Here is a 57,671-nt window from a genome sequence, read left to right as displayed (position 1 = left end):
ATGAGCTTGGCGCGCGCATAGATGAAGCGATGCAGATTGCTAATATCGCGCATAAAAAAGATCAGATCGTCTCGAGCCTCAGCGGCGGCGAGAAGCAGCGCTGTGCCATCGCTAGGGCGCTCGTGATGAATCCGCAGATCATCTTAGCCGACGAGCCGACGGCAAATTTAGACAAACAAAACTCGCTCGGTTTCATCGAGATGCTCTCAAAGCTCAAAGAGCTTAAAAAGACCGTTTTGATCGCGACGCACGACATACTCTTCGACGAGTTAAGTTTCGTGGATCGATACGTGTTTTTAAAAGACGGAGAAATTTCAGCATGAGCGTATTTTTATCAGGCAGCGTGATCGCGTTTTTGGCCGTGGAGCTGATCGTAATAGCGCTGATGGCGATCTCGCAGTTTCACATCGTGCGGATCATGCGCTACTGGGACTTTAACGCCACGTCAAATTTACAATACGCCCTGGAGAAAAGAAACTATCTCATCAACACCATTTTGTTCTTCACGATAGCGTGCAAGATCATTTTGTTTATATTTTTCGCGCTCTGCCTAAACGAGCTCTCCTCGGTTGTACCCGGCGCGATGTGTTCCGCGGGCGTCGTGGGCTCGAACCGCTACGGCAATATCCTGCTGCTTTTAAAAATTTTACTGATATTCGGCTTTGGGCTCTGGCTTATTTTAAACAGCCTCGATCTTAAAGCGGGCAAATTTCCCTACCTCAAGCGCAAATACCTGATCTTTACCATCCTTTTTACGGGCGTTTTGGCGGAGTTTATTTTAGAAATTCTATTTTTTACCAATATCCCGCTGCGCGTGCCGGTGTTTTGCTGCTCGGTCGTATTTCGCGCGCCGAAGCTCCCGTTCGGCTATACGCAGGCGCTTTTGGCAACCTTTTTCTACGCGATATTGGGCGCCATTTTGATCTTAAATTTCTTAAAGCAGTCGATGGCGAGCTTTGCTTTAAATTTGCTCTTTTTGTTCGTCGCATACTACGCGATCACCTATTTTTTCGGGCTTTACGTTTACGAACAGCCCAACCATAAATGCCCGTATTGCATGCTTTTGAAGGATTATTACTTCGTCGGCTATGCGATCTGGGGCTCGCTGTTTTTGGGTATATTTTTCGGCATCGTGCCGTTTTTAACGGAGCTCATCACCAAGCGCGCCTACACCCACCTACTTAAATACTCCTCGTTCTGGCTCATTCTAAACGCGCTCATCTGTAGCGCCTACGTCGTCAAATACTACTTCGTTCGGGGTGCGCTGCTATGATTAAGAAAATTTTTGCCGCGGTTTTGCTCGCCTGCGTGATGGGGCTACTCATATCGTCGATGGATATAGCCGAATCCAAAATTTCCGTGCGCCACGGCAACACGGATAAGAAGCCGCTGCAGATTGAATTTGGCAAATATCTATGCCACGAGAGCGGCACGGTGATAAACGATCTGTACAACACCGCTCAGGCCGTTATGCCAAACGGCGATACATATTTTTTCAACGACATCGCAAATGTCTTTATGTGGCTGATGCGGCAAAAAAACAGAGATGAGATCGTGGTGTGGGTTTATTCGCAAGACACCGAAAAATACATCATCGCCAAGGACGCCTGGTACTCGCGCGTCGAGATCACGCCGATGGGATATGGCTTTGGCGCGTATGAGTTTCACAACTACGGCAGGAGCGACTACTACTACGACGAGATCGTGCTGTGCGCCGCGCGCGGCGAAACGCTGCTAAATCCGCTCATCAACATCCTGCTTTCGGAAAATAAAATTTAACTCGCAGTGGGCGCGTACTTGTCATGGATACGGCCGCCGCGTAAATTTTACCCGTGCCCGCACCTTTTATTAAATTTTGCCCGCTCTCGCTACTTTCGTTAATTTAGCTCGCGTCCGAGTTTGCGTTCGCACGCAATTATTAAATTTGCTCGTATTTGCCCGAGCTTGCGTCCATTCGTATTTATTGAAATTTAGCCAGTCCGACCCGAACCCTCACTCATTCGTCCTCATGGAATTTAGCTCGTATTTGCCTGGGTTCGCATCGGCTTGCTCGTTAAATTTGATCCACCCGCGCCGCTTGCTTGTATCGGTCGCTTCGTCCGCGCCGATCAGTTTAAAATTTCAAGTCGCACTCGCTCGTTAAAATTTTAAATTTACCCGATCGCTTAAAATTTCATGCTTGTCTGCGCACTTTAAATTTAAAGCCGCACCGCGCTTTTAAAATTCCAAGCCGCAACGATACGCGCTCGCTACGTAAAATTTTATCTCGCGCCTGCCGCTTGCGCTAAATTTAGCGCGCGTCTGCTTGGATACCGCCCGTTGCGCGATCAATAAATTTATATCAATACGGGCGCCGAAATTTTAAGCTATAATGGCGCTAAATTCCACATTAAAGGAGCGAAAATGAGCGAAATTTTAGATCAGACGCTGGAGCGTGCGAAAGAAATTTTAGGCGCAGGGGCGCTGGATCTTAATATTGAGCGCGCGGTCGTGGGGCTATTTTTTAGCGGCGTGAAGTTGAGCGGAGGCGCGTGCGGGCTTAGCTATACTCCGCTAAAGTCCCTATCGGGCGCCGTTTGCTGCCCCTCACAAGCAAGCGCGATGCCCGATTCGGGCAATATCGTAGGCAAAAGCGTGCGCTATCTGCTGCGCGATCTGGGCTCTGCCGCGCCGCTTAAAAAGGCGCTCGCACTCGCCGCGCTAAATGCGCTTGGAAGGGCGTGTTTCGATAAAATCCGGGCGGATTACGACGTGAAATTCGGCGCCGATCCCTTTGAGCAGCTGCGGATCGAGCGCGGCAGCTTTAGCGTCGTCGTGGGCGCGCTGGTGCCCTACATCAAGACGCTGATGAAAAATGGCGCGGATTTTAAAATTTTAGAGCTTGACAAAAGCACGCTCAAGCAGGCGGAGCTGCCGTTTTACCTGCCTGCAAGCGAGGCCGCAAGCGTCGTGCCGCGCGCGGATAACGTGATAATCACGGCTACGACGCTCATCAACGACACGCTACAGGGGCTTTTGCGTCTGAAAAAAAGCGGCGCCAAGCTCGTGCTCGTGGGGCCTACTACGCCGCTACTGCCGCAGGCGCTGTTTGAGCGCGGCGTGGACTTTGCGGGCGGCACGCTCGTGCGGGATGCGGACGCGGTGCTCGATATCATCGCGCAGGCAGGCTCGGGGTATCACTTTTTGGGTAAATTTGCCGATAAAATCACGATTTGCAAGGGCTAGGGCACGGATTGAAATTTTAAAATTTTGCGCGCAAAGGGCTTAAATTTAAAGGAGAAAAATATGCAAAAGTGCGTCTATATCGTGCACGGCTACGATGCTTCGCCTAAGAAGCACTGGTTTGCCTGGCTCAAAGGCGAGATCGAAAAATCGGGCGCGAGGGCGGAAATTTTAGCGATGCCTACGCCTGCGCATCCGAAGCTTGATGAGTGGCTGAAAACCTTGCGAGAAAGCGTAAAATTTGAAGGCGAAGTTTATCTGGTCGGACACAGCCTCGGCTGCCCTACGATCTTAAATTTCTTACAAAGTAGCGCCGCAAGCGGCGCAGTAGAGGGCGTCGTGCTAGTCTCGGGGCTTGCAAAGCCGCTTAGCGATCCGCAATTTAAAATTTTAGACGAGTTTATGGATAAGGGCTTTGATTTTGAGCGCATAAAAGCCGCCGCAAAACAGCGCGCGGTGATTGCCGCAAAGGATGATTATATCGTGCCGTTTAGCTTCAGTTGCGAGTTAGCGGGGCAGATGGACGCTAAGTTTTACGAGGTGCAAAAGGGCGGGCATTTTTTGGATAGAGACGGCTTTACGAAGCTCGATCTCGTGTATGAAATTTTAGAAAAAATGATGAGGTTAAAGGGCTAGATTTGGGGCAAACGCGCCCGCTTGGTTTTGCTTCTGCATTTGCCGCTCGCGCTTTTCTCTGCCGAAGCTCGGATTTGCTTTGCGGCTAAGATAAGGGTTTCGTATTTAGCCTGCCGAAGGCTCCGCTGTCCGCATAAATAAATAGATAAGCCCGCGGTGCAATCGCCGTTTGCAAGGCGAGTTCCGCGCCGTTTTAAATTTTTGTGAATATCGCAGCGAGGATAAGCGCGTTTTATATAAATTTCAAAACGCGGCGGCTAGTAGGTTTTGAGTTGCGGCGAGATAAAATTTAGCGCCCGCAGCGGAGCTTTTGCGATGATAGAATTTTAAAATTTTAAAGCAAACGGGATGAGCTAAATTTTAAATAGCGCCCAGCTTGCGCGGGTTAAATCCGCGCCTAAGTCCGTGCTGCGCGAGAGATAAAATTTAGCGGGCGCGAAAGGCGCATAAGTTTAGCTTTTCTTTTCGTTAAACATATACGAAATCACGAAAACGAGCAGACAAACGGGCGCAACGATAACAAACGCTATACTCCAGACTGCCGCACGCTCGCCTAAAAAATACCCAGCAGTGAGGCATGCCAAAAACCCGCCGTAAAAAGCGCCGAGCGATAAATTTTCTACCGCAAAAAGCAGCAAATTAAGATTTGGATTTTTTACAAACAGCTTGCTTGGCTTAAAGTTTTTATACCTTTTAAACAAATACCAAAGCAGCGCGCAAGCCATAATCGCAAATATTGCGACAAAAGCGGCAATTCTTAGCACGCTCTCAAAAGGCAAAACCGCCAAAATCAAAGCCGCTGCCCACCTACAAAACTGAGCCGATCAGACCGCCACCCACCAATCAAGCAAGAAAACCATCGGCACCGCCAGCAAATACCTTGCCGCCCTGTGAAATTTATACCTTTGCTCCGCATCCATCGGTCTTAAGTCCCATAAATTTTTTAAGGAAATTTCTATAAAACTTTTAGCGCATCTCTATATCTCTGCCACCCAAATAATATTCTTCCAGCGGATAGTTTATATTACCGCAGTTATCAAATTTAAAACCTTTTCCAATACCAACTACGGCATTTTTTCTCTCTTTATAGTATTTCTTCACGATAATAAAATTTTCTCTCGTGTCATAAATATACTCCGAATGGTTAAATTGCATATAATTACCGTTAAATATAGCGAATTTATCAAGAAACAAAGTGCCTGTGACCTCTTCCTCACCACCGTCAACCCTAACTATCGGTCTGTCAAATCCAACGCTCGTATCGTTCAAATTTATTTTTAGATATTTCTTTGGATCGGTTTTTTTAGCCTTTAGCTCTTTCATCAGTATCTGCTCGGTCGTTTTTCCCTCTTGGTAATATTTTTCCAATACTTCAAAACAATTTGATAAGTTTATATTTTCTAGTTCATAGTATGCAACCTCGTATTTACTGGACCAAAATCTACCGAAGGTTTTTAACCTATAATCATCAATCATTTGGTATAGCTTTACATCATAGTCCAAATATGCCCCTGCTACTCTTTTATACAGCTCTTCCTTCGGCAAAATTCTATCCTCTTTGAGGCAGTATCCCTGCTTGTATTTGTCGTAGTCAGAGAGAGAAACTATCACAAAGCCTCGCGAAGTGGAGTAATCGGGAATTATACGGATAAATGCGGCACAAAGTATTATTATAAGAAGCAGCGTGCCCGCCAAGGCTTTAAATTTAACGGATTTATAAAATTTCATATCAGTTCTTTTCTGCCCATCCATTCGTTAGAGGCTAATTCTTTCGGACCAGGAGGAGTTTTCTTTCCCCACAAATAATAACTCAATATATCGGCTCCGTAATTACCCTCTAATTCTAATCTTAGATCAGTTTCTTTTTTGCTCATCTCTTATCCTTTTTCGGTTAAATTCGTTAAGATAAAGCTTCAACTAACTTTATCCGCCGTGAATCCACATATCCAGTTCCTGTTCCGCCGGAGCTTTGATATCAAAATTTATATTTCCGCAATTATCGTATGAGAATTTACGTCGCAGATTTTTCATATGGGTATAAGCCAAGACTTCGTTAAGGCTTTCTAAGTTCTCATATCCGTTTTTTATTCGTATTAAATTTTCTTTGCTTTTGATTTTTGTTAAATCTTCTTTATTGTTAAGCTCAATATACCAACTTATATAATCAGGTCTGGCATAATTCACAAAAAATTTATTCTCTTTTATTAAAAATGATTTTTCTAAAAACATTTTTCCGTTATGAAATGGATTTTTCTCTTCGGATAAAATGATAGGCTTTTTAAAGCCTAAAATTTCATCCTTATACACAAAGTATTTAGATAGATCGGAGATATCTATTTGCGTCTTGTCTTTTATCTCATAATCAAAACTCTTTCTGTCGGTATTTTCAACTAAAAAATCAAACCAGTTTTCTTCATTGAAATCGCCGATTAGATAGAGCTTGGAGATGTGCGCCGTATAAAAACTATGGCCGAAATTTTTTATATCGTGCTCATCGATAATGGTATTTCGCAGAACCTCATAGTCGTGATATCTTTTAAAATAATTTATAGCGGCATTTTGAAGTAGCTCTTCGTTGCTTAAAACTCTATTTTCTTTTAGACAATATCCCTTTTGATATTTGTAATAGCCAAAAATAGTAACTACGCAGGAGCCTCGTGAAGTGGAGTAATCTGGTACGATGCGGATAAATGCGGCGCAGAAAAGTAGCGCTGCGGCTAGGATTTTAAATTTAAGAGATTTGTAGAATTTCATAACGATCCTTTAAATGCCGCCAGTGAAGCAAACGCATACTTCGCCGCCGCGTAAAATTTATACCTTTGCTTCGCGTTCATCGCCATGGTCTTTCTAAATTTGAGATAAATTTGCGCGATGCTCAAAGTTTTTCTATCTGCGCCAAAACCCCTTTGCATCGCTAAATTTCATATCTCGCGCTAGCCAATTTTAAATCGTCGCAACATTTAAATTTATAATTCTCGCGCCGCTTAAATTTTCCTCGACGCAGTGCGTAAAATTCAGCGGCGCGGCGAAAGGCGATTCGTCTCATAAAGCGGTGCCGCATAAAATTTAGCCGCACCGCAAAAGCTACTCCGCTGCGCAAAATTTAACCGCGCCGCGCCAAAGCTCGTTATTTCTTCGGTTTGCTTAACTCATAGCCGAAGCGGATCTTTTTGCTCTCGCCCGGCTTTAGCTCAAGCTCCCAGCTAAGCAGTCCGTCCTTGCCGAGGCTGCTCTGCTCGGGCGAGTTTTTCAGCGCGACCTTTACGTCCTCATGCGTCGAAACGGGCGCTCGCTCTTGCAAAACCACATTCCACGCGCGCTTGGAGCCGTTTTTGATCTCGTATTCCCAAGCCATGGAATTTTTGCTTTCGCCGCCGAAAAATGAGTTTTTCGTGAAGTTGTTCGCCTGCTCTTTTTTGACTTCGATCAGGCTGTTTTTACCCAGATACGCCGTAGCCTCCGCGTTTGCGGCAAAGCCGAGATGCACGAGCCCGATCTGCACGCCGTCGAGCTTTATTAGCGTTTCGCCCTCCTCTATGTTTCTTTCGGGGCTAAATTTAGCTCGCACGTAGGCCGCCTCGCTGCCGTAGCCGTCGATGAGCAGATCAAATTTCGCATCCAGGCTCTGTTTATCGAAGCTGAACTCGCCCGCTTCGCCCGCTTTGAGGCTTACGTCGCTGATTTTCCACACCTTTGAGAGCGAGTTTTCGATATTTGCGCCCGTCCTTGCATACGACGATCTAGCCTCCGCCGCGGGCGCGACCCTATCCATAGTCGCCGTCTCTAGCATCACATCCTTTTTATACGCCGCCGCGGGCGCCGGTCTTGCAGGTTCGCCCTCGTACCATGGATAAAACGGCTGCGGCGCGGTCTGCGAGGAGTATTCGTAAGGATACAGCGCGATCGTTAAATTCGCTAGCTCCGCGTTTAGCGGATTTTGCACCGAGAGCTTTTGCGCGACCTCGATTTTGCCGCTTGCAAGATCTGCTGAGAGCTCGTTGTGCGTGTAGGCGCTTACGTCAACGGGGTAGCTGATCTTAACGAAGCTTGGATCGCAGCCAAAGTTCGCGTTTAAGCGGCGCTCGTTTTTGATCACGTATTTTGAAATTTTCTCTTTGAGCTTTCCGATTTGCTCGTCCGTCTTTGAAATTTCGCCCGCTACGAGCAAGACTTCGTCGTAAATTTTTTGCGAATCCGTCTTTAGGCTCGCTAGGCTTCTATCTTTTAAGCTCGCAAAATCGCTTAAAAAGTGCTGCTGCGCCTTAAGCGCGACCAGGCGGTCGCTTAGCTCGCGCAAGCTCTTTTCGTCCGCTTCTTTTTTGGCGAATTCCGCGTTTTTCACGGGCTCAATCCCCTCCAAAGACAATTCGCGCACTTCGCAAGAGCCCGCGATCTCGATGCTGCGGATATCCAAGTACTCCGGGACGTTCACGCTGAAGTTTGATTTTTGCGCGCCGAAGTTTTGGTACAAGAAGGCGGAGTTCGCGTAGATCTCAAGGCTGTTTTCCTGCGCGCTTAAATTTACGGCAAGCGCCGCGGCGGCGCTTAAAAGAACTATTTTTTTCATTTTTGCTCCTTAAAAATTTTACGTAATTGTAACGATAAATTTTGATTTTTATGCTTAAAATTTAGAGCGAATTTTAAAATTCCGACCCCGCCGCCCGCTTTGAAATTTTAAAATTCCGCCGCCGCAAAATCCCCGCCGCGGACGTTAAAATTTTATCGTTGCTAGCGCCCATTAAGTCCTCTCGCTCGCGCAGCGTAAGCGATAAAATTTTAAAATTTCGAAGCTTCTATTTTAAGGACGAGCCGTACCCCTCCGCGAAAGTCAAACCGATAAAAATACAGGCGCTAGCCTGCCGTAACTTTAGCGGGGCGTGGGGCAGAGCCCCACTCGCAGGTTCGGACCTTGTTCGAGCCGAGAAGTTAAGATCAAAACGGATACGTCAAGCAACACACCCTGCCGACCTTTTCGTTGTAGCTGACGTCGAGCTTCAGATCGTATAGCTTGCTTAAAATTTCGCTTTTTATGATCTGCTCGGCCTTGCCGTATGCGACCTCGCCGCCGCCTTTTACGAGCGCGACGTATCCGCCCAAAAGCAGCGCGAAGTCCGGATTGTGCGTGGCTAAAACGACGGTGTAGCCGTTTTTTAAAAGCTCCTTCGTGGCGCGGAGGAATTTGTATTGGTTGGCAAAGTCTAACGCCGAGGTCGGCTCGTCGAAGATCACGATCTTGGGCTCGCTGCAAAGGGCGCGCGCGATGGACGCCATCTGCCTCTGGCCGCCGCTTAGACGCGTGATGATCTTGTCTTTTAGGTGCCAAATTTCAAGCATTTTCATGTAGCGCTGCGCGAGCTTGTAGTCGCTTTCGCTCGGCTGCGAAAAGATCCCGATATGTGCCGTGCGCCCCATCAGGACGTATTCAAAGACGCTGTAGTCGTACTCGCAGACCTCGCTTTGCGAGACGTAGCCGATGATCTCGGCGCGCCCTTTGGCGCTGAGGCTCGTCATATCCTTGCCGTCGATTGAAATTTTACCGCGCAGAGGCTCAAGCGTGCCGCTGATTAAATTTAAAAGCGTCGATTTGCCCGCGCCGTTTTGCCCCAAAATCGTCAGCATCGCGCCCGCTTCGAGGTGTAAATTTACGTCGTGCAGCGTCAGAGGGGCGGATTTTACGTAGCCGAAGTCTAAGCTCTCAACCCTAACCATTTAGCTTCCTTTTGTTTTTAAGCAGGATGAATATAAAAAATAGCGTGCCGATAAAGCCCGTAAGCACCCCTAACGGGATCTCGCTTTGATTTATACTGCGCGCTACGTCGTCTACGATGAGCACGAAGATTGCGCTTAAAAATATGCTCGCCGGGATCGCCTTGGTGTTGCTCACGCCCACGATCATGCGCGTTAGATGCGGCATCAAAAGCCCCACCCACGCGACTATGCCGCTGATACACACGCTACTTGCGGTTAGCAGCGTCGCGCAGACGATGATGATGCCCCGCTCCAGCACGACGTTTACGCCGAGCTTCGCCGCGGTCGCATCGCCCATGGATAGGACGTTTATGCGGTAGCTCATCAGCACCAAGATAGCGATGCAAACCCCCATCACCGGCGCTATCATCGCTAACACGGAGGGATCGACCTTCGCGAGGCTTCCTAGCTGCCAATACACGATGTCTGCAAGCTTCGTCTCGGGATCCGCCATAAATTTTAAAAATCCGATCAGCGCGCCCATCAGACCGCTTACGATGATGCCCGCAAGCACGAGCATTATGGTGGCGCTTGAACGTAGCGCTCGCGTGATCAAAAGCGTAATGCAAACTGCTGCAAGCCCGAAAACGAAAGCGAAAAGCTGGATCAAAAGGATATTTAGATCAAGCAGGATCGCGATCGCCGCGCCCACGCAAGCCCCCGCGCTGACGCCCAAAAGATCGGGCGAGACGAGCTGGTTTTTAAAGACGCCCTGATACGCCGTGCCGCTGATGCCCAGCGCCGCACCCACGAGCACTGCGGCGATGATACGCGGCAGGCGCACCTGCATGACGACGTTGTGGGCGTTTTGCGCTACCTCGCCGCCGCTAAGCGCTTTTAGCACCTCGGTGATGCTTAGGCCGAAGCGCCCTATACAAAGCGATATCGCGATCGTCGCGATCGTCGCTAGTATCAGCAGCACGAGCATAAATTTAAAATTTTTCATACCTTCCCTTGCTTTAAATTTTATCTTTGAAATTTCGCCTCGTTGAAATCCGCTTAAAATTCCGCTTTAAATTCCGCCCTTTAGTTCGTAGGCGAAAGGCTTGCAGTAAAATTCTTTCGTGATAGCCCCAAGATCAATATTTCAGAAAAGATCCGGATGAAAATTTTAGCCGCCTGCAAGATTTGTAGTGACGCCCTCGCGCCCGTGCGGTCCCAGCCGAAAATGTTTGCAGGCGCAGCACAGACGCGCTTTTGTCGCACCGCCTCAAGCTGCGAGACGCAGGACTTGGCAGCAGTGCCTCCGCCTCGCACGAGGCGCCTTCTACCGATGATGACGCAGAGACTGCGGCGGCTTTGATTTATGCATCTAAATCCTTAAACAAATATGACATTTTAGCACATATCATATTAAATTTTTATGATTTCGGCTTTCATATACGCGGGCAAATCTAATGGCGTGCAGCTCCGTGCAATAAGGCTTTTAGCAAAATTTAACTTGCGGATTTCAGATGAACGTCTACGAAATTTACGCCAAGATGGAATTTTAAAATTTCATCCTTTTGCGAAAGATAGACTTAAGCCTGATGGCGGAATTTTGCCCGGCTAAATTCCGCCTATTTAGCAGCAGATGCGGCGCGCGGCGAAATTTTATCCAGGATTTGAAGATTTGATTTAGAATTCCGTAAACGGATGCTACGCGAAAATTTTCTATTTGACTCCGGTTTTGCTAGCCACTTAGTTGTAGAATTTTACTGCTCGTTTAGCTGTGGGATTTTATTTGACCACAAGAGGTTAAATTTTACCGTTAAATTTCGCATCGCTTAAAATGCGATGCGAAATGAATCCGTCCGTCGCTACTGCCAGCCTAGAGCTTTACGCTTTAGGCGCATGTCGCTTACCATTTTTAGCGCAAGTGCGACCGGATCGGTATCTACGTGCATCACAGAGCCAAGTGCCCGCCTGGTGCCCTCTTTGAAAAAGTGTATGACGTTTGCGGAGCCGTGGATTTGATACTCGACGCAGTGATACGAGTCGATGCCCATTAGGCGGAATCCGAGCGAGGCATCGACGCCCTTTTCGTTCGCCCACTCGGGAGAGGTGAAGGCAAGCGGCAGCTCGTAGAGATTTTTGTCTAGCACCCCTGCGATACCTGCGAAAATTCCGCTGGAGCGAGTATTATCGATACACTCGCCCACGTGCCAAACCGGCGGAAGCTCATCTTTTTCTAAAAATGCCCGCAGCGACGCGCCTGCTTTTTTATACGCGTTTTTTTGGCAAAAGCCCAGCTTCATTAACGGGAACGACGCGCAGCCGTTGGTCAGGATTAGGACGTTATTTTCGATTAGGGTTTGTGCGACATCTATGATAGCGCGCTCATAAGGCACTTTAGGATTGGTGCAGCCGACCATATTTACGATGCCTAAAATTTCACCGCTTTTTAGCGCGTGCGCTAACGGCTCCATGCCGCCGTAGTGCTTATGGACGAATTCTACCGAAAAGCCCACTTCGGCCTCGACTTCATACGGCGGGATATATACCGGCAGTCCCTTGCGCTTTTCGTGAGATTGCAATGCGCGGTCTAGAATTTTACGCGCTAAATTCCTAGTCTCGGCGATATTGCTATGGTGATGATCGTAGCCAATATGCTCGGCTCCGGGAAGCCTAGCTGATGAGCTCGTGGTAACGACCTTGGTCTGGAAGCAGTTAGCCACGTCCATGATCGCAGGATAGACATCTTGGACATCGGCGACCCACAGATCAAGCGCTCCCGTGCCTATGACGAGTTCGGCAGTTACGGCGTTTGAGAGCGGTACGACGCCCCAGTTGCGATACATCGCCGATAGTCCAGAACAGCACACGCCGTAAAATGCGATCCCCTGCGCGCCTATTGCGCGAGCCTTGTCCTGGTACTCTTTAGAATTTCCGATCCCCACTATTAGGCTTACTAGTGTCGGCAGATGTCCGTGCACGGCGATATTGACCCAGCCTTTTTTAAGCGCGCCCATATTGCTTTTGGAAGTTACGCGATCTCCTACTCCAAATAGCGCATCCGTAGCGATATTCGCAGCTACTACGCCGGTGAAGGTAAAAGCAAGCCCGCAGCGCAAAAGATGCTGCATCACGCTGCGCCAGTCTCCGTCCGTGCCTACACCCGTTCGGTGATACGCCTCAAAGACTTCGTTATATGCACTAATCGGCAAGATATCCAGCTTGCGCCATACCTCTTGACGCTCCTTGGGCGCGAGCGCAGTGATGGTTTTATACTCGCCGCTACTTTGCGAAAGATCTGTTAAAAGCGTATCGGCAAGCTCGATCGCTACCTCTTTTAACTCTCTGCCTTCAGTTGGAATTCCAAAGGCTTTTGCGGTATTGATGATTTTATATTCGCCTATTATGGGCAGATCTAATTTCCCCTGCGCCGCCCATTTTAGCGACAGCAGAAGCTCTCTGGCGTGCGCGCCGTGTTGAGCTACGCCTGCAGCTACTTGACGCAATAGGTTGCGCGATACGATGAGATCGGCGTCCGCACCGCAAGTGCCGCGATCGGCCTTTTTAGTAATTTTGCAAGGCCCCATATTGCAGATCTTACAGCATACTCCGCTAAGTCCATAGCTACACATAGGCATCTGTTTATCAAAGCGATCAAACGCCGTATCTACGCCGATCTGCTCCATCCTAAGCATCATTTCGCGCACGGCGGGATCAGGGGTTTTCTCAAGTACTTCTTGTTTTGTGGGGAAGGTCTTTTTGTATTCAAGCACCGCCTTCATATAATCCGCCGTAAATTCCGCCTCGTGAAAATGCTCGAAAAGATTGCCCTGCGCGTCTTTATGTGTGTGCGGACTAGCCTCTGCGGGCACTAAAACTTTTGGGATGCCGTGCTCGTCAAATCCGATAATCGCGCGATGAGAGTGGGGCTTGTGATCATGGCAATGTTTGTCGTGCTCGTGCGAGCTGATGGCGGAATCCTCGTCGTGCTCATGCGAAGACGCCGCAGAATTTGCGCCGTATTCGTGCAAATAAGCTGCGAGGTTCTCTTCTTGATCGTGCGAGTGAGTCGCAAGATCTTCGTCGTGTAGATGCGAGTGGATTGCGGAGCTATCGCTATGTTCGTGCGAGCAAGAGAAGTGGTCTTTGCTGCTTGGGCTCTTCGTAGGATTTGAGATGGAATTTATCAAAGAATCGGCCATGGAATTTGTCGTAGAGCCTATCGCGGAATTTTGGGCGTTGCCTGCGCTTTGAGTGCTTGAGCGCGCCGCAAAGTTCGTGCTTGAAGTAGAACTTGCGGTATCATCGTAACTCGGTGCGGAATTTTTGGCTTCGCAATCGCATTCGTCGCAGGAATTCTCACCTGCGGCGCGATTTTTAGAAATTTTGTCGCGAGTAAGTGAGGCGGAAGTCATAGAATTTGCGGCGGAATTTTGAGCGCTATTTGTGCTGTTATCAAAAACGGACGCAGCGGAGCTTTTGAGCGCCTCTGCGGCGGAATTTTCTCCCGTATTCGCAGCAGAATTTTCATCCATCGCAGCCTTCTTGCGTGAGCTTTTTTGTTTTGAGATTTTGCCGTTTGCCATGGTTATCTCCTTAAAATTTATTTTAAAAATAAGCGAGAATGTAGCCCTTAATAATATACTAAAAAACTACACTATCTAATTCTTATAGATAAAATTTAACGTGATTGTATTTTTTAATTGCTTTAAATTCCCTTAATAGCGCATTAAAATAAAGATAAAATTTTTATGGATAAAATATACTAAATAGCTGGGTTTAAATTTCGCCAAGCGGCTCGATCATCTTAGATAATCGATTAGCCTAGCGGAGATTTCGCGAAACTGCAAAATTTTATGCCCCTTTTTCTCGCGCATAAAGTCCTGCGCGTCGCGCAATCTTGCAAACGTGATGAGATCGTCGCCTCTGGCGCTTTGCAGCACGCTGCCGAAAACATAAAACGCGTCCTGCGCCCGCAAAATTTCGCCGCTTGCGTAATCGGTGACGTAAAGCTCCGCGCCGCCGAAATTTGCATCGGTGGAATTTACCTCGCGGGAATTTGCGCTAGCGGAATTTGCCTCGCCTAAATTGCCGCTAGCGGGATTTTTGCTCATCAAATTTTCCTCTGCGGAAGCGCCGCCGTTATTGCTGCTCAAGTTTTCACCCTCGAAAAAATATGCAAACATCGCCTTGGGCGAAGCAAACGCGAGCGCGCTGCCGTCTTTGAGCCTTGCATAGGCGCGAAATTCGGGGTGTGCGCTAGTGTCGATGCCGTATTTGGCGCAGGTAAGATTTACGTCTTTAAGCCACGCAGGCTCGCGCGCAGATTTGAAATTTTGTGCCGAGCCGGAGCCCGTACTAGCAGGCGTGCCTAAATTTTGCGCCGAGCCAGAGCTCTGAGCCGCGGAATTTTGCATCTCAGCTGCGCCGCAAAGCGCTATAAATGCCGCCAAAATGAGTGGAAATTTCACGCTAAATCCTTCGATCTAAAGATAAAATAGCCCAAAATCAGGCTCGCAGCGCCCAGCGCGATCGGATAGAGCAGCGAAAAGGCGATGAAAAGCCCACGCCCGAAGTGATCTAGGATAAAATACGCCGTCGTACCGATGACCGCAAGATCGGGATCAAACAGGCTGATAGCGGCGATGCGGAAGTCCTCCATCGGGTTTGCTAGGGCGATCGCAAAGATCAAATTTTCGTTCACTCCCGTTTTTGCGAGCAGTCCGATCAGCACGAGATCCAAAAACGCGAGGCAGAAAAGCCAGACGAAAAACGCGAGCCCAAGCCCCATCTCTTGGCTTTTTGAAACGGCGCAGATCAAAAATGCGATCCCTAAAAACACCGCGCACAAGCTAAAAAGAAGCCCCGTATAAAGCAGGCAGATCGCCCACGGAATGCCCGTGCCTTTGATCGCGCCCCAAACGATCGCAAGCAGCAGCGACAAAAATATCGGCACGAAGACTCCAAATAGCCTTCCCAGCGTCTTTCCGTAATAATACTGCGCCTGCGAGATCGGGAAGCTTAGCAGGTATTCTAGGATATTTAGGTCGCGGTCGGCTAGGATCGCCTTGCTGGTGGTGACGAGCACGAAGACGGGTAGGATGATGATGCAGATCTGAATAAATAGCAGCAGCAGTCGCGAAAGCCCGCTAAAACCGAGTACGCGCGAGTCGGTCACCCCCGTGATGAAAAACGCCGCCACGAGCCCGCTAAAGATCAGCAGATAGAGCAAAAACCAGCGCGAGCGGAAGGACTCTTTGATGTCCAAAGCGGCGATGGTGAGTAAATTTTTCATTCTTTTCCTTTAATTTTCTAAAATAAAGCGATCTTGGGCTTTATACTTGGACTCCGCGCTTAAGCGGACGCGCGCCTTGTCTTAAACGCGCCACCCGTCTTTAAATTTTAGCCTCGTTTTGCGGCGCGGATTTCGCGGCCTTAAATTTTGCCCATCTAGCGTTTAAACAAGCGGCGAAATTTTAAGCTAGTGCGCTCGCGTACTGCGCCTCGCGCATAAATTTTAATTTACAGCTCAGGCTTACGGCGCCTGCAAACAGCGCGCCGTTTGCCGCCCGCTATCCGTCATCTGCCGCAGTTTTAAAATTTAGCCGTTTGAGGGGCCGCTTAAATTTCAGCTTCGTAAAATTTCAAAGCCGGGCGTATCCCGCGGCATAGAATTTTGAAATTCTAAAAATCTCAAGGCAGCGAGATTTTGCGCCGGATAAATTTTAAATTTACGGCGAAATTTTAAATTAGTGCGCTTGCGTAAATTTTAATTCGGCAAAGCGAAATTTTGCGCCGCGCGTTAAATTTAACCGCGTTTCGAGATGAAATTTTGCGGTCGTTTTCTAGACCCATCTCTGCCTCGCGCCCGCCCGCGACCGCGGACCGCGCATAAATTTTAAATTTACGGCTCCGGCTCGCAGTGTGCTTAAACATCGCGTCGTTCAGCATCGCCTATTATCCGTCATTCACGACGCTGCAAAGTAAAATTTCATCTCATCCATGGCGGCACGGGCGGCGCGCTGAAATTTTACGCTTTAAATTTAGCGCAAAAACATGGGCCGCTCAAAATTTCGCTTTAGCCAAAACGTCCTTAATGCGCGTGCCCCGAATGCATATCGTGCGCCGTGCCGTTACTTTCGTGCATATGCCCCATATCGTGCGTCACGCCTTGAGAGTGTGCCGTGCTGCCCGCATCGCCGTGCATGTGCTCCATGCCGTGATCTGAGCCGTGAGCGTGCCCCATACCGCTCATATCATGTTTTGGCTCGCTTGTGCCGCGCTCCGCGGAGTGAGGGTCTTTCATGCCGCCCATATCGCCATGGCCGTGCATGCTTCCCATATCGCCATGCGCATCGCGACCCATATCGCCCATTCCCATTCCGTGCGAGCCGCCGCCTGCTTTAAGCGCCGCGACTACCTGATCGAAGCTGAAGTCTTGCTTGCCCTCTTGCTTGTTTTTAAACGCGCCCCAGCCAAACGACATAGGGGTTTTAAAACCGCGATAAAAGTGCGCCGTGCGTGCGTCGATAAACTCGCCGTTGCCGCTAGCGTCGTTGATGTAAATTTTGGCATCCTCCAGCCAATTTAACTTGTCGTTGGTAACCATAAAATCCACCAAGCAGCCGATGTCGTCAAAGTAGTGGTTTTTGCCGTCCACGCGTACATCCACGCTGAAGCGGTTGTCACTGATCGCCATCTGGCAATGCTCGCATACGTCTCTGTCGTAGTGGACGTTGCCGTAGTCCTTCTCGTCGCCGCAGCCTAAAAACGTAAGCGCCGCAAGTGCGCAAAGTAAAAATTTAAACATTTTTATCATCTACGATCCTCCCTAGATCCATACAAATCATTCTTTTTACCAGCCCTTCAACCTCGTCGAGCCTATGCGAGATAAAGATCAAGCTTCTGTCTTTTGCATACTTACGCAAAAGCGTCTTAAAATGCTCGCGCGCGCTCGGATCGAGATTGGCGGTCGGTTCGTCGAAAATCATCGCCTTGCTAGCTCTGCCGAATGCTAGCGCAATTAAGAATTTCTGCTTCATACCGCCGGATAGCTTATGAAAGGGTTTGTTTAAATTTGAACTCAGATCAAGCTCCATTTCACCGCAAAATTTTACTATATCCGCTCTGCTTGCGTCCGCCGTGCGCTCGGCGAAGTAGATGAGCTCATTTAGGCTCAGCTTAAGCGGCGGCGGGGTTTGCGGCACGAAGCTGATACCGCGTAGCGCGCGGCTGCGCTGCTTAAATGAATCAAATCCGTCGATAGCGACGCTGCCGCTTGTGGGTATGTATTCGCCTAAAATCGTCCGCATCAGCGAGCTTTTGCCCGCTCCGTTTTGCCCGACGAAAAGCACCTGCTCGCCGTCTGCGATATTTAGATCGATATCTTTTAAAACGAATTGATCTGCGAATTTCTTGCTTACGTTTTTAATCTCTATCATAGGCTTCCTTAGATCATATCTTTTAGCTTATTGCCGATACTCAGTGCGTCTTGGTGACACACGTCGATACAGCGTCCGCACAGCGTGCAGTCGATCCCTTTTAACATAAATTTGCTCTTATCGCCCAGGTTTTCGGACGCCTTTTTTTTAGTGATATCCAGTATGTGCGAGACGAAGCAGACGTCTTGGCAAACGCCGCAGTGATCGCACCTACTCTTATCCCAAGTAATCTTGCTTAGGCTTGCTTTTGCCGCAAGCGAATAGGTGCTTCCTAGCGGGCATAGATGCGCGCACCACGCTCGCCTGCTAAAAAACACTTCGAGCAAAAATACAAAAACGATCCAAAGCCCAGCCAGCGAAAAGCCATAGATGATGAGGCGCGATAAAATTCCAACTACGTTAAAAATTTCAAAAACGAGCAGGTCTGTAATGGCGCTTAGCGCTAAAAACACCGCCCAGATCGCATATCGCATACCATGAGGCAATGAGCGCTCCTTGATGACGTGCTTGGCAATTAGCGTATTATGCAGCTTCTCGCCGATCTCGCTAAGCGCTCCGTAAGGGCAGATCCACGAGCAAAACGCCTTGCCTCCCGCGATGAAATAAAACAGCAAGATGGTGCCCGAGCCTATGAGTAGATTTATCGGCAGATCCTTGTGCGCGGCGATCACCTCAAGGGTGGCAAAGGGATCTGCTAGGTGAAAGCCAAGTATTCGCGAGCCGCTGATGTCGCCCTCTAAAATTTGAATATCCGCGCGAAAGGAAAGCACGAAAAGCAGATGCACCAAAAATACCGTGGCGTAGCGCAGCGCCCGAATGCTGGGGCGCAGTTTGCCGCTTTTATTTTTAAGCGCGAAGGTCGAGAAAAAGCTCGTATTTTTGATCGTGCATCGCGAATTATATTTATCCAAGAGCTACTCTTTAAATTTTGAAATTTCATCTGCGAGCTTATCTAGGCTCTCGTCGCTTACGTTGGTTAAAAGTCCGCTCATCAGGCTGTTTTTGATCTTGCCCGCCTTATAATCTTTGAGACTTGCTAAAATTTGATCCTTGCTCTTGCCTCCGATCGGCGGAGCGATCTTGCCGCGTCCGTCATCGCCGTGGCAGGGCGCGCAGCTTACCAGATAGGAGCTGCTAACCTTGAAATCGCGCTCTTTGACGCTTTGCTGCAAAATTTTAATATTTTTCACGTCCTTATCGTCGATGAGATCGACGCTTTTACTCTGCGACGCGGGCTTTGCTTGCGCCTGCGGCTTGACTTCCTGCTGTGGCGCGCTAGAATCGTCCGAACTAGCCATAAAGATCATCAGCGCGATCAGTGCTACACCCAAAATCAAAGCTAAAATTTTGCCCGGTTTCATTTCTGCTCCTTAAATTGTTTGTTGAACTCGTAAATTTCTTTCGCCATCGTCTCTATCTGCTGCTCGCTCATGCCGTTTACGAGCTGCACCATAAGAGGGTTGGGCTTTTCTTTGAATTTATACTTTTTAATCATATCCACGATCTGCGCGTCGGTTTTATCAAGAAGCGATGGGCCGATGATGCCGTTGGCGTAGTCGTCGTGGCACGCTGAACAGCGCAGGATAAAATCATGCCCAAGACGCTTTTTCATCAGGTCGAAATTTAGCTTTTCGTATTGGTTTTTGATGCTTGAATACGCCACGATATTTTTGGTCGTTTCGTTCACATCGCCGTTTAGATTAAAATTTACCTTTCGCTCGCCGTAAAAATCGTAGCTTACGAACTTATCGTCCCGCTTTGGCGCTTCGCCGCTTTTGACGGTGATGCGAGCTCTAGCGGCGGAGCTTTGTTCCACGCTCTGCGATGCGGAATTTACACTCGCGGAATTCTGATCCGCAGAATTTTGCCCTGCGGAATTTGCAGCGGCGGAGCTTGAATCGCCGTCATCTCCGCAGCCGCACAGCAAAAGCGCTGCAGCTAGCGAGCAGATGTAGAATTTAATGGAGCTTTTCATTGTTTTCCTTCATAGATTGATTTGTAATCCGCCCGCGGGAGTATCTCGATGATACGCGCTGGGCAGAGCTCTGCGCACGCGCCGCAGCCGACGCAAGCGCTGCGGATCTGCGGAGCGAAATGCGCGCCTGCTTCTATCATCGCGATGGCATCGAGCGGCTGCGGGTAAGGGCACAGCGACGCGCATAGATCGCAGGGCTTGCCCTCTTTCGCCGCTAGCGCTGAGTTTAGCTCGCGCTCTTGCTCGGTCTTGGCGGGCTTTAGGCGCAGATCGCTAGATTTTAAAACCTGTCCGCGATACGCCAAACAGGCGTCTAAATTTTCGATCACGGCGATACCCATCGCAACCTTTTTAGGCTCGTTAGTCTCGTGGCTGAGCGCGCCGCTTGGACAGGCGAGCACGCAAGGAAGCGCGCCGCAAAGATAGCAGCCTCGCTCTTTGGCGTCGATGACGGGCGTGCCGATGTCAAAAAGATGAGTAATATCCAGCAGATAGATGCTGTGATAGGGGCAGACCTGCACGCATTGACCGCACTTGATACAGCTAGAGCGGAAGCCTCGTTCTGCTAGCGCTCCGGGCGGGCGCAGATATAAAGAGGCGGAATCCCCGCTAGAATTTTCCGCAGAATTTTGTTTTATGGAATTCGGCACGGAATTTCTCCCTGCAGAATTTACGGAATTTGACGCGCCGGAATTCTGCGCTTCGCCGCCCGTAAAATTTACGGAATTTGTGGAATTCTCATCCGCAAATAAGTTCGCTGCCCCGAGTACTCCGAGCGCTCCGCCGAGTAGTTTTATCGCTTCGCGTCTATTCTTTATCATTGCCTCATCCTAGGTTTTGGATCTTTTAGCAGTAGCTCAGGTTCGGAAAACGGAGCGAGCTTGGAGATGAAATTTAAAAGCGCGATCCCGCTGGAGCCGTAAAAAAACCGCACATTCGGTTTATACGCCCAAAGCCTATCCGCGTAGGCGTATGAGCTGTAGCTAACGTCGCCGTAACCGTCGCCGTCGCGGTCAAATCCGTCGTAATCGTCGAAGTAGTTGCCACTCCATTCGTTTTGCAAGAGCTTGGATTGGGGCGTATCGTTCAGTACGATCTCCATATTGCCTTTAAATTTATTGTTTTTAAATACGCTTTTTAGCTGCGTGGCGTGGAATTGCACGCCGATGCTGTTATATTCGATATCGTTGTTTTCAAAAACGTTAAGTGAGCCCGGCTGGTAGGGGGATTGATCCAGATAAAATCCGCGGGCGTTGTAGATGACTTTATTGTCGGTGATTGTAAAATTTGAGCTATCCTTCATACCGATGCCTACGCCGTAAGCGCCGTCCGCGTTGCGCACGACGTTACGCCTGGCGATATTGTCGCTTGAAAACATAAAAAATAATCCCACGCTGTTGCCGTCGTAGTAGTTATCCTCCACGACGTTATGCCCGGAGTTCATAAAGTGCAGAGAATAGCGACAGCTATGGCCTTTGTTGCCTGCGACGAGATTGCCGTTAGAGAAGTAAAAAACGGTGTCGCGGACGTTGTGGACGTCGTTATTTAAAATTTTATTGGCATTGGAATACCAAAGCTTGATGCCGTCTCCTTTGAAACTCGTGCGGTAGGTATTGCTTGAAATTTCGTTGCCCTCGATCGTTACGTCGTTTGCCTTGCTTAGCACGACGCCGTAGAGCACGTCTTTGATGAGATTATTTTTTATGATTACGCTGTTTACGTCGCTTACGTTGATCCCCGCATCTTCGCTAAGATGCTCGAAGCCTCCATTTTGGATTGTTAAATTCTTGATTGTAACATGCGGAGAGCGGACGCGGATCACCGTTCCGTTGCGATCGCCTATGATCACGGCGGAGCGGTCTAGTCCGTCGATAGTAAGGGGTTTATCGATTAAAACATTGCCGTGGTATTCGCCTGCGGCTAGCTCGATAATATCGCCCGCTTTTGCGCTATCGATCGCGTCTTGAAGCTCGCCCGCGCCTAAGCTTAGCGCGAGCGAGAATGCTAGAAGCAAAAGCCTCATCTATGCTCTCGTAGAAATTTTTTCTTAGATAGTAGAGCTAACGCCGATAGCAGCGACAGGGCCAGCATTAGCCAAAAGCCAAGAGCCGGATATGAATGGGTAGTAAAATGCGCCACGCTGCCGTCGCCAAACGCCGTAGGCATAAAAGGCTTTATTTTAAACGCGCCCCAGTCTTGCAGGTTGTGCCCGAACCAATACAGCCAGCCCACGTAGCAGCCGATGAAAATAAGCGGCGCAATGATCGGCAGGATCATAAGCAGAGTCTGCCCCTTGCCGTCGTAGTATAAAAACGCAAGCATACCGATCGTAGCGATTATGAGATAATACGGCGATAGCGAGTGCTCGAGCGTGCCGCCGCGCCAGACGGGATACATGCCGATATAATGATTTAAGGTATTCATCTCGCCGACATCGCCGCTAAAGCCGTCAACGTGGACGTAAAGTGGAATTCCATCGGGGAAGGCCTCTTTTGGATAGTTCGGCGCTTCAAGTGAAATTTTCCACACCGGTATGCTAGGGACCCCCACTTCAAATTTATGCTCCAGCATCGCGCCTAGATCGTTTTTAACATCACTAGGAATTAGGTGATTTTTATACGATGCTTTTGTATAAAAATTCCATATCGGCGCGGAGTATGCGGGCAGCTGCGAGACGCTGCTAACCTGCCCCGATACGATTTTGCCTTGGACTTTGAAAAATCCGAGCGTAGGGATGGTAAAAGCGACCGTCATAATAAGCAGCGCTAAAATCGCGTAAATTTTATATTTTGGCATTTCGTCTCCTTTAAATTCTCCCCCTTGCGGGGGAGAGTGGGGCTAGTTAAGACCCGCGTTCTCATCGACCCATTTTAGGTATTCGATGATATCTTTGATCTCTTCGTCTTTCATATGCTGATTTGGCATGCGAAGGTTGAAGTAATTTATCATTGCCTTAACGTAGTCGTCTTCGTAGAATTTAGCAGGGTCTTTGATGAAATCGGCTACCCATTTCTCGCCGTTTTCGTGGCGAAGTAGGACGCCCGTTAGATCAGGACCCGAGCTTACTTGACCGATGACGTGGCAGCCGTTGCAGCCTCCGCGTAGGTAAGCCTTCTCGCCGTTAGACGCAGCCTCGCTCATAGGAGTGGAGAGCTCGCGGATTAGGTTGTTTTTAGCGCGAAGTCCGACATCCGCGGTTTTTACTAAATACTGCCAAACTTGACCTTCCCAAAGTATCGCGCCGTTCATATCGCCTGCTTTTACCGCGGCGTCTGCCTTGGCTTTGGTTTCAGGAATTTTGCCGTATTGATCTAGCGCGTCATCGACTAAAGCCTTGACCTTAGGATATTTCTCGTAGTTTTTCTCTTTTAAGAATTTAACGACTGATTGGATAACGTCGTCGGTGGCTTTATTCGTAGCTACTACCTTGTCGTATTCAGCTTTTAGAGCTTCTGGGCTAAGAGCTTTTAGCATAGAAGCTTTAGCTGAAGTGTATTTTTTATTCGGATCTTTTACGTATAGATATCCGAACATCTCAAGGTGCAGCGCAGAGCAGAATTCCGTGCAGTAGAAAGGAAATACGCCTTCTTTATCTGCGATGAAATTTACGCTCGCAGTCTTACCCGGCTCAAGTGACATATGCAAATCGTAATCATCAACCGTAAAGCCGTGAGTTTCATCCTCGGCACGCTCTAAATTTGTCATATAGATCGTTACGTTATCGTCCTTATTAACCTCGATGTGCTCAGGATTAATATGGCTGCGGATCGCCGTAGCATAGACTTTTACGTTTTTGCCGTCGCGCTCGATGCGCTCTTGACCAGCTAGCGTCATAGCAGGGTGTTGTTTGCCGGTGCGGGAGTTTGTTCCCATAGTATAGGTAGGTTTCGTATGAAGCTTGCTCGCAGCGATAGAAACTACGTCATGTGGCTCACCTAGACCGATAGGAAGATCGTAAAGCATCTCCATTTTAGGTCCTGTAATGTCGATGAGCTGGTGGTTTTGCGGATGAAGCGGTCCGATAGGATTAAATCTATCGATCGAAAGCTTATCCAGCGCGATTACGTATTTGCCGACAGGCTTAGAGGATTTGCCCTCCATAGAATCAAGGTGTCCGATATTGTAGTGGACGTTGATCCTATCTAAAACCTTTAGCGTCTTGTAGTTCCATTTTACGATCTGGCTATCAACGTAAAGCGATGTATAGATTACGCCATCTTGCGAATCGAAGGTATTATGCAAAGGTCCAAGACCAAGCTCTGCTTGTCCGTGAAGCGTCTTTTGCATATCTAAGATCGGAATTCCGTATGGATCCTTGCCTGCATATTCTTTCTTATCAATTAGCTCTTTGATCTTTTTGAAATCATAAACGCTAGCGTGAGTATCTAGTTTACCGCCGATGATGATATAGCGACCATCAGGGCTAACGTCAACGCCGTGAGGAGATTTAGCCTCAGGGATCAAAAATAGCGCTCCCGCTTTTACGGCGGCGTCTATCGTAACGATCCTATGTCCGTTTACAACCTTGTAGTTTTTGCTGTCTTGAGCAAGTTTTTCTAGAATTTGCCAGTTATAAACGTGCAAGTAGTCGGTGTCGTTGCGGCTCATACCGGCTTCCATCGGAGGCAGACCCTTTTCGATGCCGCCTGTGTACATTTCGGAGTTGAAGCTGTTGGTAAACGCCCAGCCAAAGCTCTCGCCCTTACCTGCGTCACTTAGATCTTGCATATATGGAGGAAGCTCTAGAGAAAAGGATTTATTTACGTCGATTTTGCCTTTATCGTAGTCAAATTTCCATAGCGTTACCGCGCCGCGATAGACTGCTTGATACTCCTCGATTGGGTGCCAGTCATTATCGAAAGGGGCTGCGTATTGGCTGGTTTCTATGACGTATTCGGTATTAGGCGTTACGAAAGAGCCGCCGTGATCGCTTTTGATTACGGGATTTACGACTATTTGAGTAGTTTCGAAATCGGATAAATTTATAACCGCGATTCTTGGATTCGCCTTATCGTTGATAAAGAGATAATCGCCCACATACTCGCCGTTTTTTTCGCTGAAATTTGGATGGTGAGTATCGCCCCAGTTGATCTCTTTGCCGTTAATGGAGCCCGATCTTAAGACCGCCTTACTCTCCTCATCAAAGCCGTATCCCTGCCAAGGCTCCGGTGTAAATACGCCAATATATTTGTAGATCCTCATCGACGGCACGCCGTAAACGATCACCTGTCCGCTTTGACCGCCGGAGGAGAAGACCATATAATCGTCCTTCCTACCGGTCGGCTGATAGGTCTTAGCCGCCGCCAAAACGTCTTTTTCGCTTAAATTTCGTTCTTTCATCACGCGCTCTAAGTCGCTATCTGCGGCACACAGGGCGCTTGCGGCGAACAAAACCGAGCCCAAAAGCACGGGTTTGAAACTTTTTAACATACTAATCCTTTCTTAGAATTTTAAAATTTTACCTGATTTGCTGACTACGAGGATCGCATCCCCGTCTGCGTACATCGCTAAAAATTCGCTTTTTAAATCCACAACCTCCTTTAATCCTGCTTTTTGATTTTCGTAAATTTTATCTTTAGTAGCGATAAACTGCGTGCTGCGGGCGCACACGATGGATTTAATCCAAGAGCCCACGCTTTTGCGCTCGCCGCTTTTTAAATTTATAAAGCTCCCCTCTATGTCGCCTGCAAATAGCGTCCCGTCGCAGTCTGCAAGCGCAGTGGCGATAGAGCCGCTTAAATTTTTATCGCCAGCTTCGACTGAAATTTCGCTTTGAGTTTTAAGCCCCTCGTCTTGAAATTTTGCGCCTTTGAATTCTGAGCTTTGAAATTCCGCGCTCTTTGCGCCGCCAGCTTTCGTTTCGTTTGGCTCGGAGCCTTGCGCACTTTTCGTGCTATTAAATTCTGCATCTTTAAATTTCACGCTATCAAGCTCTCCCTGCGCAGCGCGACTAGGCGCTGTATCAATGCCGCTAAATTTGGTCGCGACAAGATCCGCGCTAAAACAGGCTATGCCGTCCCAGCTTGCGACGCAAAGTCTGTTAGCGCCTAGGCTAATGGCATTGATCCTGCCGTAATGAAGCGAAATTCCGCGCATCCCGTCGGGGGCGGAATTTTTATTCAAAGATTGCCCGTTTGCGGTGGAATTCTCGCCTGGGGCGTAGCCGCCGCCTACGCCTCTATCGGGGTCTTCGCCTAATCTTATTAGTTGATTCTTATCTACTACCGCGTAAATCGCGTCTTTTGCTGCGTAAATCGCATCTATTTGGGCTGTGCCGCTACGCCCCGTCTTAAGCGCGCGTAGAAACTTTAATCTGTCGTTTAGCACCGCGATTTCGGCTCCGCCCCAAGCTAGATAAATTTTGCCGTTTTTGAAATTTAGAGCCGTAATTTCGTTATCGCTGTATTTTTGCGCGAACTCCACGTTCCATTTGGCAGTATCAAACATCCTAAGCTCGCCGCCATTGCCGTATAAAAGTAGTCGGTGCGAGCTTGCGTCGAATGCGCCCAGACGCAGCGTGGCATTTAGATCAAAGCTGCCTGCTGTTGCCATCTGCGATAAACAAATCAAAAAAGCAATACAAAATTTTATAAAATTCATCTCAATCCGCTCTTTGTGAAATGATACTACCCCAAGGCTTAAAAATCGGTTTAAAGCTTGAGCTATAATGGAATTCTAAGATTTCTTAAAAGTTGCGAAATTCTATGATATAAAAACAGCTCTAAGTGAAATTTTATTTTTCACATTTCGCTATAAATTCTGCTTTAAAATTATAATTTCAGTAAATTTTATTTTGATAGATTTTTACAATTTGCAACGCTCCTTTAATTTTGTTTAAATAAAAAGTTAGTATAATCGCCAAAGTTTGTTTTAAATTTTACTGAAGGAGAAACTATGGAGTTTCTGACAAGTTTGTCTGAAAGCACTCAATTCTTTTTGCAGCTCATTATAGTCTTGGGCTGTTTATTTTACGGTGCTAAAAAAGGCGGTATGGCGCTGGGAATTCTAGGCGGTATAGGCTTAGTGATCTTAGTGTTTGGATTTAGATTAGAGCCGGGTAAGCCGGCAGTGGATGTTATTTTAACTATCCTCGCAGTTGTCGTAGCAAGTGCAACGCTACAGGCTACGGGAGGACTTGATGTAATGCTTCAAATAGCGGAGAAATTGCTTCGTAAGCATCCAAAGATGGTTTGTATCATCGCTCCAACTGTTGCGTGGACGCTTACAATCTTATGTGGAACCGGACACACCGTCTATACGCTACTTCCGATCATCTATGACGTAGCTATTAAAAATGGAATTCGCCCTGAGCGCCCGATGGCTGCTTCTACGATCTCCTCGCAGCTTGCTATCATCGCTAGCCCCGTTTCGGTTGCCGGCGTTTCGATGGTCGCGATCTTGCTAGGTCAAGGCGTGCATATCGAGGGCTTTAGTACGTATTTGGATCTGCTAAAACTCACTATCCCTTCTACTTTCATCGGTATGCTTGCGATCGGAACGTGGTCGATTTTTAGAGGTAAAGATCTAGATAAAGATCCGGAATTCCAAGAAAAGATCAAAGACCCAGAGCAGAAAAAATATATCTACGGCGAAAGCACGACCTTGCTAGGTCAAAAGCTTCCTAGGATTAAGTGGATCTGCATGTGGATATTCTTAGCCACTATTGCGCTAGTTGCGGTTTTAGGTTACGAGAAAAGCTTGCGCCCTGCGTGGACTAAAAATGTCCCTGGCAAATCCGTAGAGATCATCGTCGATAAAAAAACGGTCAAAAACATCACGATCAAAGATGGTCAGGTTATCTCCATGGTGGATGGCGGTAAGGTCGTCTCAAACGTCAAAGAGTCTAAAGCCAAAGATGCGACGAAATTTAATAGCGTCGAAATTTACGACAAAGATAAAAAGCTTACCCAAAGCATCGTCGCTCAAGACGGAAACGTCGTCATCACGACAGGCGATAAGAGCGAAAGCATCGCAAATGCAAGCATTGTCGTAAAAGATACGATGAAAAAGACCACAAATTTGAATATGGTCTTAACCATTCAAATTTTCATGCTCCTAGCGGCGTCCATCATGATGATCGCTTCTGGTATTAAAGCGGGCAATATCGCTAAAAACGAAATTTTTCATAGCGGTATGATTGCACTCGTGGCGATTTATGGAATTTCATGGATGGCAGAGACTATGTTTACTGCTCATATCGAAATGCTTAAGGCATCCCTTGGCGAGGTCGTTAAGGCCTATCCATGGACCTATATCATCGTCTCTTTGCTCATCAGTAAATTTTTAAATTCCCAAGCTGCGGCTATCGCAACCTTCGTTCCACTCGCCGTCACTATCGGCATTGATCCGGGTCTAATCATCGCATTTGCACCGGCTTGCTACGGATACTATATCCTACCTACCTATCCGAGCGATCTTGCGGCGATCCAGTTCGACCGCTCGGGCACCACGCATATCGGAAAATTCGTCATCAACCATAGCTTCATTTTCCCTGGCTTGATCGGCGTTCTTACTGCTTGCGGTGTGGGCTTTGTGCTTGCGCATCTTTACGGCTATTTATAATAGTTATGCTCGCGGGCAGACGGCTCGCGAGCTTTAAATTTCAAATCCCAGCGGCTTTTTAAAATTTTATAAAATTTTGAAATTCTAAAGCTTTCTAAATTCCGTTCATAACCCGCACGAGGCTAATTCGTTTTAAATAAAATTTACGTTATAATCCCGCCAAATTCCACACAGGAGGCAGATATGCAAATCCCTATCGCATACGGCAAAGATGATCATCTAAGTCTAGAGATAAACGAGAAAAATTTGCTCGGCGTTTTCGATCCAAACCCCGTGGCTAAATTTGACGAAACGGCGCTCATCGCAAAGGCTCTAGCAAATCCGATAAATCAAAAAAGCTTTGACGAGTTTATAGCAGGCGATGAAAAGATCGTAATCATCGTAAACGACGGCACGCGCCCGACGCCGACGGCAAAAATTTTAAAGCAAATTTACCCGAAAATCCGCGAGAAAAATAAAATTTTCATCATCGCCACGGGCTGCCACAGGCAGTGCTCGCTCGATGAGTACGAGATGATCTTCGGCAAAGAAATTTACGCGGAGATCAGAGCCAAAAACGAAGTTCACGATCACGACTCCAAGCACGACGAGATGGTCTTTTTAGGCGAGAGCAAAAACGGCACGCAGATGTATCTAAACAAAGCCGTTGCAGAGGCGAAAAAGGTGATCGTCATAGGTTCGGTCGAGCCGCACTATTTCGCGGGCTACACGGGCGGCAGAAAGGCCTTTTTGCCGGGCACCGCGTCGTACGAGAGCATCACGCAAAATCACAAGCTCGCCCTAAGCGCCGACGCGCAAGCTCTGCGCCTAGAGGGGAACCCAGTGCACGAGGATATGATCGACGCGATGAAGGTGCTCGCGCACATCGACGTTTTTTCGATCCAGACGGTACTTGACAGCGAGCACGGCGTGTATTACGCAAGCGCTGGCGATCTAAACGATAGCTTTTACGACTGCGTCAAAAAGGCCGACGAGGTATTTTGCGTAAATATCCCGCGCAAGGCCGACATCGTGATCTCGGTCGCGCCCTATCCGATGGACGTCGATCTATATCAAGCTCAAAAAGCCCTAGATAACGGCAAACTAGCGCTCGCTGAAGGGGGAATTTTAATAATGGTCGCAAAATGCCGCACGGGCATCGGACCAAAGCCGTTTTTTGATCTGATGGCCTCCGCCGATACGCCCAAAAAGGTGCTAGAAAAGATCAGCGCGGGCTTTAAGCTCGGCTATCACAAGGCCGCTAAAATGGCCGAAATCTCGCTCTGGGCGCAGACTTGGGCAGTATCGGATCTTAGCGACGATGAGATGCGAGCCGTACACCTAAAGCCGTATCACGACATCCAAAAGGCCGTGGACGACGCGCTCGCGCAAAAGGGCGCGGACGCAAAAATCATCATCCTGCCGTTTGGCTCGATGACGGTGCCTAAGGCCTAGGCTTGGTTAAAATTTTATATTACGACGCGAGCGCTGGCATCAGCGGCGATATGAACTTAGCCGCGCTGGTGGAGCTTGGCGTGGATTTTGGCTATCTTTGTGCCGAGCTAGAGAAGTTAAATTTAAACGGCGAATTTAAGCTGGAGCGCAAAAACGTGCTAAAAAACGGCATCGCCGCTACTAAAATCGACGTCGTGCCGCTAAAATCGCAGCCTCACGCCAGAAGCTACGCGGGTATCAGGCAAATTTTAGAGAGTTCAAATTTAAGCCGGAACTGCAAGCAAAGAGCGGGCGCGATATTTCGCACGATCGCGCAGGCGGAGGCCAAAGTCCACGGTACGGACGTAGAGCGGGTGCATTTTCATGAGATCGGCGCGATAGATAGTATCGCGGACATCGCGGGCGCGGCGATCTGTCTTGAGTATCTTTTTGAAAATTTAGGCGTCTTGCGCGTCGTAAGCTCCAAAATCGAGCTTGGCGGCGGCGTAGCAATCTGCGATCACGGCGCGCTTAGCGTGCCGGCACCTGCCGTTTGCGAAATTTTAAAAGGTGTGCCCGTAAGCCTCGGACGCGCAAATTTCGAGATGACTACGCCCACGGGCGCGGCGATTTTAAAGGCCTGCGCGGACGAATTTACGGACGGCGCGAGCTTTAAAATAGAAAAAATCGGCTACGGCGCTGGCGGCAAAGACGCCGCGGGCTTTGCAAACGTGCTTCGCGCGATGATTTGCGAGGCGGATGAAAATTTGAACGATGAAAGCGGCAAGCCAAATTTAATCGAAAAAGCCGGCTACGGTGAGGCTTGCAAGCAAATTTTAATCTCCACCAACATCGACGATATGGATGCCGAGAGCTTTGCCTTTGCGTGCGAAATTCTGCGCGAAAACGGCGCGCTGGACGTATTTAGCCGCTCTATTTTTATGAAAAAGGGGCGCATGGGCTTTGAGCTAAACGCGCTGTGCCGCAAGCAGGACGCGCAAAATTTAAAGGATCTGATATTTACGCATACGACGGCGATTGGCGTTCGCGAGATAGAGGTTGCTAAAACCGAGCTAAAACGCGAGTTTGTGCGGGTGCAGACGAAATTCGGCGAGATAGGGCTTAAAATTTCCGGCACCTGCCAAACGCAAAAGGCAAAGCCCGAATTTGAAGACTGCAAGGCTGCGGCGCTCGCGCACGGCACGACGATCGAGCGGGTGCGAAAAGAGGCGCTGAAAATCTATGACGAAACTAGAAAAACTAAAGGTTGATCTGCGCGGGCTGGGCGAGCTAGCAGTCGCATTTAGCGGCGGTGCGGACAGCTCGCTGCTGCTGCGCGCGGCACACGATGCGCTGGGTGAGCGCGCGATCGGCATAACGATCAGATCGCCCTACATGTCCTCGCGAGAGATCGCCGAAGCCGTGGAATTTGCTAGCATCTACGGCATCCGACACGAAATTTTAGAGCTAGGCGTCGCGGAGGATATCAAAAATAACCCCGAAAACCGTTGCTATCTGTGCAAAAAGGCGGTGTTTTCGCGCCTGATAGAGCGCGCCCGTGAGCTTGGCTTTAGCCGCGTCGCAGACGGCACGAACCGCGATGATCTAGGCGAATATCGCCCGGGGCTCAAAGCAAAAGAGGAGCTGGGCGTACTATCGCCGCTAATAAATTTAACCAAATCCGAGATCCGCGAGCTCTCGCGCGAGTTAAATTTACCCACTGCCGAAAAACCCGGCTACGCGTGCTTGCTAACGCGTCTACCGCACGGACGCGAGATCAATGAGAGCGAGCTAAATTTGATAGAAGTGGCGGAAAATCTACTCATCGCAAACGGCTACGCAAACGTCCGCGCGCGGTGCGACCGCAAAAATATAAAGCTGGAAATGCCCTTTTCTAGCATGCGAGACTTCCTAAACGACGCTAAATTTAAAAGCGTCGTTAGGCAGCTCGTGACGCTGGGCGCAGCGGAGGTGACGCTTGATCTAAAGGGGCTTAGAGAGGATGTTTTGCATGAGAGAGGATGAAATTTTAGAGCTTTTTGTTGGGATAAAAAGCGGCCGCGTGAGCGAGCAAGAGGCGCTAAAATACCTAAAAAACTACCCTTACGAGGACGTGGGCTGCGCTAAGATCGACACTCAGCGCGTCCTGCGAAACGGCGCGGGCGAAGTGATCTACGGCGAGGGCAAGACGGATGATGAAATTTTACGCATCGCTGGTGCGATCGGCGCGAGAGGGCAAAATATCCTAATCACGCGCACGAACGAGCGGGTTTTTAAGCGGGTGCGCGAGGCGTTGCCGCAGGCGGAGTTTAACGCTCGCGGCCGCGTCATCAGCGTCAAATTTAAAGAGCCCGCGCTCACGCAAAGCTACATCGCGATAGTATCTGCCGGCACCGCCGACGGCGCGGTAGTGGAGGAGGCGTACGAGACGGCGAGATTTCTAGGCAACGACGCGCGCAAATTTAGCGACGCGGGCGTGGCGGGACTGCATAGACTGATCGCAAATTTAGAGCAGATACGCGGCGCAAAGGTCGTGATCGCGGTGGCGGGCATGGAGGGCGCGCTAGCTAGCGTGCTGGCAGGGCTTGTTGGCGTGCCGGTGATCGCGGTGCCCACCAGCGTGGGATACGGCGCGAGTTTTGGCGGACTGGCGGCGCTGCTAGCGATGCTAAACAGCTGCGCAAACGGCGTGAGCGTCGTAAATATCGACAACGGCTTTGGCGCCGCGTATAACGCGAGCCTGATAAATCATCTATAAATTTACGCCAGCGCGTAAACGAATAAACGGCCTAAATTTGAGTGCGAGAGCCTATCGATCACAGAAGCAAACCGCAACAGCTACCAAGCCATAATAGTGCAGTGGCACAATAGCAAATACGGTAAAGATAAACAAGCGAAGATCGGCGGCGGAGAGCAAACCTATAAGCTAAATATCCCCGAGCCAAAATCAGACAATGAAGCCTTTAAAAAGGGCGAAGCCAAGCTAAACGAACTACAACGCGGCGGAATAAACGGCTCGCTTGCCGCCACTGGTAGAGAGCTAAGAGCCGGCGGAAAACTAAAAATAACCGGCGTAACCGGACTTGAAAATGTAAAATTTAGTATTAAAAGCGTATCGCATAATCTAAACACTACAAGCTATATGATTGATCTGGGGTTTGAGGGGCAGAATTATATCTGATTATAAAAATACTCTTTTTTGTCTTTTCGGTAATACCCGTCTATAATGTCTGTAAGTTCAAATCCAAAGTAATCAAATACTTTTTTAAATTCTATTAATTTTTCTTCGGACACTGTCAGGAAAGGCTTTTCTGTTTCTAATTCTATAAAGCTTTGCTTAAAAAGTTTTATGCCATAACCTTTGTTCTTATAGGGGGGCATAACCGATAGGTGGCATAATTTTTTTTCGTTGTATTTTAATATGGCGAGGCCCTTTAAATTATTATTGTCATGAGAGATTATAATTTTTTTCCTTCCGTCTTTTAATGACGGTATCACATTCATAAAATACCAAATATCAAAGCTTGGATAGTATTTTTTTGTATCTTTAATATAATTGTATAGCGTATATTCGTTTTGTATATCTGCTTTTACGCATTGAACATATTTCAATGTCAGATCAATGGCGCCGTCAAAAACTAACATAAAAATATCCATTTTAACAAGTCATAAATAGCATTAGATATTATAGCCACGACCACTACAATCAATAAGAATTTATATCGATATAAATTTGAATTTTTATGATGAAGGCTTTTTAAGAAAAGTTGATAATTCTCTATCGTGCTATCGTCCGATGTTTTATCTTTAAATTGATAGACCGTCATCCTTCGATTTGCGTAGCTTCCTATATATTGATTCCATAAATTATCTTCTAAAACTCTAAAGCTTTTTATTGGCCTACTTTTTTCGATCAACTCGGTTATAGAATCCAATATAATAAAAGTATTAATTTCTTTAAATTTTATCTTTTTATTTATTTGTTTTATAAATTGCCTATCTAAATTTATTGAGATACCAATCGTTTTTATCGTTTTTATAAACGGATTGGCCATTGTATCCGAAAGAACGGTATCCGTTATCTTATCTCTGATATTTCTAATCCTAAATCTAAAATAGCTATTTTTCTGTTTTTCTTCTACGCTCATTGTTATACTAGAATCGCCATTTATAGTGGTATTACAAAGCTTTATACCTCCGAGCTTGTATTCCCTTAATCTAAAGTCTAATTTGTTTTTATCTAGATGGGTCTCCTCGTTAAATATCATATTCAAGGTCTTACCGTCACAGAGCCTATCTTTTACATCCGCGAATTCTTCCTTAAGTATACCGAATGGAAATACAATTTCTATATTGAAATTTCTGTCAAAATTGTTATACTCTTTTCTAGAAATCAATATTCCTATTTCTATATACGAATGTTCATTGTCGTTTGGCAAAAAAATATTTAAATGCAGTATAGCATCTATCTTGTCGGCGACGTCTGAATCCACATTTATAAATATAGATTGTGTGTACTGCGAATTTGGATTTATTTTCATCTTCATTTTCTAGATATACTTGAACGATTGCGGTGCTACGAATTTCGGATATTGTAGATAAGGGCAAATAGGCTCCTTATATTTATTTACGGACTTAATTTTTATAGCAAACCCCATATTTTTACCGCTAAAATATTGAAAATATCGCTCTTTATCTATGCCGGCGTACAGGCTTGTTTTGTCCCATAGCTCTTCAGGACTTGCTTTTAAGATATCGTCAACTATGAACTCACCTACTATCTTACCGACCGGTTTTGTAGCATATATTTTGATTTTATCAATTTTTCTTTTAAAATTTACTTTTCTAAATTCAAATTGCTTTGTTCCATCAAAAATAGCTTGGACAAATTCCGGCTTAATGGATAATAATGCTGTCATTTACCATACCTTCTTTTAAAATTGCAAAAAAAGCTTCGTCCGTAAGCTTCGCAAAACCCCAGTAGACTTCTTCGTGACCTATAATTTCCCTAATCCTCTTTAAAATAACGCGTCTTTTAAATGATATATTGTATGTCATCTTTATTATTTTTGTATATTTTTTACTGATAAAAATATTTTTTAATTCAATATCGGTAAAAATATTATGCGGCTTGCAGTACCTGACGAAATCATCAAAGTCAGCAAAACCGGATAAGTCTTTATATTCTTCTACAACGCATAAAGAGGTCGCGACTGATGAGTAGTTCGCGCTTTGGGCATTTTCATCTTTTGTTCTATAAATGAGCAAGCAGTCGCCTCTCTTGAGTTGCTCGACACCTTTCATTTCCGTTATGTATACCTTATGAATACTATTTGATTCAGACATATCTTTTAGTATATCATAGCTTTCCGTATGTAGAATAGAGTCCGAGAACATACCGGTATGATATTTCGGGTATATACTTAAAAGATATTTGTCGCTTGTCGCATTAACAGCCGGATAGTCTAGTAGTATATCATTTTTTAGCGCCTGCACACAAGTCGGTATCTTTTTTGTTAATACTAGCTCATTATTTTTTTTGCCGTATTGGGTAAATCCGTATCTTTTTAATAAATCTATTAAAGGCGCTTGTTTTTCGAAAGCTGTTACGTAAATATTATAAATATTATTTGATACCGCAAAATCAAAAATCTTTTTTACAAAACGCTCTCCTAGTTTTGTGCCGTGTGCATTTATTTTAAAAGTCCCGATCTTTAACCATGGCACATTTATACTAAGCGCCGGTTTTATGTCCGTATTATCTACGGGGTTTTCTATTTTTAAATATAAAAAGGCTACTATTTGTCCATTATCATCGAAAAGCGTATATGCTTTTTCGTTGGCTTTCGCTTTTTTTGCTATCCATGCATCAAAACCTTTATAATCTTGTCTTAAAGAATCAAAAAAGGAATCGGATGTATCGATTTCACGTATATATTTCTCTTGGATATTTGACATTTTAACACCTCTTAAAATTTTTCAAGCAATTGTATCAAAGATTATCTAATTTTATTCTTTTAAAGCCATTGTTGTAATATCGGCAAGGATTTTTAAAAATATTTTTTGAATTTAAAACGATAATTGAAAGATTGAAAAATTTACGTTTCAAATCAAAGTGAAAAATGTGATATTTTAGCCCACTTTGATTTTAAGCGTAAATCCACTTTGATTTGAAACGTGGTTTTACAGCTAAATTTGAAGGCTAAATTTAAAAGGAAAGCGTTGCGAGGGGAGAATTTAAGAGAGCAAAAAAGTATCGCAAGGCTCGCGCAAAAGGCGCAAACAAGACAAAGCGCGCGAACGAGGCTAGCGTTTTTAGCCGCGGCGGTTTTGATTTTAGCGGTCGAAATTTACATCGCGATCTGCGTAAAGGGCGGCTTCGTGCGGCACTACGCGGGCGACGTTTTGGCCGTCATCTTGCTTTACGCTTTGGCTAGGGCTGCATTTAGCAAGCCGCCGTCAAATTTACCGCTTAAAATTTTTGCGTTCGCGGCGGCTTTGGAGCTCGCGCAGTATCTGGGCGCCGTGCAAATTTTAGGCATAGAAAATAAAATTTTAAAGATAATAATCGGCGGAACGTTTGATTTCGCCGACCTGCTCTGCTACGCCGCAGGCTGCGTCCTGGCGGGCGTATATGAAAAATTTGAAAGTAAAATTTAGCAAAGGAGAAGCGATGGATAAACAAAAAGCCGTGCAAAAGATGACCGAGGTCATGGCGAAATTCGTCGGCTACACAGGCAAGGTGCTGCCCGACGACGTTACGGCGAAGCTAAGCGAGCTCGCCGAGCGCGAGACGCAGCCGTTAGCGAAGGAGATCTACAAAACGATGTTTGAAAACCAGCGCCTAGCCAAGGAACTAGATCGTCCGTCCTGTCAGGATACGGGAGTGATCCAGTTTTTCGTACGCTGCGGCGCAAATTTCCCGCTCATCGGCGAGCTTGAGGAGCTGCTTCGAGAGGCCGTGCTGCGAGCGACGCGCGAGGCTCCGCTGCGCCACAACAGCGTCGAGACCTTCGACGAGTACAACACCGGCAAAAACGTCGGCAAGGGCACGCCTAGCGTATTTTGGGAGATCGTGCCGCAAAGCAGCGAGTGCGAGATACACACCTATATGGCGGGCGGCGGCTGTAGTCTGCCCGGCAAGGCAACCGTGCTGATGCCTGGTATGGGCTACGAGGGCGTCGTGAAATTTGTGATGGACATAATGACGAGCTATGGCATAAACGCCTGTCCGCCGCTGCTAGTGGGCGTTGGCGTGGGCACCTCGATCGACGTGGCGTCCCTGCTATCTAAAAAAGCGCTGATGAGACCGCTAGGCTCGCATAATCCAAACGACCGAGCCGCGCTAACCGAAAAGCTACTCGAAGATGGCATCAATAAAATCGGCCTAGGCCCGCAAGGCATGAGCGGCGCGAGCTCCGTAATGGGCGTGCATATCGAAAACTGCGCTCGCCACCCAAGCGTCATCGCCGTCGCCGTAAACGTGGGCTGCTGGTCGCACCGCAAAGGGCACATCGTTTGGGACGAGCAGCTAAATTTTGCCGTAAAATCGCACAAGGAGTTCGCGCTATGAGTAAGAAAATTTTAACCACGCCGATCAATGCCGAGGATCTGGCGGATATCAAGATCGGCGACGTGATATACCTCAGCGGACACATCGTCACCTGCCGCGACGTGCCGCACAGACGCGTCGTAGAGGATGGTCGCGAGCTGCCGCTTGATATCAGAGGCGGCGCTATCCTGCACGCAGGGCCGATCATCAGAAAAGTGGGCGATGAGGGCTTTGAGATGGTCTCCGTGGGGCCGACTACTAGCATGCGGATGGAGAAATTCGAGCGCGAGTTTATCGCTAAAACGGGCGTGCGCCTCATTGTCGGAAAAGGCGGCATGGGCGAGGGCACGATGAGCGGCTGCAAGGAGTTTGGCGCGATACACTGCGTATTTCCCGCGGGCTGCGCGGTGGTGGCCGCGACGCAGGTCGAGCAGATCGAGGGCGCGGACTGGACGGAGCTTGGGATGCCCGAGACGCTGTGGAAGTGCCGCGTGAGGGAGTTTGGTCCGCTCATCGTCTCCATAGACGCGCACGGAAATAATCTTTTTGAGCAGAACAAAGTCAAATTTAACGAGAAAAAGGATGCGGCGCTAGCTGAAATTTTACCGCAGGTCGGATTTATAAAGTAAAATGCGAAATAGTTACGGATGCGATGCAGATGAGTTCGTCTCGCGTCCGAATTTGAGACTATTTTATACTGTTTCCTAAAAGTTCGTTTAAATCGCTTTCGTCAAATCCTATAGTTTTTGCGACATTTTTGATAAACATTCTTTCAGTTACGTGAAAATTTCCGTCTATATTTGCAAGTGCGATCATGTCTACTACTAATGTCAAAGACTCATCGAAATTTTCTTTAAAAACGGAATAATCGACCGTAGTTTTCTCTTTTGAGCCAAGCTGTTCTATCAACTGCATTTGGTCCTGGTTCGATAGTGGGGTATTTTCTATAAAATCCTGCAGATACGCCATTTCGCTATCTTCGATTTTACCGTCTATCTTCATCAAATTTATTAAAATTGGATTTTAGTTTTTACGATATTTGTGTCTTGGGCTAAATCTTGATATGTCGATTTTAAATCATTGGCGGCTAGCTGCATTTGCATCGCGTCGTCGCTAATTTGGGATAATTCATCAGACGCGGTTTCGTATTCTATCTGTTTTGAAAATATAAAATCGGCTTTTTTACCGATTTTATCGGTGCTAATTTTTGACCATGTAGCCATAGCCGCCGCACCCACGATGGGAAGCCATTTTGCGACCATAGACTTGGCTAATTGTTGCGTTATTTTACCACCTAGCATCGCTACTATTTTTTGTATTACCCTAGCTCCGGCTCGTTTTACTAAAATTTTTTGTCCGTGTACCACTACTAGCCCTGTCGCTACATTGCCGCTTGCGCCAAATAGTATATCTAAAATCAGCTCGTTACTGGCCGTCTTACCATGCGCCTTGGCGATATCAGCCACCATTGCCATTTGATTTCTAACGATATCGATAATTTCAGGCACTGCCGCCGCCATACCCCAAGGACCGGGGATTAGCCCAGCCCCTCCAGAAATAGTCGCATTTGTATAGCTACACTTATATATTATACCTTTTACATCGCCGATGCTTGGAAGCGGATTTTTACTATAATACTCTTCTCTGCTACTAACGACGCTTTCTAGTGCGCTATTGATACCATTTGAAATTTTATTTTCGATAGCGTTAGTCATAAATAATGTCCTTTATGATAATTTGATGCAATTATACAATAATTTCCAATCTTTCGTTGCATTTAGCAAAATTTTAGAAGAGTATTTATTCTGTAAATTTCTTTCATTTTTTAGATGCGAATTTCACGCTTGCATAGAGGTAGCTTGCAAGCCCTAGCGCGCCCAGTATCGCGCCTGCCTCGCCTATGTGTTCAAGCCCGAATCTCGTTGCGATCTGATGCCCTAAAAGCGCTCCGCCGCCGATGCCTACGTTATATATCGCCGAGTAGATCGATATCGCGACGTCGGTAGCGTCGGGAGCCAGCGCCAAAACCCTAATCTGCAAACAAAGCCCAAAGCCAAAAATCCCCACTCCCCAGACGAAAGCTGCAAGCAGCAGCGCTACGTCATTTGCGACAAAAACCTTTAGCGTTAGCACCGAGGCTAGGATAAAGAGGATCGAGCAGATCAAAAAGGCGTTCGCAAATGAACGGTAAAGCTTTGAAAAAAGCACGCTAGCAAGAATGCCGGAAGCACCGAATGCAAGCAGGACGTAGGTTACGAAGTGATTGCCTGCGGGATTAAATTTCGCCACGAAGGGCTCGACGTAGCTATAGGTCGTAAAATGCGCGCCTACGATCAAAAACGTCAGCAGATACAAAGCAAGCAGCATAGGGCGCTTTGCTAGCATCGGCAAGCTCGCAAGAGAGCCCGCGCGGCGACTCGGTAAAAACGGTAAAATTTTCCAAAGAAACAGCGCCTCGGCCGCCGCAAGCGCGCCGATCGCAAAAAACGTAATCCTCCAGCCGAAAAGCTCGCCGACCACGCGTCCCAAAGGAAGTCCCAAAACCATCGCAAGCGAGGTGCCCAAAGCCAGCATGCCGATAGCCTGCGAACCTTTGTTTATCGGCGCTAGGCGCACGACGAGCGATGAGGTGATCGACCAAAAGATCGCGTGCGAAATCGCGATGCCCAGTCGCGCGATTACCAAAACGGCAAAATTCCACGCTACCGCCGCCAGGGCGTGGCTTAGCGTAAATAGCACGAAAAGCCGCAAAAGCAGCCTCTTGCGCTCGAGCCTCGATGTAAGCAGCATCAGTGGCAGCGAAAGGATACTCACCGCCCACGCGTAGATCGTGATGATTAGCCCCGTACTCGTAACGTCCATCTCAAAATCCGCCGCGATGTCACTTAGCAGAGCCACGGGGATAAATTCAGTCGTGTTAAAAATAAAGGCGGCAAACGCCAGCGCGATAACTCTCGTGTAAGCGATTTTATGGACGTTCATCGGCTTTCTCTTTCCAGCTTTTAAATTTAAACTTTAAATTTAGCGCATTTAGCGGTTTTTAGCTTTTCGAGTTCTGCTCGGAATTTTAAAATTTTAAATTCCGTGCCGTATATATATGCCACGTTCCGTGCTAAATCTAAGCGGAGGATTATAGCTAAATTTATTCTCCTCGTAGCTTGCGGAAATAGAATTTACGCTCAAAACGCAAAGTTGCATGGGGTAAAATTCACGTAGCGATCGACCAGTGAAAATTTAAAATGAAATTTGTGCTGCGCTCGGCAGGAGGCAGTAAAATTCCTTGTATTTGGCGGAATGCGCTGAAATTTTATATACCGCGATGTCGCAAGCCATAAACAAAATTTCGCTACGTCGAGTTTGGATGCGTATAGTGGTTAAGGCTTTGTAGTGGCTAAATTTATTATCCAGTCTTATTGCGATATGAGGTCTTTTTATCTTGTGGTAGGTGCATTTTTAAATTTCTTAATTTTCGCGTATTCCCGTCATTTGATATTTGGTTAGAATTTCAAGCTAGACGGCTAAATTTGCATTAATCTCTACCCACCGCTTGCGATCTGCGCTTAAAGTACGCAAAATTTTATTTTCAAAGCGGAGAGGGACCCTGTCTCAAATCGTCCGCAATGCCCGTCTCAAACTGCCAGCAGATCGCGCTTGTAGCTCGCCTGCTGTGATAAAGCTTTAGAATTTTATTCGGTTTGCGAAGCATTTAAATTTTTAAGCAATAAATATGTAAAATTAGCGAAATTTGATAATTCCAAAGGACGAAAAATGGCAAAAGTTATGAAAACGATGGACGGAAACGAGGCGGCGGCTTACGTCTCATACGCCTTCACCGAGGTCGCGGGCATCTATCCGATCACGCCTAGCTCGCCGATGGCGGATTACACCGATATTTGGGCGTCGCAGGGCAAGAAAAACCTCTTCGGCATGCCCGTTAAGGTGGTCGAAATGCAAAGCGAGGGCGGCGCGGCGGGCACCGTGCACGGCTCGCTCCAAGCGGGCGCGCTTACGACGACTTACACCGCATCGCAGGGGCTTTTGCTAAAAATTCCAAATATGTACAAGATCGCGGGCCAGATGCTTCCGGGCGTCATTCACGTCGCGGCGCGGGCGCTTGCGGCGCAGGCGCTCTCCATCTTCGGCGATCATCAAGATGTCTATGCCTGTCGCCAAAGCGGCTTTGCGATGCTTGCAAGCGATAGCGTGCAGGAGGTGATGGATCTGGGCGGTATCGCGCATCTTGCGGCGATTAAGGGGCGAGTGCCGTTTTTGCACTTTTTCGACGGATTTCGCACGAGCCATGAAATTCAAAAGATCGAGGTGATGGACTATGCCGAGTTTGATCGCTTGCTCGATCGCGAGGCGGTGCGTAAATTTAGAGAGGGTGCGCTAAACTCCGAGCATCCTAAAACTCGCGGCACGGCGCAAAACGACGACGTATATTTTCAGACGCGCGAGCTAGTCAATAAATTTTACGACGCGCTTCCGGACATTGTCGCGGAGTATATGAGCGAAATTTCAAAGATCACGGGGCGGTCGTACGCGCCTTTCGTCTATTACGGCGCAAGTGAGCCGCAGCGCGTGATCGTCGCGATGGGCTCGGTCAATCAAGCGCTCGAAGAAGTGGTCGATCATCTAAACGCGAAGGGCGAGAAAGTGGGTGTACTAAAAGTCCACCTCTACAGGCCTTTTAGCCTCAAATATCTCTTCGCCGCGATGCCTAAAAGCGTGCGTAAAATCGCCGTGCTTGACCGCACGAAGGAGCCCGGCAGCCTCGGCGAGCCGCTGTATCTGGACATAAAAGCCGCATTTTACGGGCGCAAGGATGCTCCGCTCATCGTGGGCGGCAGGTATGGTCTAAGCTCCAAAGACGTCGATCCCGCGCAGCTAATCGCCGTGTATGAAAATTTAAAGGCGGACGAGCCTAAAAACGGCTTTACGATCGGCATCGACGACGACGTGACGCATCTATCCCTACCCGTGGGGGATAAAATTTCGCTCGGCTACGAGGATGAGACCGAGTGCCTGTTTTATGGCCTCGGCGCGGACGGCACCGTGGGCGCGAATAAAAATTCCGTCAAAATCATCGGCGACAAGACCGATCTTTACGCGCAGGCGTATTTCGCCTACGACAGCAAAAAATCGGGCGGCTACACGCGCTCGCACCTGCGCTTCGGCAAAAGACCGATCCGATCGACCTATCTCGTCTCAAATCCGCATTTCGTCGCCTGCTCGGTCGCTGCGTATCTGGATATCTACGACGTCATCGGGGGCATCCGCGAAGGAGGGACCTTTCTTTTAAATTCCATCTGGGATGCCAAGCAAACGGCGGCAAAGCTTCCGAATAAAGTCAAAAAAATTCTAGCTGCCAGACGGGTAAAATTTTACATTCTAAACGCCACCAAGCTAGCGCACGAGATAGGGCTTGGAGGCCGCACCAATACGATCATGCAATCGGCGTTTTTCAAGCTTAGCGGCATCATTCCGTTTGAGCAGGCGCAGAGCTATATGAAAGAATACGCCAAGAAAACCTACGCCAAAAAGGGCGAAGCGGTCGTGGCGATGAACTGCGACGCGATCGATAGGGGCGCGGACGCTTTGGTGCAGGTAGCGATCGATCCTGCGTGGGCAAATTTAAAAGATGACGCGGCGGGCGCGGACGACAAATACAAAGGCGACGAATTTATAGAAAAGATCGTAAAACCGATAAACGCAGCGCGCGGCGATAGCTTGCCGGTCTCGGCGTTTTTGGGGCACGAGGACGGCGGGTTCGATGCGGGCACGACGCGATTTGAAAAGCGCGGCGTAGGCGTCACGGTGCCTAAATGGATCGAGCAAAACTGCATCCAGTGCAACCAATGCGCCTTCGTCTGCCCGCACGCTGTAATCAGGGCGTTTTTACTAGACGAAAAGGACGAAGCCGCCGCGCCTTCAAATTTAAAAGATCACCTACTAGAAGCCAAGGGAAAGGAGCTGAAGGGGTTAAAATATAAGATCCAAGTAAGCCCGCTAGATTGTACGGGCTGCGCGCTTTGCGCCGAAAACTGTCCGAGCAAGGAAAAATCGCTCGTTATGGTGCCGCTTGAGCAAGAACTCGCGAAGGGCGAGCAGGAGAGTGCAGACTTTTTATTCGAGCACGTAAGATACAAAGACGATTTGATGGACAGATCAAGCGTCAAGGGCGTGGGATTTGCGCGCCCGTATTTTGAATTTCACGGCGCATGCCCCGGATGCGGCGAGACTCCGTATATCACGCTGATCACGCGACTTTTCGGCGATCATATGATCGTAGCCAACGCCACGGGCTGTAGCTCGATCTACGGCGGATCGGCGCCTTCGATGCCGTACCGCAAGGACGAGAACGGTCGCGGCGTCGCGTGGGCGAACTCGCTTTTTGAGGACAACGCTGAGTTCGGGCTGGGAATGAAGGTCGCAAGCGAGACGCTGCGCCATAAGATCGAGGATCTTATGCTAGGCTCGCTCTCAAGCGTGCCAAACGCGCTAAAGGCGCTTTATCACGACTGGATCGAAAACAGAGACGATACGCTAAAATCCGCTCAGATCAGAGATAGGCTGGTGCCGCTACTAGAACAAAATTTGGACGCGCCGGGGGTTCGTGAAATTTTAGAACTGAAGCAGTATCTAAACAAAAAATCGCAGTGGATTATCGGCGGCGACGGCTGGGCCTACGACATCGGCTACGGCGGGCTCGATCACGTTCTGGCTACCGGCGAGGACGTAAACGTGCTGGTGCTGGATACGGAGGTTTACTCAAACACCGGCGGACAGAGCTCTAAAGCTAGCCGCCGCGGCTCGATCGCGCAGTTTACCGCAGGCGGCAAGGCGGTGCAGAAAAAAGACCTCGGTCAGATCGCGATGACATACGGCAACATCTTCGTCGCTCAGATAAATTCCAACGCAAACCAAGCCGCGACGCTAAAAGCGATCATGGCGGCGGAGGCCTACCCGGGACCTAGCCTTATCATCGCGTATTCGCCGTGTATCGCGCACGGCATCAAAGGCGGCATGGGCAGCTCGGGCGATCAAGCCGAGCTTGCGAGCAAATGCGGCTATTGGCCGACCTACACCTTCGATCCGCGGCTTGCGGCGGAGGGCAAGAATCCGCTTAAAATTTCATCCAAAGAGCCGGATTGGAGCCTTTATGAGGAATTTTTACTAAACGAGGTGCGCTACAACGCGCTTAAAAAGATCGATCCGGAGCACGCGGGTAAGCTTTATGAAGCAAACAAAGCCGACGCGATGAGGCGCTACCGCCAGCTCAAACGGCTTGCCAATGCTGATTTCGGCGATGAGGTTGTCTCTACGGATGCCGCGAGCGAGAATGCTTAAGCTTTGCGGCTATTTGTTGAAATTCCGGCTCTGCGAATTTTGCAATCCGGAATTTTATTAAATTTAGCGGGACTGCATAAAATTCCGTATAAATTTTAAAAGAGAAATCCATGAAAAAAATCGGACTAATCGGCGGCATGAGTTACGAATCTACGATTACCTATTATGATGGGATCAATCGCAAAATTAACGAGCGTCTAGGCGGGCTAAGTAGCGGCGAGATCCTGCTAAGTAGCTTAAATTTCGACGAGATCGAGCGGTGTCAAAGAGATAATGAGTGGGGCAGGGCAGGTGAAATTTTAGCTCGTCACGCGCGGATTTTGCAAAGCGGTGGAGCGGATTATATTTTTCTTTGCACTAACACGATGCATAAGTGCTACGAGGCGATAAAAGCCGCTATATCCGTGCCTTTCGTGCATATCGCGGACGCCACGTTAAGTGAGCTGCGAAAACATGGCGTGCAAAAAGTAGGGCTGCTCGGCACGATTTACACGATGACGCAGGATTTTTACAAACAGCGCTTGATAGATGGCAGTGTAGAGGTGCTCGTGCCGAACGCGGACGAAATGGAAGCGGTAAACGAAGTAATTTTTAATGAGCTTTGCTTTGGTAAAATCTTACCGCACTCCAAAGAGAAATTTTTACGGATTATAGAAGGGCTTAGAGCTCGCGGTGCGCAGGGCGTGATACTGGGCTGCACGGAGATCGGGCTGCTCGTATCGCAAGCAGATACCGCCGCGTGGCTATTCGATACTACGCAGATCCACATCGATGCGGCAGTAAGTCTAGCTTTAAGCGAGTAAATATCAAATATGAGTCGGTAAAATTCCGGCTTATAATTTTAAATTTTTATATATATTATCAGTTAAATTTAATCTTTCTCTGTTATAATAACGACTATCAATCATATAAGGGGATGAAATGAACGTTTTAGTTATAGGAGCAGATGAAATTACGCCTATTAAGGCGGTTTTAAAGGATCTTGGCGCGAGTAACATCGAGCACTGGGATGCACGAAACGAAAATCGCGTAAATCGCAAGCCGATCCCGCAAGATACCGAGTGCGTCGTGATGCTTACGAGCTTTTTGAACCACAACACGATGAAAAAAATCAAAGGCGAAGTAAAAAAGCGCAAAATCCCGCTCGTATGCGCTAAAAGAAGCGTTAGCTGCGTATTTTGTGAATACTGTAAGGTTTTCAATTTAAATCAAGAATTTGGTTGCAGACCTTGCGAAGATGATTAAAATCCCAAGGAATTTAAATAATGCCGGCAAGTCCAGGCAAGCGGTTAAAAAATCGCGCACTACGCCGCAATCAAATGCTTACGACGATGAAGCTGGCGAGCTAAATTCCAAGGATTTTTTAAATTCTAGCAAATTTAACGCTACTTGCCTTGCACACGCCGAAAGCAAGAAATTTAACGGCAAATTTAAAAAGTTTTCAAGTGGTAAATCGGACGCGCTTAATTGTAATGCCTCTAAGCCGTGCGTTGCAAAGAGCGCGCAAAAAGACGGCGCAAATAGGAATTTGACAGCAAGGGCTTTTTGCGACACTGGCTTAGCGCAAAAGAATTTTTTCTGCGCTAAGCGTTCGGACGAGAAATCAGCTTTATTACAAGATACTACCGCGTCAAAACGAGATATCGCGACGCGCGAAAAACGCCAAAAAGCGGATCTGCGGCGCGATAATGAGCTTATTGATGATGAAATTTTAAATGCCGAAGTTTTTAATAAGCAATTCTTTAGCGGCGAGATTTTTGGCTTTGATGCGAACGGGCGCGAGATTGTGCCAGAGGCGCTGCGGGATTATAATGCGGCTTCGCGAGCGCGAGCGATGCTAGCTCTATATAATTTTAACGTTAATGCGGATTATAGAATTCCGCCCGCAAATTTAAAGGGCGCTTCGCAGTTTTGTACCGCATTTTTAAATTTTATCGCTTCCGAGCTTAGGCGCGGGGCTCGTAAAATTTACCGCTTCAAGCCCGCCGTGAAATTTTGCGCAGCGGATAACGCGATAATCTTTTCTTATTTGCGTGGCATGCCGCTGCCCGTATTTGCCGCCAAGCCAGCTTATAAGCTAACTCGCGCGATCGTGAGTCTGCGTAGCGGCGTGCTGCTAAACGGAGACGATGCGTTTCGCAACTTCGTATTTTGCAAAATCGCGCTTCGCAATGCAGGCGCACAGCTGCAGCTTATGGGCAAATCAGGCGAGCTCATCGTAGTTCGCAAGAGCGGTTTTAGCCTAGGCGTGGTTACGAGCTTTAAAAAAATTTTACCTCAAAATCCAGCCATTTATGATAATGATATAAAAAAAGCGCTAGAGCTTTGTCGCGGAGCAAACCTCGACGCCGTGTATCTTGTCTATCCAAAAAATGAAAATTTTAACCGCCATGTCGAGATAAAAAGCGAATGCTTTAAGGGAAATTTCATTATGAAATTAGTACCATACAAGCTTACCGACAAAATTTATTAAAAGGATACCAAATGGTTGGAATTATTTTTGGAAGCTCGATGGGCAATACCGAGGACGCCGCGAAGCTAATCTCCGAAAAGCTAGGCATAGAAAACGAGCTTAAAAACGTTGCGGACATCGCGCCTGCAGATCTAAATAAATACACTGCGCTCATCATCGGCAGCTCCACATGGAACGACGGAGAGTTGCAGGACGACTGGGCGGGCTTTGATTTTTCAGCCCTTGATGTCGCGGGCAAGACCGTCGCGATTTTTGGTATGGGCGATAGCTCAAGCTACAGCGACGCCTACTGCAACGCAATGCGCGAGCTATACGACAACTTCAAAAAAGCGGGTGCAAATATCGTAGGCGCAGTGCCTACCGACGGATATGAATTTGACGAGAGCAAGGCCGTAGTGGATGGCAAATTCGTTGGCCTCGCGCTAGACAATGACAATCAAAGCGACCTCACCGAGAGCCGCATCGAGGCGTGGGTAGCGCAGATCGCTCCATCTTTTAAATAGTCCTCCTTTAAATTTGCCGCGGAGCGTGCACTTCACGGCAAATTAGAATTATCATTAAAGCTCTAGCTAAATTTCAAAGCTATAAAATTTTAAAACTTCTTTCTGCTTGTAATTTTTTGTATCATACTGGCAAATAAAATTTAGCCTATTTTTATCACATAAAATTTTGTTGCCGATAAATTTAGTGAGATTTTAAAATATTCCGCTAATGCTTAACAATTAATCTCAAAATTTACCTCAAATTTAATCAAATTTTAAGCGGGGGGGCTAGTATTCCTTACTTTAATCTTAAGGAGTAAGTATGAAGCTCAGATATATGATGGGTGCCGTAGCGGCGGCTTTGGTGTTAGCAGGATGCGGTGAGGACGAGATAGAACTCGTCAAAAACTATACTTTGCCCGATTTTAAATCTATGAGTATAGGCACGGCGATCGAAGGGTCGAAAAGATGTAAAAATATCACGTGGTCGAAGGCTGATCGCGGCGGGTTAAAATCCGTCACGATGGTGTGCGATATAGATGTGGAGGCAATAAATGCCGAACTCGAGAAAGCGACCAAAGAACGTCTTGAGAAATATAATAAAGATGCTATAAATAGCAATATGGATAGTACTATGGAGTTTTATAGGGGTAAAGCTTATGATAGGAACAGCTTGCTTCAGCTAGCTAACAAGCTTTGTAAACTAAACGACGCGAAATTCCAAGAGACTATAAAAGTAAAAGGTAAGATAGAATACAAAGATCAGAAGGAATTGATCGATTGCGATAAGTCGCTAGAGGATGAAATTTTAAAAGACCAAGACCCTAAAAAAAGATAAGACATATCTACCGGGCGTATTAGATTTCTTAAAAAATGCAGTGTATCATTCTCAATTGACGCCAGAGCAATTAAGAGCCGATTACGGCATCTCCGATAAAGCGGCGCCGTCTAGTGCAACGATAGAGCTTAATTTCGTCGTCAATAACGATAAGAGCGTAGATTTGGCGCCGGGATTTAAGATAATGTCCGATGGCAAAGAGGAGCCTGCCGGCAAAAATGATACATCTAAAGACGCACTAGCAGTATTTTATGCAAGATAGTATGCTGCGAAATTCTTGAGTAGCGGAGCAGAATTTTAAAATTCGCTCCGTTACGAAATTTAAAGAATTTCATTCTCGGTAAAATTTCATAGAATTTCGTCTGCGGTTTCGACGTAAAATTTTAATGCGGAATTTCACGGCTGAGCCGATATGTCGCGCTTGTTTGCCACGATTAAAATTCCTTTTTATGTCGCGGCGTGGAATTTTAAGCACGAAATTCCATATTTTACTAAGACGCCTTATGCGCGTAATTTTACAAACTGAATTAATCGAAATTTAGCAGCTAGATTTTTCTCAATTTTGAATTTTGCAGCCTGAAATTTAACGCCTTAGAACTCCTCAGCTTCACAAACCCACATCGCGAAATTCTGCCGTCGCGCTCTTGTTTTATAGCCAATAACGACGAGCAGCGTCAGTAGCCCCGTCATCTTGCACTCACAGCGTATTTTTATCGCACGGGCTTTTCAATTCCTAGAGTTTTAAATTTCATACCATACAATTTCAATCAATTAAAATTTTGCACCGCAAAATTTCGCCACGCCGATACAACCAAAATTCTACCACTCTGCGATATAGCCGGAATTTCGCGGCTTTAAAGCCTCGCACTAACCAAATCCTTTTTTTAGATTTTGTCCTAAAGTCCCAGCTCTATCGCCAGATCCTTTACCGCTTTGAGATTTACCTTGCCGCTGCCGAGCACCGGGATTTGCTCGACCTTTTTCACGATGCTTGGCTGCATTATCGGCGCCAGCGCGGAGTCCTTTAGGCGGCGCGAAATTTCATCCTCGCTCGCCTCGCCCACGTAAAGCAGAGCGATCTTCTCGCCCTTTTTCTCGTCTTTTAAGTTCACGCACGAATAGATCGTGCTTTCGCCTAAAATTTCGCCTACAGCGTTTTCTACCGCGCCCAGGCTTATCATCTCGCCACCGATTTTGGCAAAGCGCGAAAGGCGGTCGGTGATAAATAAAAACCCGTCGTCGTCGATATAGCCGATGTCGCCGCTTTTGTAGTAACGCACGTCGTTTATCTGCGCGATCGCTTCGGCGGTTTTTGCCGGCTCATCGTAGTACTCCTTCATAACCTGATGTCCGCCGATTAAGATAAGCCCCTCCTGCCCGTTTGATAGCGGTTGCAGCGAGGCGGGATCGGTGATCTTTATGACCGTGCCTGCAAGCGGCAAGCCGACGCTCTTTTCGCGGTTGAAGTGAAGCTCTTTGAAAAAATCGGGTTCGAGGACGTTCGGCGTATTTACGCTCACTACCGGCGCAGTCTCGGTCGTGCCGTAGCCCTCGTAAATTTCGATGCCGAATTTTATCTTAAATTCCTTTCGGACGTTTTCGTTTAGCTTCTCCGCGCCCGCAATCGCCAGGCGGATGCTTGCTAGCATTAGAGGATTGAGCCTTTTATTTTTGGTGTAGAGTCTAAAAAACGTCGAAGTGCCGAACATTATCGTAGCGCCGTATTTCGCGCTCATCTTGCCGACGCTAAAGGCGTCTGTAGGATCGGGCACGTGGATGCTTAAAATTCCGTCGTTTAGCGGAAAGAGCGTCGTTACGGTAAGTCCGAAGCAGTGAAAGATCGGCAGCGACGCTAAAATCGCATCGTGCTCGTTGGCGTTTATGAGCTCCGAAATTTGGCGGACGTTCGCCATTATATTTTTATGCGTCAAAACCACGCCTTTGGGCTTTCCCTCGCTGCCGCTGCTAAATAAAATGGTCGCTACGTCATCTATTGCGTGCGGCTTAAAATACAGCGCGCGAAATAAAATTTTAGGCATCAGCAGCGATTTTAGCGCGCAGGCTATGCGCTCGTTTTTAGAGACGCCCTCGCTTAGATCCTCAAGGTATACGAGCCGATCGCCGATCGAGCTTTCCAGCTCAAAGCCCTTTGATTTGAGCTTTTCTACGAATTTGCGCGAGCTGATGATCGTGCGGATATTTGCTTTATCCGCGCAGTAGATTAAATTTTCTTCGCTTAGCGTGTAGTTTAAATTTACGCTCGTTTTGCCCATCGCAAAAAGAGTTAAATTTACGGCGCTTGCGATGACCGAGCTAGGCAAAATGATACCGATGTTCTCCTCGCTGCTTATGCGGCTCTTTAGTCTTTTGTGAAGTATCAAAACGGCGCTCATCATCGCTAAATTTGTGAAGCTCACTCCAGTGCTATCGACCGCTACGCGCTTAAAAGGCGATCTTTTGGCTTGATTTAGCCAGTTGTAGGCAAGCGGCTTTAGGCTTGCGAGATATTTGCCCCAGCTGAAAAACGACAGCTCCGTTACTGCGCGCTTTACCTCGTGCGCCTTGGAATTTGCCTCAATCGGCGCGCCGAAGCTTACGCGAAGTGCGTTTTTGCCGCTTTGCGAGATCGTTCTTTTATAATGTTCGCTGGCGCGCGAAAACGTCGATCCCCAAAGCCCCCTGATATAAAAAGGCACGATTACGGAGTTCGTATCGTGCGCAGCTAGCTCAAATCCGCCCTGAAACTCGTCTATGCGGCCGTTGTAGCTGATGTGCCCTTCTGGGAAGAGCCCCACTACTTCGCCTGCATTTAGCGCCTCGCGAATGCTTTCGATCGCGCTTTTGCTCACGCCCGCTCCGATCGGAATGACGCGGAAAATTTTAAAAAACCACTTCAAATACCACAGATCATAGTAGCTGCGATGCATCACGAAGCGTACTCCGCGCGGGCACGCAAGCTGCACCACCGCCCAATCGATCCAGCTGATGTGGTTGCCTAAAAGCAGTACGCCGCCTTTTTGCGGGATGTTTTCGATACCGTCTACGTGGACTTGGTAGCCGAATTTCATAAACGGAATGAGTAAAATTCTAACGAAAAGCTGCGGCAGATATTTTGCGCCGAAGATCCCGCAGATAAGCACGCACAGTGCCGCCATAACGAAAATTTCGCCGCTGGCGACCGCAAAATGCACCAAGATGATGGCGATGAGCAAAAACAGCACCATAAAGATATTTTGGATGAAATTTGAGCCCGCGAGTACCCGCCCCATGCGCTCATCGGCGGTGAAAAACTGAATTACGGCGTTGAGCGGCACGATGAAAATTCCGCCGCTAAATCCGAAGAAAAACGATGCCGTACCGAGCCAAAATACCGAGTGCGCGTTGGCTAGCACCATTAGCGCGAGCGCAAGCCCGAATGCGCCGAACGGCACGATACCTAGCTCGATATGTTTTTTGCAGTAGCTGCCCGCAAAGATCGAGCCTAGCGCGATTCCGATCGCGCTAAGAGCTAAGATTACCTGGATCACCATTACGTTATCGCTGCCGCTAAGGCTCTTGTAGTGAGCCGGGAAGGTCGCGATCACGAGCTGCGAGACCGCCCAAAACATCGAAAGTCCGAGCGTGCAGAGTAGGACATTTTTGTCTTTTAGCACAAAATTTAAATTTTGCCTTAGATAGCGAAGCTTAAAATAGTCGTCTTTATTAAATTCCGCCTGCGGTTGTGCGGCGTCGAAGAATGGAATTTTATATGAGTAGTATGTTTCAAGCACGGAGCCCGCGACCAAAAGCACGCCGATGAACCAAACCGAGCTCATCAGCTCGCCCGCGTCGCTGCTACGGGCTGCAAACAGCTCGAAAATCACCGAAAAAACAAGCGATGAAAGCAGAATCGCGATGATGGTAAGCGCCTGCACGAGGCCGTTTGCCGCGCCTAAATTTTTGGCGCCGACGATCTTTTTAATCAGGCCGTATTTGGCGGGCGAGTAGATCGCGCTTTGCGCCGCAAGCAGGATCGTCATAAAAAATGCGAAATAAAACCATCCGCACAGATATCCGAGCGTAATGAGCGCGGTAAGCGCGACGCCGAGTTTCGCGCAGATCCGCGTAATGCGGGTGCGCGAGAATTTGTCGTTGAGATAGCCGCTGGCGCTAAAAAGAAATACGTAAGGCAGCAAAATCAGCAAATTTACAAGCGAGGTAAGGGCGATGAGAGCGCCTGAATCGGCGCTTTTAACAAGGACGTTTTGGATCGTGATCTTATGGCCCAGATCGACGCTTGCGTTGATAAACATAATCGCTAAAAACGGCAAAAATCCGTTGATTTTTAATAGAGATTTCACGGGCGCTCCTTTAAAAACTGGATTTTATCTCATGGAAGTTAACGGACGCAAATTTAAGGCGGCTTCGCTACAATTACGCAAAAATTAAAGGAAAAATATGAAAGTATGTATCACCAATCGCGATGTCGATAATCTCAATAAATTTATGCTGCTTTACAGCAAAAAGGCGCGCAAGCAGCGCCTCATCAGCACCTACGCCATACCATTTGAGTTTTTGCTCGTTGGCATCATCATCGACGGGCTTTTAAAAACGGCGCCGATTGCGAGTATATCGTCGGTTATTTTGGGTGCGGCGTGGCTTATTTTTTATCCGAAATTTTACCGCAGCATGCTAAGAAAGCATCTGGCTTCCGCCAAGCTCGCGCAAAACTCGAACATAGAGATGGAATTTATCGCGGGCGAGGATGAAATTTCATTTTCGAAGGGCGAGCCGCGCGCAAGCGAGAAATTTGCCGCGCGCTCACTAAATCGCATCGCTGCGGGCGGAGAGAATTTTTTCTTGGCGTTTGATCGCGGCTTTCATATCGTGCTTCCCAAAAACGCCGAAACGGACGCCGCGGTGCAGAATCTCGCGGATCTGCGCGGCTTGCAGATCGAATCCGTGGATATGGATGTTGAAATTTAGAGCTTTGCTTTTAAATTGCGGCTCGTAAAATTCGCAATATAAATTTAAAATTCTAGATTCTGCTATTGTAAAATTCTGCCTCTGGAATTCGGGTTTCGGCACGTTTTTTCTTAAGGGAGAAGGGTACTACTTTCTCTACTTCGCTGCGCTCGCAAGAAACGCCGCAGGCTAAGCCTTGCGTTGCTATGCTCGTTTTACAAGGAGCCCCCTTAAATTCCTAACCTCTGGCATGCTCAGGGGGGGCGACTCCGTCCGCGTTAAAATTTAATATGACTTGGATTACTACATGAGGAATTTTACTCATGTTTGTTTCATTAGAATTAAACTCAGGCGTAGCCTGCACCGCTAGCGTCGTCGGGGGATGGGTGGGGTTTTGGGGCGGGAAGGGGAGCGACCTCGCAATTCAAGCTCCCTTCCCGCCCCAAGATATATCACGAATTAAAATTTAAACGGAATTTTATTTTGTAATAAATTTAAAATTTCTCTATGTAGAATTTTGCCTCTAGAATTTAGGTAGTGACGGCATTTTCTCTTAAGGGGGAAGGGGCGCTACTTGCGAGGTCGCTCCCCTTCCCCCTTAAAATCCCCCAACCCCTGGCACGCTCAAAGGGCGAGCTACACTCGCGCTAATTTTAAACTGCGGTTGGCGGCGTAAAATTTTGGCTAAAATTCTGTGCTTAGTTCGTCGTTATGCCTCGCGCATCTCCTCTGCTAGACGCTTTTTGTAGGCGCGCTTGAAATAAAACGCCCAAATTAGCGGAAATATTATCTCCAGCCCTTTCCAAAATGCAAACCCGCCATACTCTACAGGAATGGTAAAAAAACCTATCCAAACTGCATAGTAAGCAGCCACATAGCTTATCACGAAGATAACGCCCCAAATTAGTACTTCGGAGCCCGTCGTAACAATCCAGATCGCAATCAAATATATGAAAGCGCTTGCTAGCGCAGTCGGGAAAAACCAATTTAGAACGCCTAATTTTTGGTGATTTATATCCGCGCTAAGATATCCCGCCACGCAAGCAATGATACACAGAGCGCATAAGATAATGCGCAGCACGGCTAAATAGCGTAGCTCACGGGGTTGTACCGCGCCTTCGTAGTCGCTGTTTTCGCAGCTACTACTTTGGCTGTTTTTGCTGCCACGCCCCGCCACATAGACAAGATGTGCGCCCAGCGCTATGAAACACGCACATTGAATGAAGTCCATAAATATGAAGCTGCCGAGTGCATCACTTTCGCCTACATTGCCTATTAACCTAGGCCACGAAAATTTTACTATGCAAAACATCGCCGCGAGTAAAATCGGGTGCAGCGCGACCCTGCCGTTTCGCAAATCGGAGAGTAAATTTTTAAAATATCTCATGCTTTCCCCTTGAAATTCCGCGGAATTTTACTAGCTTCCCATTATTTTAAGGCGCGGTTTGGGTTCGAAATTTTAAAGCCACTTTGCTCGCTCGCCGCTCGGATCGGTTTCGTTGCCGATCGCTTCGTAGCGCGAGTAGTAAAACTCCACAAACTCTCGCACTTGCGCCTCGCGCGGCAGATACACGCCGCCGCTAAGCTCTGCAAAGCGCGATAAAAATTCCGCTGCGTCCTTTTTGTCGCAATAAAGCCGCGCCAGCTCCTCGTAGTTTTGCAAGCACGCAGCTTTGAAGCTCTCATAGCCTGCGCGGTCAAATTTAACCGCCAGCCGCATGCCGTCAAATTTCAAAACGCCCGATGCAAAAAGCAAGCTCAGATGTATCAGAGCCTCGCAGTAGTAGGGCTTTAGCTCCTCCACTCGCTGCCACGCGATGAGCCCCACGGCGCGGCGGATCAACTCATCTAGCACCGGCAGGCAAAACTCCTCCTCCTCGTGGAAAAAGAAGCTCACGAGCCCGCCTGTGGTCGCTTTGTACTCCTCGATGAGCTTAAAAAGCCCCGAGCGGTTCATGCGCGCCTCGGTGTCCGCGTCGATGAAAAATATATGCCCGAACTCATGTCCGATCGTCGATATTTCGTAGACGCGGCGCCAAATTTGCGGCTTTTTAAATAAAATTTCGCGCCCGAAATTTAGATACTCAAGGTCGAAAATTTCGCCGCTTAGCCGCATAAAAGGTCTAGCCTTGGCGCTTTCATAGACGAAATTTACGAAGGCGAAAATTTTCTTGCCGCAGTTGGTGCTTACGAACTCGTCGTTGGGTACGACCTGCGCCGAAAAGAGCCCGTTCAGATCGGCTCCGTAGTAGATTAGCGGCGCGCAGACGTAAAGCTGGGTTTTGGCGATGTTTGAGAGCACGAGCGAGTGCATTACGGCGTTATTTGCGCCGATTTTTTCATACGCACGCTCAAAGCTCTCGCTTACGCGCGCTTTAAATTCCTCCGCGCTAAACTCATACGCGCCTGCAAGCCTGACATCCCATTCCAGCGCGACTGCGTGTGTGTAGGCGTCCTCGTAGTATTCGAGAGGATGACCGATCTGAAGCGGCGTTTTTATATCCATCCACGCGATCTCCGCATCCCGCCACGCGCCGATTACCGCGCTAGCGTCTTTCTCGCAAAAGGCCTGTTTGAGCTTGCCTAGATACGCGATGTAGGATAGCTCGCTCTCATCTTCGGCAAGCGTCACCAGGCACTCCAAAAGATCGCTAAATTCGCTCTGCAGCTTCGCCGTCTCATCCGCAAATGCCACGGCGTAGGGCACCATTTGGGATTTGCCCTCGCGCTGCACTATCGCGCCGTAGCAGCGCTCGCAGATCTCGCCGTGAGGCGTGCGCATAAACAGCTCCTCTTGCAGTAAAAATTCCTTCGCCTGCGCAAGCGAGCTAAATTCCCTCTGTAAGCGCTTGTTCGTGCCTTCGATAATTAGGGCTTGCCAGCTTTTTTGCATATCGCTTAGCAGGAGCCCGATGCGGTGCACGCCCTTTAAAAGCTCCAGATAAAACGGCTGCAAAATCCCCTGCGCGCCTGCCTCGGCGATGAGAGCCGCGTGCATGCTCTCGTGTATTTCGCGCGTGAAATCATACATTTTGCTCTTTAGCTCGCGCTGCTGCGCCTCATCGTAGCCCAAGCGGCGAAATTCTTGCAGTAGCGGATCCTCTTTGAGATCAACGATTCGGCGTAGCACGGCGATGCGCGCGGTATCGCCAGATTCAAAGCCGCAGATCTCTAGCCCGCGCGTGATCAGCTCGGCGTGCGGCTCGTCGTAGAGGGCGTTTAGTCGCGCCTTAGCGCTCGCCGCCATCTCGCTAAGTTTTGCAAAATCGTTCATCGCTTATCCTTTTTGCCGTTTTTATTGTCTTTTTGCGAGCGGAATGTGTCTGCTTCGCGAGCAAAATTCTATCCTCGCATCCGCTTAAAATTTTAAAATTTCGGCATAGATTTTTGCCGATTGTATCGAAAAAGTGTTAAATTTGCGCGGTTAAAATGCGAGATTTTTAAATTTAAGGAGTAAAAATGAGCGATTTAAACTTAGACGATTTCGGCGAGCCGCGCATCAAGGTCGTAGCGCTGCCGAAGGACACGAACAGCTCGGGCAATATTTTCGGCGGCTGGATACTATCGCAGATCGATTTAGCGGGTGCGACGGCGGCGCGCGAGATAGCGCCAGAGCGGGTCGTGACGATCTCGATGCAGGAGGTAACTTTCAAGCAGCCCGTATTTATCGGAGATGTCATCAGCTGCTACGCAAAAGTCCTAAGCGTGGGAAATACCTCTATCCGCGTGCAGATCGAGGTCGCAGCGCTGCGGCTGGGCGAGGATGGATTTCGCGAGTGCTTGCACGTAACCAGCGCGATCGCAACCTACGTAAGCGTGACCAAATCAGGCCAAAAAAAGCCGATCAGCGCGGAGATCAAGCGGCTGCACGGATTTTAAAATTTCTCAGACTTTAGTTTTAGCTCAAGGAATTTTAGCGTCAAGCTTATAACGCGAAAATTCTTATGTGGGATAAGCCTAGTGCACAGAATTTGCTGCGTAAAATTTTATAATTTCAAGCGTGGAATTTTGCTGTATAGTATTTTGGTAGAAAACCTTGCAGACAAAATTTTAGAATTTTAGAATTTTAGAATTTTAGAATTTTAGAATTTTAGAATTTTA

Annotated in this window: 55 protein-coding genes (1 of these 55 running past the window's edge); 23 read left to right on the top strand and 32 right to left on the bottom strand. The window is 47.8% G+C overall.

The window, feature by feature from the left end:
- The 5 genes from Q0380_RS02225 to Q0380_RS02205 form a co-directional block, all read left to right on the top strand.
- Positions 1–323, top strand: partial view of an ABC transporter ATP-binding protein gene (locus Q0380_RS02225; RefSeq protein ID WP_297900413.1) — the end only. The gene continues 355 nt to the left of window position 1, outside the view; only the last 323 of its 678 coding nucleotides appear in the window; its start codon lies beyond the left edge, outside the window; the stop codon is at positions 321–323.
- On the top strand, positions 320–1,273 hold the full coding sequence (locus Q0380_RS02220) for a hypothetical protein (RefSeq protein WP_298959630.1): 954 nt from the start codon (positions 320–322) through the stop codon (positions 1,271–1,273). Before Q0380_RS02225 ends, Q0380_RS02220 begins: the two co-directional genes overlap by 4 nt.
- A complete protein-coding gene (locus Q0380_RS02215) occupies positions 1,270–1,779 on the top strand; it encodes a hypothetical protein (RefSeq protein WP_298959627.1) in 510 nt (169 codons plus the stop codon). Before Q0380_RS02220 ends, Q0380_RS02215 begins: the two co-directional genes overlap by 4 nt.
- Before the next feature lie 624 nt (positions 1,780–2,403).
- The gene (locus Q0380_RS02210) at positions 2,404–3,225 is read left to right on the top strand and encodes a DUF364 domain-containing protein (RefSeq protein ID WP_298959625.1); all 822 of its coding nucleotides are present in this window, start codon (positions 2,404–2,406) and stop codon (positions 3,223–3,225) included.
- Positions 3,226–3,285: 60 nt separating this feature from the next.
- The gene (locus tag Q0380_RS02205) at positions 3,286–3,858 is read left to right on the top strand and encodes an alpha/beta hydrolase (protein WP_298959622.1); all 573 of its coding nucleotides are present in this window, start codon (positions 3,286–3,288) and stop codon (positions 3,856–3,858) included.
- A 452-nt stretch (positions 3,859–4,310) separates the two neighbouring features.
- Here the strand turns inward: Q0380_RS02205 and Q0380_RS02200 are convergent, their stop codons facing one another.
- From Q0380_RS02200 to Q0380_RS02095, 22 genes are all read right to left on the bottom strand, one after another.
- A complete protein-coding gene (locus Q0380_RS02200) occupies positions 4,311–4,646 on the bottom strand; it encodes a hypothetical protein (protein ID WP_298959620.1) in 336 nt (111 codons plus the stop codon).
- 178 nt (positions 4,647–4,824) lie between these two features.
- Positions 4,825–5,586, bottom strand: coding sequence for a hypothetical protein (locus Q0380_RS02195; RefSeq protein ID WP_298959617.1), 762 nt, complete (start codon positions 5,584–5,586; stop codon positions 4,825–4,827).
- On the bottom strand, positions 5,583–5,732 hold the full coding sequence (locus Q0380_RS02190; protein ID WP_298959614.1) for a hypothetical protein: 150 nt from the start codon (positions 5,730–5,732) through the stop codon (positions 5,583–5,585). Before Q0380_RS02190 ends, Q0380_RS02195 begins: the two co-directional genes overlap by 4 nt.
- Before the next feature lie 49 nt (positions 5,733–5,781).
- A complete protein-coding gene (locus tag Q0380_RS02185; protein WP_298959607.1) occupies positions 5,782–6,612 on the bottom strand; it encodes a hypothetical protein in 831 nt (276 codons plus the stop codon).
- Positions 6,609–6,770 carry a hypothetical protein gene (locus Q0380_RS02180; protein WP_298959603.1) on the bottom strand — a complete coding sequence of 54 codons (162 nt, stop codon included), beginning with the start codon at positions 6,768–6,770 and terminating at the stop codon, positions 6,609–6,611. Before Q0380_RS02180 ends, Q0380_RS02185 begins: the two co-directional genes overlap by 4 nt.
- Before the next feature lie 215 nt (positions 6,771–6,985).
- On the bottom strand, positions 6,986–8,425 hold the full coding sequence (locus tag Q0380_RS02175; protein ID WP_298959600.1) for a DUF4139 domain-containing protein: 1,440 nt from the start codon (positions 8,423–8,425) through the stop codon (positions 6,986–6,988).
- A gap of 365 nt (positions 8,426–8,790) precedes the next feature.
- Positions 8,791–9,567 carry an ABC transporter ATP-binding protein gene (locus Q0380_RS02170; protein WP_298959597.1) on the bottom strand — a complete coding sequence of 259 codons (777 nt, stop codon included), beginning with the start codon at positions 9,565–9,567 and terminating at the stop codon, positions 8,791–8,793.
- Positions 9,560–10,552, bottom strand: a complete 993-nt coding sequence (locus tag Q0380_RS02165) for an iron ABC transporter permease (RefSeq protein ID WP_298959594.1) — start codon at positions 10,550–10,552, stop codon at positions 9,560–9,562. The genes Q0380_RS02170 and Q0380_RS02165 overlap by 8 nt, the downstream gene beginning before the upstream one ends.
- An 80-nt stretch (positions 10,553–10,632) precedes the next feature.
- The gene (locus Q0380_RS02160) at positions 10,633–10,863 is read right to left on the bottom strand and encodes a hypothetical protein (RefSeq protein ID WP_298959592.1); all 231 of its coding nucleotides are present in this window, start codon (positions 10,861–10,863) and stop codon (positions 10,633–10,635) included.
- 542 nt (positions 10,864–11,405) lie between these two features.
- Entirely contained in the window at positions 11,406–14,126 is a 2,721-nt protein-coding gene (locus Q0380_RS02155) for a carbon monoxide dehydrogenase (protein WP_298959589.1), read from the bottom strand.
- A gap of 216 nt (positions 14,127–14,342) precedes the next feature.
- Positions 14,343–15,011 carry a nitrous oxide reductase accessory protein NosL gene (locus Q0380_RS02150; RefSeq protein WP_298959586.1) on the bottom strand — a complete coding sequence of 223 codons (669 nt, stop codon included), beginning with the start codon at positions 15,009–15,011 and terminating at the stop codon, positions 14,343–14,345.
- A complete protein-coding gene (locus Q0380_RS02145; RefSeq protein WP_298959583.1) occupies positions 15,008–15,835 on the bottom strand; it encodes an ABC transporter permease subunit in 828 nt (275 codons plus the stop codon). The genes Q0380_RS02150 and Q0380_RS02145 overlap by 4 nt, the downstream gene beginning before the upstream one ends.
- A gap of 798 nt (positions 15,836–16,633) precedes the next feature.
- Positions 16,634–17,359, bottom strand: a complete 726-nt coding sequence (locus tag Q0380_RS02140; RefSeq protein WP_298959580.1) for a hypothetical protein — start codon at positions 17,357–17,359, stop codon at positions 16,634–16,636.
- Positions 17,343–17,981: an ABC transporter ATP-binding protein gene (locus tag Q0380_RS02135; RefSeq protein ID WP_298959577.1), complete on the bottom strand. Its 639-nt coding sequence runs from the start codon at positions 17,979–17,981 to the stop codon at positions 17,343–17,345. The genes Q0380_RS02140 and Q0380_RS02135 overlap by 17 nt, the downstream gene beginning before the upstream one ends.
- Before the next feature lie 8 nt (positions 17,982–17,989).
- The gene (locus tag Q0380_RS02130; protein WP_298959575.1) at positions 17,990–18,892 is read right to left on the bottom strand and encodes a NapH/MauN family ferredoxin-type protein; all 903 of its coding nucleotides are present in this window, start codon (positions 18,890–18,892) and stop codon (positions 17,990–17,992) included.
- A 3-nt stretch (positions 18,893–18,895) separates the two neighbouring features.
- Positions 18,896–19,342, bottom strand: a complete 447-nt coding sequence (locus tag Q0380_RS02125; protein WP_298959571.1) for a cytochrome C — start codon at positions 19,340–19,342, stop codon at positions 18,896–18,898.
- Positions 19,339–19,956, bottom strand: coding sequence for a hypothetical protein (locus Q0380_RS02120; protein WP_298959568.1), 618 nt, complete (start codon positions 19,954–19,956; stop codon positions 19,339–19,341). The genes Q0380_RS02125 and Q0380_RS02120 overlap by 4 nt, the downstream gene beginning before the upstream one ends.
- Positions 19,953–20,777 (bottom strand): 4Fe-4S dicluster domain-containing protein, encoded by an 825-nt coding sequence (locus Q0380_RS02115; protein ID WP_298959567.1) that lies wholly within the window; start codon positions 20,775–20,777, stop codon positions 19,953–19,955. The genes Q0380_RS02120 and Q0380_RS02115 overlap by 4 nt, the downstream gene beginning before the upstream one ends.
- Complete coding sequence (locus Q0380_RS02110) at positions 20,774–21,979, bottom strand: nitrous oxide reductase family maturation protein NosD (RefSeq protein WP_298959565.1); 1,206 nt, start codon at positions 21,977–21,979, stop codon at positions 20,774–20,776. The genes Q0380_RS02115 and Q0380_RS02110 overlap by 4 nt, the downstream gene beginning before the upstream one ends.
- Positions 21,976–22,752 carry a hypothetical protein gene (locus Q0380_RS02105; RefSeq protein WP_005870834.1) on the bottom strand — a complete coding sequence of 259 codons (777 nt, stop codon included), beginning with the start codon at positions 22,750–22,752 and terminating at the stop codon, positions 21,976–21,978. The genes Q0380_RS02110 and Q0380_RS02105 overlap by 4 nt, the downstream gene beginning before the upstream one ends.
- Before the next feature lie 42 nt (positions 22,753–22,794).
- A complete protein-coding gene (gene nosZ / locus Q0380_RS02100) occupies positions 22,795–25,386 on the bottom strand; it encodes a Sec-dependent nitrous-oxide reductase (protein ID WP_005870833.1) in 2,592 nt (863 codons plus the stop codon).
- A gap of 12 nt (positions 25,387–25,398) precedes the next feature.
- Positions 25,399–26,556, bottom strand: coding sequence for a hypothetical protein (locus tag Q0380_RS02095; RefSeq protein WP_298959562.1), 1,158 nt, complete (start codon positions 26,554–26,556; stop codon positions 25,399–25,401).
- A gap of 294 nt (positions 26,557–26,850) precedes the next feature.
- Between Q0380_RS02095 and Q0380_RS02090 the strand changes: the two genes are divergently transcribed.
- The 6 genes from Q0380_RS02090 (at position 26,851) to Q0380_RS02065 (ending at position 33,112) form a co-directional block, all read left to right on the top strand.
- On the top strand, positions 26,851–28,518 hold the full coding sequence (locus tag Q0380_RS02090; protein WP_295150012.1) for an anaerobic C4-dicarboxylate transporter: 1,668 nt from the start codon (positions 26,851–26,853) through the stop codon (positions 28,516–28,518).
- Between the two features lie 183 nt (positions 28,519–28,701).
- Complete coding sequence (gene larA, locus Q0380_RS02085) at positions 28,702–29,952, top strand: nickel-dependent lactate racemase (RefSeq protein WP_298959560.1); 1,251 nt, start codon at positions 28,702–28,704, stop codon at positions 29,950–29,952.
- A gap of 2 nt (positions 29,953–29,954) precedes the next feature.
- Positions 29,955–31,202, top strand: coding sequence for a nickel pincer cofactor biosynthesis protein LarC (gene larC, locus Q0380_RS02080; protein WP_298959557.1), 1,248 nt, complete (start codon positions 29,955–29,957; stop codon positions 31,200–31,202).
- Positions 31,174–31,956, top strand: a complete 783-nt coding sequence (larE, locus tag Q0380_RS02075) for an ATP-dependent sacrificial sulfur transferase LarE (protein WP_298959555.1) — start codon at positions 31,174–31,176, stop codon at positions 31,954–31,956. The genes larC and larE overlap by 29 nt, the downstream gene beginning before the upstream one ends.
- On the top strand, positions 31,943–32,689 hold the full coding sequence (gene larB, locus Q0380_RS02070) for a nickel pincer cofactor biosynthesis protein LarB (protein ID WP_298960792.1): 747 nt from the start codon (positions 31,943–31,945) through the stop codon (positions 32,687–32,689). The genes larE and larB overlap by 14 nt, the downstream gene beginning before the upstream one ends.
- Before the next feature lie 96 nt (positions 32,690–32,785).
- On the top strand, positions 32,786–33,112 hold the full coding sequence (locus tag Q0380_RS02065) for a hypothetical protein (protein WP_298103408.1): 327 nt from the start codon (positions 32,786–32,788) through the stop codon (positions 33,110–33,112).
- On the opposite strand, the gene Q0380_RS02060 is transcribed toward Q0380_RS02065, so the two are convergent.
- The 4 genes from Q0380_RS02060 to Q0380_RS02045 are packed head-to-tail and all read right to left on the bottom strand — an operon-like array spanning position 33,103 to position 35,889.
- Positions 33,103–33,576, bottom strand: coding sequence for a GNAT family N-acetyltransferase (locus Q0380_RS02060; RefSeq protein WP_297964618.1), 474 nt, complete (start codon positions 33,574–33,576; stop codon positions 33,103–33,105). The two genes, Q0380_RS02065 and Q0380_RS02060, sit on opposite strands and share 10 nt — an antisense overlap.
- Positions 33,570–34,478, bottom strand: coding sequence for a hypothetical protein (locus Q0380_RS02055; RefSeq protein WP_297964619.1), 909 nt, complete (start codon positions 34,476–34,478; stop codon positions 33,570–33,572). The genes Q0380_RS02060 and Q0380_RS02055 overlap by 7 nt, the downstream gene beginning before the upstream one ends.
- 3 nt (positions 34,479–34,481) lie before the next feature.
- Entirely contained in the window at positions 34,482–34,850 is a 369-nt protein-coding gene (locus tag Q0380_RS02050; RefSeq protein ID WP_298025350.1) for an ASCH domain-containing protein, read from the bottom strand.
- Positions 34,828–35,889 (bottom strand): hypothetical protein, encoded by a 1,062-nt coding sequence (locus Q0380_RS02045; RefSeq protein ID WP_298025352.1) that lies wholly within the window; start codon positions 35,887–35,889, stop codon positions 34,828–34,830. Before Q0380_RS02045 ends, Q0380_RS02050 begins: the two co-directional genes overlap by 23 nt.
- 264 nt (positions 35,890–36,153) lie before the next feature.
- Here Q0380_RS02045 and Q0380_RS02040 point away from each other — a divergent pair, with 264 nt between their 5' ends.
- The 3 genes from Q0380_RS02040 to ttdB are packed head-to-tail and all read left to right on the top strand — an operon-like array spanning position 36,154 to position 38,112.
- Complete coding sequence (locus Q0380_RS02040; protein WP_298959550.1) at positions 36,154–36,591, top strand: DUF2809 domain-containing protein; 438 nt, start codon at positions 36,154–36,156, stop codon at positions 36,589–36,591.
- Positions 36,592–36,604: 13 nt separating this feature from the next.
- Entirely contained in the window at positions 36,605–37,504 is a 900-nt protein-coding gene (gene ttdA, locus Q0380_RS02035) for a L(+)-tartrate dehydratase subunit alpha (protein ID WP_298959547.1), read from the top strand.
- Positions 37,501–38,112: a L(+)-tartrate dehydratase subunit beta gene (gene ttdB, locus Q0380_RS02030; protein WP_298959544.1), complete on the top strand. Its 612-nt coding sequence runs from the start codon at positions 37,501–37,503 to the stop codon at positions 38,110–38,112. The genes ttdA and ttdB overlap by 4 nt, the downstream gene beginning before the upstream one ends.
- Before the next feature lie 58 nt (positions 38,113–38,170).
- On the opposite strand, the gene Q0380_RS02025 is transcribed toward ttdB, so the two are convergent.
- The 3 genes from Q0380_RS02025 to Q0380_RS02015 form a co-directional block, all read right to left on the bottom strand.
- Entirely contained in the window at positions 38,171–38,485 is a 315-nt protein-coding gene (locus tag Q0380_RS02025) for a TerB family tellurite resistance protein (RefSeq protein WP_298959541.1), read from the bottom strand.
- An 8-nt stretch (positions 38,486–38,493) separates the two neighbouring features.
- The gene (locus tag Q0380_RS02020; protein ID WP_298959538.1) at positions 38,494–39,198 is read right to left on the bottom strand and encodes a hypothetical protein; all 705 of its coding nucleotides are present in this window, start codon (positions 39,196–39,198) and stop codon (positions 38,494–38,496) included.
- Between the two features lie 103 nt (positions 39,199–39,301).
- Positions 39,302–40,465 carry a sugar transporter gene (locus Q0380_RS02015; protein WP_298959536.1) on the bottom strand — a complete coding sequence of 388 codons (1,164 nt, stop codon included), beginning with the start codon at positions 40,463–40,465 and terminating at the stop codon, positions 39,302–39,304.
- A gap of 786 nt (positions 40,466–41,251) precedes the next feature.
- Here Q0380_RS02015 and nifJ point away from each other — a divergent pair.
- From nifJ to Q0380_RS01980, 7 genes are all read left to right on the top strand, one after another.
- Positions 41,252–44,833 carry a pyruvate:ferredoxin (flavodoxin) oxidoreductase gene (gene nifJ / locus Q0380_RS02010; protein ID WP_298959534.1) on the top strand — a complete coding sequence of 1,194 codons (3,582 nt, stop codon included), beginning with the start codon at positions 41,252–41,254 and terminating at the stop codon, positions 44,831–44,833.
- A 110-nt stretch (positions 44,834–44,943) separates the two neighbouring features.
- A complete protein-coding gene (locus tag Q0380_RS02005) occupies positions 44,944–45,636 on the top strand; it encodes an aspartate/glutamate racemase family protein (RefSeq protein ID WP_298959532.1) in 693 nt (230 codons plus the stop codon).
- 118 nt (positions 45,637–45,754) lie between these two features.
- Complete coding sequence (locus Q0380_RS02000) at positions 45,755–46,078, top strand: DUF2325 domain-containing protein (protein ID WP_005870807.1); 324 nt, start codon at positions 45,755–45,757, stop codon at positions 46,076–46,078.
- Positions 46,050–47,306 carry a hypothetical protein gene (locus tag Q0380_RS01995; protein WP_298959529.1) on the top strand — a complete coding sequence of 419 codons (1,257 nt, stop codon included), beginning with the start codon at positions 46,050–46,052 and terminating at the stop codon, positions 47,304–47,306. The genes Q0380_RS02000 and Q0380_RS01995 overlap by 29 nt, the downstream gene beginning before the upstream one ends.
- Before the next feature lie 11 nt (positions 47,307–47,317).
- The gene (gene fldA, locus Q0380_RS01990; RefSeq protein WP_177389208.1) at positions 47,318–47,809 is read left to right on the top strand and encodes a flavodoxin FldA; all 492 of its coding nucleotides are present in this window, start codon (positions 47,318–47,320) and stop codon (positions 47,807–47,809) included.
- A 301-nt stretch (positions 47,810–48,110) separates the two neighbouring features.
- On the top strand, positions 48,111–48,626 hold the full coding sequence (locus Q0380_RS01985) for a hypothetical protein (RefSeq protein WP_298959526.1): 516 nt from the start codon (positions 48,111–48,113) through the stop codon (positions 48,624–48,626).
- Between the two features lie 55 nt (positions 48,627–48,681).
- The gene (locus Q0380_RS01980; protein WP_298959523.1) at positions 48,682–48,888 is read left to right on the top strand and encodes a hypothetical protein; all 207 of its coding nucleotides are present in this window, start codon (positions 48,682–48,684) and stop codon (positions 48,886–48,888) included.
- Positions 48,889–49,522: 634 nt separating this feature from the next.
- Here Q0380_RS01980 and Q0380_RS01975 read toward each other — a convergent pair.
- Positions 49,523–52,966 carry an acyl-[ACP]--phospholipid O-acyltransferase gene (locus Q0380_RS01975; protein ID WP_298959520.1) on the bottom strand — a complete coding sequence of 1,148 codons (3,444 nt, stop codon included), beginning with the start codon at positions 52,964–52,966 and terminating at the stop codon, positions 49,523–49,525.
- A 97-nt stretch (positions 52,967–53,063) separates the two neighbouring features.
- Between Q0380_RS01975 and Q0380_RS01970 the strand changes: the two genes are divergently transcribed.
- On the top strand, positions 53,064–53,591 hold the full coding sequence (locus Q0380_RS01970) for a hypothetical protein (protein ID WP_298959517.1): 528 nt from the start codon (positions 53,064–53,066) through the stop codon (positions 53,589–53,591).
- A 688-nt stretch (positions 53,592–54,279) separates the two neighbouring features.
- Here Q0380_RS01970 and Q0380_RS01965 read toward each other — a convergent pair.
- Together Q0380_RS01965 and ciaB are read right to left on the bottom strand one after the other, a co-directional pair.
- Positions 54,280–54,957, bottom strand: coding sequence for a hypothetical protein (locus tag Q0380_RS01965; RefSeq protein ID WP_298959514.1), 678 nt, complete (start codon positions 54,955–54,957; stop codon positions 54,280–54,282).
- A 72-nt stretch (positions 54,958–55,029) separates the two neighbouring features.
- Entirely contained in the window at positions 55,030–56,844 is a 1,815-nt protein-coding gene (gene ciaB / locus Q0380_RS01960; RefSeq protein ID WP_298959512.1) for an invasion protein CiaB, read from the bottom strand.
- A gap of 185 nt (positions 56,845–57,029) precedes the next feature.
- Between ciaB and Q0380_RS01955 the strand changes: the two genes are divergently transcribed.
- Complete coding sequence (locus tag Q0380_RS01955) at positions 57,030–57,449, top strand: acyl-CoA thioesterase (protein ID WP_297990363.1); 420 nt, start codon at positions 57,030–57,032, stop codon at positions 57,447–57,449.
- Positions 57,450–57,671 lie beyond the last annotated feature (222 nt).

The organism is uncultured Campylobacter sp., assembly GCF_937959485.1.
Taxonomy (GTDB): domain Bacteria; phylum Campylobacterota; class Campylobacteria; order Campylobacterales; family Campylobacteraceae; genus Campylobacter_B.
This window is presented reverse-complemented; position numbering and strand designations above follow the sequence as displayed.

Coding starts and splice junctions, on each gene's coding strand:
- Q0380_RS02220 (WP_298959630.1), top strand. CDS start 320: ATGAGCGTATTTTTATCAGGCAGCGTGATCGCGTTTTTGGCCGTGGAG.
- Q0380_RS02215 (WP_298959627.1), top strand. CDS start 1,270: ATGATTAAGAAAATTTTTGCCGCGGTTTTGCTCGCCTGCGTGATGGGG.
- Q0380_RS02210 (WP_298959625.1), top strand. CDS start 2,404: ATGAGCGAAATTTTAGATCAGACGCTGGAGCGTGCGAAAGAAATTTTA.
- Q0380_RS02205 (WP_298959622.1), top strand. CDS start 3,286: ATGCAAAAGTGCGTCTATATCGTGCACGGCTACGATGCTTCGCCTAAG.
- Q0380_RS02195 (WP_298959617.1), bottom strand. CDS start 5,586: ATGAAATTTTATAAATCCGTTAAATTTAAAGCCTTGGCGGGCACGCTG.
- Q0380_RS02190 (WP_298959614.1), bottom strand. CDS start 5,732: ATGAGCAAAAAAGAAACTGATCTAAGATTAGAATTAGAGGGTAATTAC.
- Q0380_RS02185 (WP_298959607.1), bottom strand. CDS start 6,612: ATGAAATTCTACAAATCTCTTAAATTTAAAATCCTAGCCGCAGCGCTA.
- Q0380_RS02180 (WP_298959603.1), bottom strand. CDS start 6,770: ATGCAAAGGGGTTTTGGCGCAGATAGAAAAACTTTGAGCATCGCGCAA.
- Q0380_RS02175 (WP_298959600.1), bottom strand. CDS start 8,425: ATGAAAAAAATAGTTCTTTTAAGCGCCGCCGCGGCGCTTGCCGTAAAT.
- Q0380_RS02170 (WP_298959597.1), bottom strand. CDS start 9,567: ATGGTTAGGGTTGAGAGCTTAGACTTCGGCTACGTAAAATCCGCCCCT.
- Q0380_RS02165 (WP_298959594.1), bottom strand. CDS start 10,552: ATGAAAAATTTTAAATTTATGCTCGTGCTGCTGATACTAGCGACGATC.
- Q0380_RS02155 (WP_298959589.1), bottom strand. CDS start 14,126: ATGGCAAACGGCAAAATCTCAAAACAAAAAAGCTCACGCAAGAAGGCT.
- Q0380_RS02145 (WP_298959583.1), bottom strand. CDS start 15,835: ATGAAAAATTTACTCACCATCGCCGCTTTGGACATCAAAGAGTCCTTC.
- Q0380_RS02140 (WP_298959580.1), bottom strand. CDS start 17,359: ATGATAAAAATGTTTAAATTTTTACTTTGCGCACTTGCGGCGCTTACG.
- Q0380_RS02135 (WP_298959577.1), bottom strand. CDS start 17,981: ATGATAGAGATTAAAAACGTAAGCAAGAAATTCGCAGATCAATTCGTT.
- Q0380_RS02125 (WP_298959571.1), bottom strand. CDS start 19,342: ATGAAACCGGGCAAAATTTTAGCTTTGATTTTGGGTGTAGCACTGATC.
- Q0380_RS02120 (WP_298959568.1), bottom strand. CDS start 19,956: ATGAAAAGCTCCATTAAATTCTACATCTGCTCGCTAGCTGCAGCGCTT.
- Q0380_RS02115 (WP_298959567.1), bottom strand. CDS start 20,777: ATGATAAAGAATAGACGCGAAGCGATAAAACTACTCGGCGGAGCGCTC.
- Q0380_RS02110 (WP_298959565.1), bottom strand. CDS start 21,979: ATGAGGCTTTTGCTTCTAGCATTCTCGCTCGCGCTAAGCTTAGGCGCG.
- Q0380_RS02105 (WP_005870834.1), bottom strand. CDS start 22,752: ATGCCAAAATATAAAATTTACGCGATTTTAGCGCTGCTTATTATGACG.
- nosZ (WP_005870833.1), bottom strand. CDS start 25,386: ATGTTAAAAAGTTTCAAACCCGTGCTTTTGGGCTCGGTTTTGTTCGCC.
- Q0380_RS02095 (WP_298959562.1), bottom strand. CDS start 26,556: ATGAATTTTATAAAATTTTGTATTGCTTTTTTGATTTGTTTATCGCAG.
- Q0380_RS02090 (WP_295150012.1), top strand. CDS start 26,851: ATGGAGTTTCTGACAAGTTTGTCTGAAAGCACTCAATTCTTTTTGCAG.
- larA (WP_298959560.1), top strand. CDS start 28,702: ATGCAAATCCCTATCGCATACGGCAAAGATGATCATCTAAGTCTAGAG.
- larE (WP_298959555.1), top strand. CDS start 31,174: ATGACGAAACTAGAAAAACTAAAGGTTGATCTGCGCGGGCTGGGCGAG.
- larB (WP_298960792.1), top strand. CDS start 31,943: ATGAGAGAGGATGAAATTTTAGAGCTTTTTGTTGGGATAAAAAGCGGC.
- Q0380_RS02060 (WP_297964618.1), bottom strand. CDS start 33,576: ATGTTAGTTTTTGACGGCGCCATTGATCTGACATTGAAATATGTTCAA.
- Q0380_RS02055 (WP_297964619.1), bottom strand. CDS start 34,478: ATGAAGATGAAAATAAATCCAAATTCGCAGTACACACAATCTATATTT.
- Q0380_RS02050 (WP_298025350.1), bottom strand. CDS start 34,850: ATGACAGCATTATTATCCATTAAGCCGGAATTTGTCCAAGCTATTTTT.
- Q0380_RS02045 (WP_298025352.1), bottom strand. CDS start 35,889: ATGTCAAATATCCAAGAGAAATATATACGTGAAATCGATACATCCGAT.
- ttdA (WP_298959547.1), top strand. CDS start 36,605: ATGGATAAACAAAAAGCCGTGCAAAAGATGACCGAGGTCATGGCGAAA.
- ttdB (WP_298959544.1), top strand. CDS start 37,501: ATGAGTAAGAAAATTTTAACCACGCCGATCAATGCCGAGGATCTGGCG.
- Q0380_RS02025 (WP_298959541.1), bottom strand. CDS start 38,485: ATGAAGATAGACGGTAAAATCGAAGATAGCGAAATGGCGTATCTGCAG.
- Q0380_RS02020 (WP_298959538.1), bottom strand. CDS start 39,198: ATGACTAACGCTATCGAAAATAAAATTTCAAATGGTATCAATAGCGCA.
- Q0380_RS02015 (WP_298959536.1), bottom strand. CDS start 40,465: ATGAACGTCCATAAAATCGCTTACACGAGAGTTATCGCGCTGGCGTTT.
- nifJ (WP_298959534.1), top strand. CDS start 41,252: ATGGCAAAAGTTATGAAAACGATGGACGGAAACGAGGCGGCGGCTTAC.
- Q0380_RS02005 (WP_298959532.1), top strand. CDS start 44,944: ATGAAAAAAATCGGACTAATCGGCGGCATGAGTTACGAATCTACGATT.
- Q0380_RS02000 (WP_005870807.1), top strand. CDS start 45,755: ATGAACGTTTTAGTTATAGGAGCAGATGAAATTACGCCTATTAAGGCG.
- fldA (WP_177389208.1), top strand. CDS start 47,318: ATGGTTGGAATTATTTTTGGAAGCTCGATGGGCAATACCGAGGACGCC.
- Q0380_RS01985 (WP_298959526.1), top strand. CDS start 48,111: ATGAAGCTCAGATATATGATGGGTGCCGTAGCGGCGGCTTTGGTGTTA.
- Q0380_RS01970 (WP_298959517.1), top strand. CDS start 53,064: ATGAAAGTATGTATCACCAATCGCGATGTCGATAATCTCAATAAATTT.
- Q0380_RS01965 (WP_298959514.1), bottom strand. CDS start 54,957: ATGAGATATTTTAAAAATTTACTCTCCGATTTGCGAAACGGCAGGGTC.
- ciaB (WP_298959512.1), bottom strand. CDS start 56,844: ATGAACGATTTTGCAAAACTTAGCGAGATGGCGGCGAGCGCTAAGGCG.
- Q0380_RS01955 (WP_297990363.1), top strand. CDS start 57,030: ATGAGCGATTTAAACTTAGACGATTTCGGCGAGCCGCGCATCAAGGTC.